General features: G+C 71.0%; 48 protein-coding genes (2 of these 48 running past the window's edge). 22 read left to right on the top strand and 26 right to left on the bottom strand.

The window, feature by feature from the left end; translation table 11 throughout:
• Positions 1–1,177, bottom strand: the 5' portion of a protein-coding gene (locus ASE76_RS17770; protein ID WP_055842691.1) for an MFS transporter. It extends 50 nt beyond the left edge of the window; the window shows 1,177 of its 1,227 coding nt (coding positions 1–1,177); the start codon lies at positions 1,175–1,177; its stop codon lies beyond the left edge, outside the window.
• Between the two features lie 183 nt (positions 1,178–1,360).
• Here ASE76_RS17770 and ASE76_RS17765 point away from each other — a divergent pair, with 183 nt between their 5' ends.
• The 3 genes from ASE76_RS17765 to parC all read left to right on the top strand — a co-directional run bounded on the left by ASE76_RS17765 (position 1,361) and on the right by parC (position 6,777).
• Positions 1,361–3,337: a DNA topoisomerase IV subunit B gene (locus tag ASE76_RS17765; RefSeq protein ID WP_055842687.1), complete on the top strand. Its 1,977-nt coding sequence runs from the start codon at positions 1,361–1,363 to the stop codon at positions 3,335–3,337.
• Positions 3,338–3,410: 73 nt separating this feature from the next.
• Complete coding sequence (locus tag ASE76_RS17760; RefSeq protein WP_236698515.1) at positions 3,411–4,379, top strand: lytic transglycosylase domain-containing protein; 969 nt, start codon at positions 3,411–3,413, stop codon at positions 4,377–4,379.
• Positions 4,380–4,395: 16 nt separating this feature from the next.
• Positions 4,396–6,777 (top strand): DNA topoisomerase IV subunit A, encoded by a 2,382-nt coding sequence (gene parC, locus ASE76_RS17755; protein WP_082448702.1) that lies wholly within the window; start codon positions 4,396–4,398, stop codon positions 6,775–6,777.
• Positions 6,778–6,834: 57 nt separating this feature from the next.
• On the opposite strand, the gene hpxZ is transcribed toward parC, so the two are convergent.
• The 7 genes from hpxZ to ASE76_RS17720 all read right to left on the bottom strand — a co-directional run bounded on the left by hpxZ (position 6,835) and on the right by ASE76_RS17720 (position 13,543).
• On the bottom strand, positions 6,835–7,236 hold the full coding sequence (gene hpxZ, locus ASE76_RS17750; RefSeq protein ID WP_055842684.1) for an oxalurate catabolism protein HpxZ: 402 nt from the start codon (positions 7,234–7,236) through the stop codon (positions 6,835–6,837).
• The gene (locus ASE76_RS17745; protein WP_055842682.1) at positions 7,220–7,759 is read right to left on the bottom strand and encodes a VOC family protein; all 540 of its coding nucleotides are present in this window, start codon (positions 7,757–7,759) and stop codon (positions 7,220–7,222) included. Before ASE76_RS17745 ends, hpxZ begins: the two co-directional genes overlap by 17 nt.
• 43 nt (positions 7,760–7,802) lie before the next feature.
• On the bottom strand, positions 7,803–8,729 hold the full coding sequence (locus ASE76_RS17740) for an ABC transporter permease (RefSeq protein WP_055842680.1): 927 nt from the start codon (positions 8,727–8,729) through the stop codon (positions 7,803–7,805).
• A gap of 4 nt (positions 8,730–8,733) precedes the next feature.
• Positions 8,734–9,873: an ABC transporter permease gene (locus ASE76_RS17735; protein WP_082448701.1), complete on the bottom strand. Its 1,140-nt coding sequence runs from the start codon at positions 9,871–9,873 to the stop codon at positions 8,734–8,736.
• Positions 9,870–11,393 (bottom strand): ABC transporter ATP-binding protein, encoded by a 1,524-nt coding sequence (locus ASE76_RS17730; RefSeq protein WP_055842678.1) that lies wholly within the window; start codon positions 11,391–11,393, stop codon positions 9,870–9,872. The genes ASE76_RS17735 and ASE76_RS17730 overlap by 4 nt, the downstream gene beginning before the upstream one ends.
• On the bottom strand, positions 11,393–12,421 hold the full coding sequence (locus tag ASE76_RS17725; protein ID WP_168389271.1) for a BMP family protein: 1,029 nt from the start codon (positions 12,419–12,421) through the stop codon (positions 11,393–11,395). Before ASE76_RS17725 ends, ASE76_RS17730 begins: the two co-directional genes overlap by 1 nt.
• A 225-nt stretch (positions 12,422–12,646) precedes the next feature.
• A complete protein-coding gene (locus ASE76_RS17720) occupies positions 12,647–13,543 on the bottom strand; it encodes a LysR family transcriptional regulator (RefSeq protein WP_055842672.1) in 897 nt (298 codons plus the stop codon).
• A gap of 149 nt (positions 13,544–13,692) precedes the next feature.
• Between ASE76_RS17720 and ASE76_RS17715 the strand changes: the two genes are divergently transcribed.
• Positions 13,693–15,522 carry a methyl-accepting chemotaxis protein gene (locus ASE76_RS17715; protein WP_055842669.1) on the top strand — a complete coding sequence of 610 codons (1,830 nt, stop codon included), beginning with the start codon at positions 13,693–13,695 and terminating at the stop codon, positions 15,520–15,522.
• Positions 15,523–15,686: 164 nt separating this feature from the next.
• The gene (locus tag ASE76_RS17710) at positions 15,687–17,270 is read left to right on the top strand and encodes a methyl-accepting chemotaxis protein (RefSeq protein ID WP_236698514.1); all 1,584 of its coding nucleotides are present in this window, start codon (positions 15,687–15,689) and stop codon (positions 17,268–17,270) included.
• Between the two features lie 20 nt (positions 17,271–17,290).
• On the opposite strand, the gene ASE76_RS17705 is transcribed toward ASE76_RS17710, so the two are convergent.
• From ASE76_RS17705 to ASE76_RS17685, 5 genes are all read right to left on the bottom strand, one after another.
• Complete coding sequence (locus ASE76_RS17705; RefSeq protein WP_168389270.1) at positions 17,291–18,178, bottom strand: dienelactone hydrolase family protein; 888 nt, start codon at positions 18,176–18,178, stop codon at positions 17,291–17,293.
• A 45-nt stretch (positions 18,179–18,223) separates the two neighbouring features.
• Positions 18,224–19,204 (bottom strand): tripartite tricarboxylate transporter substrate binding protein, encoded by a 981-nt coding sequence (locus ASE76_RS17700; RefSeq protein WP_055842662.1) that lies wholly within the window; start codon positions 19,202–19,204, stop codon positions 18,224–18,226.
• Between the two features lie 152 nt (positions 19,205–19,356).
• A complete protein-coding gene (xdhB, locus tag ASE76_RS17695) occupies positions 19,357–21,789 on the bottom strand; it encodes a xanthine dehydrogenase molybdopterin binding subunit (protein WP_055842659.1) in 2,433 nt (810 codons plus the stop codon).
• A complete protein-coding gene (xdhA, locus tag ASE76_RS17690) occupies positions 21,786–23,303 on the bottom strand; it encodes a xanthine dehydrogenase small subunit (protein ID WP_055843067.1) in 1,518 nt (505 codons plus the stop codon). Before xdhA ends, xdhB begins: the two co-directional genes overlap by 4 nt.
• Before the next feature lie 135 nt (positions 23,304–23,438).
• Positions 23,439–23,807 (bottom strand): hypothetical protein, encoded by a 369-nt coding sequence (locus ASE76_RS17685; protein ID WP_055842656.1) that lies wholly within the window; start codon positions 23,805–23,807, stop codon positions 23,439–23,441.
• Positions 23,808–23,959: 152 nt separating this feature from the next.
• On the opposite strand from ASE76_RS17685, the gene ASE76_RS17680 reads away from it, so the two are divergent.
• The 6 genes from ASE76_RS17680 (at position 23,960) to ASE76_RS17655 (ending at position 31,472) form a co-directional block, all read left to right on the top strand.
• A complete protein-coding gene (locus ASE76_RS17680) occupies positions 23,960–24,892 on the top strand; it encodes a LysR family transcriptional regulator (RefSeq protein WP_082448698.1) in 933 nt (310 codons plus the stop codon).
• A 103-nt stretch (positions 24,893–24,995) separates the two neighbouring features.
• On the top strand, positions 24,996–26,543 hold the full coding sequence (locus ASE76_RS17675; protein ID WP_055842652.1) for an ABC transporter ATP-binding protein: 1,548 nt from the start codon (positions 24,996–24,998) through the stop codon (positions 26,541–26,543).
• Positions 26,537–27,700, top strand: a complete 1,164-nt coding sequence (locus ASE76_RS17670; RefSeq protein WP_082448697.1) for an ABC transporter permease — start codon at positions 26,537–26,539, stop codon at positions 27,698–27,700. Before ASE76_RS17675 ends, ASE76_RS17670 begins: the two co-directional genes overlap by 7 nt.
• A 1-nt stretch (position 27,701) precedes the next feature.
• Entirely contained in the window at positions 27,702–28,622 is a 921-nt protein-coding gene (locus ASE76_RS17665) for an ABC transporter permease (protein ID WP_055842649.1), read from the top strand.
• 91 nt (positions 28,623–28,713) lie between these two features.
• Positions 28,714–29,868, top strand: coding sequence for a BMP family ABC transporter substrate-binding protein (locus ASE76_RS17660; RefSeq protein ID WP_055842646.1), 1,155 nt, complete (start codon positions 28,714–28,716; stop codon positions 29,866–29,868).
• Positions 29,869–30,488: 620 nt separating this feature from the next.
• Entirely contained in the window at positions 30,489–31,472 is a 984-nt protein-coding gene (locus tag ASE76_RS17655; protein ID WP_055842643.1) for an IS110 family transposase, read from the top strand.
• A 462-nt stretch (positions 31,473–31,934) separates the two neighbouring features.
• Here the strand turns inward: ASE76_RS17655 and ASE76_RS17650 are convergent, their stop codons facing one another.
• The 9 genes from ASE76_RS17650 to lplT all read right to left on the bottom strand — a co-directional run bounded on the left by ASE76_RS17650 (position 31,935) and on the right by lplT (position 41,017).
• On the bottom strand, positions 31,935–32,924 hold the full coding sequence (locus ASE76_RS17650; protein ID WP_055842641.1) for a glycosyltransferase: 990 nt from the start codon (positions 32,922–32,924) through the stop codon (positions 31,935–31,937).
• Positions 32,902–34,200: an O-antigen ligase gene (locus ASE76_RS17645; protein WP_055842638.1), complete on the bottom strand. Its 1,299-nt coding sequence runs from the start codon at positions 34,198–34,200 to the stop codon at positions 32,902–32,904. The genes ASE76_RS17650 and ASE76_RS17645 overlap by 23 nt, the downstream gene beginning before the upstream one ends.
• Positions 34,197–35,033: a glycosyltransferase family 2 protein gene (locus ASE76_RS17640; protein WP_082448696.1), complete on the bottom strand. Its 837-nt coding sequence runs from the start codon at positions 35,031–35,033 to the stop codon at positions 34,197–34,199. Before ASE76_RS17640 ends, ASE76_RS17645 begins: the two co-directional genes overlap by 4 nt.
• 43 nt (positions 35,034–35,076) lie before the next feature.
• The gene (locus ASE76_RS17635; RefSeq protein WP_055843061.1) at positions 35,077–35,277 is read right to left on the bottom strand and encodes a zinc-finger domain-containing protein; all 201 of its coding nucleotides are present in this window, start codon (positions 35,275–35,277) and stop codon (positions 35,077–35,079) included.
• A 64-nt stretch (positions 35,278–35,341) separates the two neighbouring features.
• On the bottom strand, positions 35,342–36,286 hold the full coding sequence (locus ASE76_RS17630; protein WP_055842635.1) for a branched-chain amino acid transaminase: 945 nt from the start codon (positions 36,284–36,286) through the stop codon (positions 35,342–35,344).
• 55 nt (positions 36,287–36,341) lie between these two features.
• On the bottom strand, positions 36,342–36,794 hold the full coding sequence (locus ASE76_RS17625) for a hypothetical protein (protein ID WP_055842630.1): 453 nt from the start codon (positions 36,792–36,794) through the stop codon (positions 36,342–36,344).
• A gap of 33 nt (positions 36,795–36,827) precedes the next feature.
• Positions 36,828–38,516, bottom strand: coding sequence for an alpha,alpha-trehalase TreF (gene treF / locus ASE76_RS17620; protein ID WP_055843059.1), 1,689 nt, complete (start codon positions 38,514–38,516; stop codon positions 36,828–36,830).
• A gap of 71 nt (positions 38,517–38,587) precedes the next feature.
• Positions 38,588–39,478, bottom strand: coding sequence for a DMT family transporter (locus ASE76_RS17615; RefSeq protein WP_201781883.1), 891 nt, complete (start codon positions 39,476–39,478; stop codon positions 38,588–38,590).
• A 234-nt stretch (positions 39,479–39,712) separates the two neighbouring features.
• The gene (lplT, locus tag ASE76_RS17610) at positions 39,713–41,017 is read right to left on the bottom strand and encodes a lysophospholipid transporter LplT (protein WP_055842625.1); all 1,305 of its coding nucleotides are present in this window, start codon (positions 41,015–41,017) and stop codon (positions 39,713–39,715) included.
• Between the two features lie 206 nt (positions 41,018–41,223).
• On the opposite strand from lplT, the gene alr reads away from it, so the two are divergent.
• Together alr and ASE76_RS17600 are read left to right on the top strand one after the other, a co-directional pair.
• Positions 41,224–42,375, top strand: a complete 1,152-nt coding sequence (alr, locus tag ASE76_RS17605; RefSeq protein ID WP_055842622.1) for an alanine racemase — start codon at positions 41,224–41,226, stop codon at positions 42,373–42,375.
• Positions 42,372–43,160: a hypothetical protein gene (locus ASE76_RS17600; RefSeq protein ID WP_156362867.1), complete on the top strand. Its 789-nt coding sequence runs from the start codon at positions 42,372–42,374 to the stop codon at positions 43,158–43,160. The genes alr and ASE76_RS17600 overlap by 4 nt, the downstream gene beginning before the upstream one ends.
• An 85-nt stretch (positions 43,161–43,245) precedes the next feature.
• On the opposite strand, the gene ASE76_RS17595 is transcribed toward ASE76_RS17600, so the two are convergent.
• Both ASE76_RS17595 and ASE76_RS17590 read right to left on the bottom strand, forming a co-directional pair.
• On the bottom strand, positions 43,246–43,707 hold the full coding sequence (locus tag ASE76_RS17595) for a PA2169 family four-helix-bundle protein (RefSeq protein WP_055842619.1): 462 nt from the start codon (positions 43,705–43,707) through the stop codon (positions 43,246–43,248).
• Between the two features lie 237 nt (positions 43,708–43,944).
• Entirely contained in the window at positions 43,945–44,853 is a 909-nt protein-coding gene (locus tag ASE76_RS17590) for an NAD(P)-dependent oxidoreductase (RefSeq protein ID WP_055843055.1), read from the bottom strand.
• Between the two features lie 259 nt (positions 44,854–45,112).
• On the opposite strand from ASE76_RS17590, the gene ASE76_RS17585 reads away from it, so the two are divergent.
• From ASE76_RS17585 to ASE76_RS17550, 8 genes are all read left to right on the top strand, one after another.
• Positions 45,113–46,222 (top strand): aliphatic sulfonate ABC transporter substrate-binding protein, encoded by a 1,110-nt coding sequence (locus tag ASE76_RS17585; RefSeq protein ID WP_055842616.1) that lies wholly within the window; start codon positions 45,113–45,115, stop codon positions 46,220–46,222.
• A gap of 1 nt (position 46,223) precedes the next feature.
• The gene (locus tag ASE76_RS17580; protein ID WP_055842613.1) at positions 46,224–47,579 is read left to right on the top strand and encodes an LLM class flavin-dependent oxidoreductase; all 1,356 of its coding nucleotides are present in this window, start codon (positions 46,224–46,226) and stop codon (positions 47,577–47,579) included.
• Positions 47,580–47,716: 137 nt separating this feature from the next.
• A complete protein-coding gene (locus ASE76_RS17575) occupies positions 47,717–48,778 on the top strand; it encodes an ABC transporter substrate-binding protein (protein WP_236698513.1) in 1,062 nt (353 codons plus the stop codon).
• Positions 48,775–49,650, top strand: coding sequence for an ABC transporter permease (locus ASE76_RS17570; protein ID WP_055842606.1), 876 nt, complete (start codon positions 48,775–48,777; stop codon positions 49,648–49,650). The genes ASE76_RS17575 and ASE76_RS17570 overlap by 4 nt, the downstream gene beginning before the upstream one ends.
• Positions 49,651–49,759: 109 nt before the next feature.
• A complete protein-coding gene (locus ASE76_RS17565; protein WP_082448694.1) occupies positions 49,760–50,674 on the top strand; it encodes an ABC transporter permease in 915 nt (304 codons plus the stop codon).
• 10 nt (positions 50,675–50,684) lie between these two features.
• A complete protein-coding gene (locus tag ASE76_RS17560; RefSeq protein WP_055842603.1) occupies positions 50,685–51,515 on the top strand; it encodes an ABC transporter ATP-binding protein in 831 nt (276 codons plus the stop codon).
• Between the two features lie 52 nt (positions 51,516–51,567).
• On the top strand, positions 51,568–52,482 hold the full coding sequence (locus ASE76_RS17555) for a TauD/TfdA family dioxygenase (protein WP_055842600.1): 915 nt from the start codon (positions 51,568–51,570) through the stop codon (positions 52,480–52,482).
• A 143-nt stretch (positions 52,483–52,625) separates the two neighbouring features.
• On the top strand, positions 52,626–53,711 hold the full coding sequence (locus tag ASE76_RS17550) for an ABC transporter substrate-binding protein (protein ID WP_082448693.1): 1,086 nt from the start codon (positions 52,626–52,628) through the stop codon (positions 53,709–53,711).
• Positions 53,712–53,777: 66 nt separating this feature from the next.
• Here ASE76_RS17550 and ppk2 read toward each other — a convergent pair whose 3' ends face one another.
• Entirely contained in the window at positions 53,778–54,608 is an 831-nt protein-coding gene (gene ppk2 / locus ASE76_RS17545; protein WP_055842598.1) for a polyphosphate kinase 2, read from the bottom strand.
• 187 nt (positions 54,609–54,795) lie between these two features.
• On the opposite strand from ppk2, the gene ASE76_RS17540 reads away from it, so the two are divergent.
• On the top strand, positions 54,796–55,068 hold the full coding sequence (locus ASE76_RS17540; protein ID WP_055842595.1) for a hypothetical protein: 273 nt from the start codon (positions 54,796–54,798) through the stop codon (positions 55,066–55,068).
• A gap of 31 nt (positions 55,069–55,099) precedes the next feature.
• Here the strand turns inward: ASE76_RS17540 and ASE76_RS21410 are convergent, their stop codons facing one another.
• A protein-coding gene (locus tag ASE76_RS21410; protein WP_055842592.1) for a methyl-accepting chemotaxis protein crosses the window boundary here: on the bottom strand, positions 55,100–56,512 show its 3' portion. 540 nt of this gene lie beyond the right edge of the window; the window shows 1,413 of its 1,953 coding nt (coding positions 541–1,953); its start codon lies off the right edge, out of view — the gene reads right to left on this strand; its stop codon occupies positions 55,100–55,102.

Here is a 56,512-nt window from a genome sequence, read left to right as displayed (position 1 = left end):
GCAGGTTGATCAGCGCGGCGAAGACGCCGAGCGCGATCGACAGCCACCAGACCACGTCGTAGCTGCCGGTACGGTCGTAGAGCAGCCCGCCCAGCCACACGCCCAGGAACGACCCCACCTGGTGGCCCATGAAGACGAAGCCGCTGAGCATCGACAGGTGCTGGATGCCGAAGATCTGCGCGATGGCCGAGTTGGTTACCGGCACGGTGGAGAGCCACAGCGCGCCCATCACCGCCGAGAAGACGTACACGCTGGCCGGGCTGATCGGCACCAGCAGGAACACGGTGATCGCCACCGCGCGGGAGAGGTAGATGAACGCCAGGATCTTGCGCTTGGCCATCCGCTGCCCCAGCACGCCGGCGGTGTAGGTGCCGAAGATGTTGAACAGGCCGATCAGCGCCAGCGCGTAGCTGGCCACCTCGGGCGACAGGCCCTTGTCCTTCAGGTAGCTGGGCATGTGCACCCCGATGAAGACCACCTGGAAGCCGCAGACGAAGTAGCCGGCCATCAGCAATTGGAAGCTGGGGTAGCGGAACGCCTCGGAAAAGGCCTGCAGGATGGTCTGGTCGCGCACCGGCCGGACGGCGCCGGCACCGAAGCCCGGCTCCCGCAGCCCGAAGGCCAGCGGCACCACCAGCAGCGCCGCGGCGGCCAGCACCATCAGCGCCTGGTGCCAGCCCAGCTGGGCGATCAGCTGCCCCTCGACCGGCACCATCAGGAACTGGCCGAAGGAGCCGGCTGCGGCGGTGACGCCCATCGCCCAGGAGCGCCGTTCGGCCGGGATCTGCCGGCCCAGGATGCCGTAGATCACCGCGTAGGTGGTGCCGGCCTGGGCCGCGCCGATCAGGATGCCGGCGCTCAGTATGAACATCAGCGGCGTGGGCGACGAGGCCATGCCGGCCAGCCCGAGCGCGTACAGCAGCGATCCGCCCAGCAGCACCCGGAAGGCGCCGAACCGGTCGGCCGCCATGCCCGCGAAGATGCCGAAGATGCCCCACGACAGGTTCTGCACCGCGATCGCGAAGGAGAAGGTCTGCCGCGTCCAGCCCATCTCCTGCGTGATCGGCTGCAGCCACAGACCGAAGCCGTGGCGGATGCCCATCGAGAGCGTCACGATGATCGCGCCGCAGAGGAGGAGTTGCCGCAGGGGCAGGGAGGCGTGCGGGGTAGGGGGCATGGTGCTGTGGGGGCTGGCACGGTGCAGGAAGTGGATGCGCGCCGTGCGCCGCGATTGTCCGCCAGAGCGGCGGTCGCGTCTGCCCCCGCAGGACGCGGGCGGGACCCGCCCTGCACGTCGCCGGTAGGGCTGCATCTGTATGGATATCCAGTAGGGCGGGCCTTTTCACTACAATCCGGCCCCATGGCGACTTCCCCCAAGACTCCCCCCGCGTATTCCGAAAGCTCGATCCGGGTGCTGAAAGGCCTGGAGCCGGTCAAGCAGCGGCCGGGCATGTACACCCGCACCGACAACCCGCTGCACATCGTGCAGGAGGTGATCGACAACGCCGCCGACGAGGCCCTGGCCGGCCACGGCAAGAAGATCAAGGTGACGCTGTTCGCCGACGGCTCCGTGGGCATCGAGGACGACGGCCGGGGCATTCCCTTCGGTATGCACCCCGAAGAAAACGCACCGGTGATCGAGCTGGTGTTCACCCGGCTGCATGCCGGCGGCAAGTTCGACAAGGGGTCGGGCGGCGCCTACAGCTTCTCGGGCGGCCTGCACGGCGTGGGCGTGTCGGTGACCAACGCGCTCTCGACCCGGCTCGAGGCCACCTCGTACCGCGAAGGCAAGGCGGCGCGCCTGGTCTTCGGCGGCGGCGACGTGATCGAGGCCTTGGCCACCCGCCAGGCCGGCGAGGGCGACCGCAAGCAGGGCACCTCGGTGCGCGTCTGGCCCGACGCCAGCTATTTCGAATCGCCGGTCCTGCCGATGGGCGAACTGACCCACCTGCTACGCAGCAAGGCGGTGCTGATGCCCGGCGTGACGGTCTCGCTGGTCAACGAGAAGACCCGCGAGACCCAGACCTGGCAGTACAAGGGCGGCCTGCGCGACTACTTGGCGCAGACGCTCAACGGCGATCCGGTGATCCCGCTGTTCGAGGGCGAGGGCTTCGCCGACAGGTCGCACGAAAGCTTCGCCGAAGGCGAGGGCGCGAGCTGGGCGGTGGCCTTCACCGAAGACGGCGCGCCGGTGCGGGAGAGCTACGTCAACCTGATCCCGACCAGCGCGGGCGGCACCCACGAGAGCGGCCTGCGCGACGGCCTGTTCAACGCGGTCAAGAGCTTCATCGAACTGCATGCGCTGCTGCCCAAGGGCGTCAAGCTGCTGCCGGAAGACGTCTTCGCCCGTGCCAGCTACGTGCTGAGCGCCAAGGTGCTCGATCCGCAGTTTCAGGGCCAGATCAAGGAGCGGCTCAACTCCCGCGACGCGGTGCGGCTGGTGTCGTCCTTCGTGCGGCCGGCGCTGGAGCTGTGGCTGCACCAGCACGTCGAGTACGGCAAGAAGCTGGCCGAGCTGGCCATCAAGGCCGCCCAGGTGCGCCAGAAGGCCGGCCAGAAGGTGGAGAAGCGCAAGGGATCGGGCGTGGCGGTGCTGCCCGGCAAGCTGACCGACTGCGAGAGCCGCGACCTGGCCCACAACGAGGTCTTCCTGGTCGAGGGCGACTCGGCCGGCGGCAGCGCCAAGATGGGCCGCGACAAGGAGAGCCAGGCGATCCTGCCGCTGCGCGGCAAGGTGCTCAACACCTGGGAGGTCGACCGCGACCGGCTCTTCGCCAACACCGAGATCCACGACATCTCGGTCGCGATCGGCGTCGATCCGCACGGCCCCAACGACACGCCCGACCTGTCGGGCCTGCGCTACGGCAAGGTCTGCATCCTGAGCGATGCCGACGTCGACGGCTCGCACATCCAGGTGCTGCTGCTGACGCTGTTCTTCCGGCATTTCCCGAAGCTGATCGAGACCGGCCATGTCTTCGTCGCCCGGCCGCCGCTCTACCGGATCGACGCGCCGGCCCGCGGCAAGAAGCCGGCGGCCAAGGTCTATGCGCTCGACGAAGGCGAACTGACCGCCACGCTCGACAAGCTGCGCAAGGACGGGGTGAAGGAAAACGGCTGGAGCATCAGCCGCTTCAAGGGCCTGGGCGAGATGAACGCCGAGCAGCTGTGGGACACCACCCTCAACCCCGACACCCGCCGGCTGCTGCCGGTGCAGCTGGGCGTGATGGACTTCGTGCAGACCGAGCAGCTCATCACCAAGCTGATGGGCAAGGGCGAGGCCGCCGCCCGCCGCGAGCTGATGGAGCTGCACGGCGACACGGTGGAGATCGATGTCTAGCCGCGGCGGCCCTGGCGGGCCCGGCGGTCGTTTCGGCTCCGTCGGCCGTAGGGGGGCGGTGCGGCGCGCGCTGGTGCGGATTGCGAGCCTTTCGGGCCGCTGGCCGGCGCTGTGCGCCGGCCTCCTGCTATCGATTTCGCAGCAAGGGGCCCGGGCCGACGTCTGGGGCTACGTGGACGACCGGGGCACCGCGCACTTCGCCGCCGAGAAGGTCGACGAGCGCTACAGCCTGTTCTTCCAGGCCGGCCAGAGCTTCGACACCCGCGACATCGCGGCGGCGGCCGCCGCACCCTCGGCCGCACCCGCTGGCGCCGGCCTGGCGCGGATGCGCACCTTCTTCGACATCTCGCCGGGCTACAAGGCGGTGCGGCACCACCTGAAGGCCGCGGCCGACCTGCGCAAGATCGACTACGCGCTGCTGCAGGCGCTGATCGTCACCGAATCGGGCTTCGACGCCGCGGCCGTCTCGCCGCGCGGCGCCATCGGCCTGATGCAGGTGATGCCGGCCACCGCCCAGCAGTACGGCATCGCCGCCCGGCCCAACCAGCCGGTGGTGCGGCAGCTGGTCGATCCGCTGGTCAACATCGGTGCCGGCACGCGGCACCTGCGCTACCTGCTCGACCTGTTTCCCGGCCAGCTGGAGCTGGCGATCGCCGCCTACAACGCCGGCGAAGGCGCGGTGCAGCGCGCCGGCCGCAAGGTGCCCAACTATCCCGAGACGCAGAACTACGTGAAGACGGTGATGCAGATCTACCACCTGCTGCGGCCCACGGGAGCGGCATCGTCCACGCGCACCGGTGCCGACCTGCCGGGCCGCGGCGGAGCGCCGGCCGACGGCAGTCCGCACCGGGTGCGGATGGAGCTGGCGCCGCCGCCGGCCGAGCGCCTGCCCGTCAGCGCCGTGCCCGGTGCGGCGGCCGGCTCCGACGTGGCGGCCGCATCCGGCACGCCAGGCGCCCCCGGCGGACGCCGCGTGTCGCGCGCCGCGGTGGCCGCCTTCGCCAGCAACGCTTCCTCCTCCATGACCGCCCCCGGCGAATGAGCCCTTCCTTTCCCTGATGAGCGACAACCTTCCCCTCGACCTGCCCGGCCGTCCGGCCGAACCCCCCGCCGACGACTCGCAGCCCGACCTGGGCACCTACGCCCAGCGCGCCTACCTCGAATACGCCCTTTCGGTCGTCAAGGGCCGGGCGCTGCCCGACGTCTGCGACGGCCAGAAGCCGGTGCAGCGCCGCATCCTCTACTCGATGGAGCGGATGGGCCTGGGCTTCTCCGGCGCCAACGCCGCCAACGGGGCAAAGCCGGTCAAGAGCGCCCGGGTGGTGGGCGACGTGCTGGGCCGCTTCCATCCGCACGGCGACCAGGCGGCCTACGACGCGCTGGTGCGGATGGCGCAGGATTTCAGCCAGCGCTATCCGCTGATCGACGGCCAGGGCAACTTCGGCAGCCGCGACGGCGACGGTGCCGCGGCGATGCGCTACACCGAGGCGCGGCTCTCCAAGATCACCCGGCTGCTGCTGGAGGAGATCGACCAGGGCACGGTCGACTTCATCCCCAACTACGACGGCAGCACCCAGGAGCCGCGCCAGCTGCCGGCCCGCCTGCCGTTCACCCTGCTCAACGGCGCCTCGGGCATCGCGGTGGGCCTGGCCACCGAGATCCCCAGCCACAACCTGCGCGAGATCGCGGACGCCTGCGTCGCCCTGATCAAGACGCCGCAGATGGCCGACGAGGACCTGTTCGCGCTCGTCCCGGGCCCCGACTATCCCGGCGGCGGCCAGATCATCAGCGCGGCCGGCGACATCGCCGACGCCTACCGCAGCGGCCGCGGCAGCCTGAAGGTGCGCGCCCGCTGGAAGATCGAGGAAATGGCCCGCGGACAATGGCAGCTGGTGGTCCACGAGCTTCCGCCCGGCGTCAGCTCGCAGCGGGTGCTCGAGGAAATCGAGGAACTGACCAATCCCAAGGTCAAGGCCGGCAAGAAGGCGCTCAGCCAGGACCAGGTGCAGCTGAAGGCGGTGCTGCTGGGCGTGCTGGACGGGGTGCGCGACGAGTCGAGCAAGGACGCGCCGGTGCGCCTGGTCTTCGAGCCCAAGACCGGCAAGACGCCGCAGGCCGAGCTGGTCGGCACGCTGCTGGCGCAGACCTCGCTGGAGACCTCGGCACCGATCAACATGACGATGGTGGGCCTGGACGGCCGGCCGGTGCAGAAATCACTGCGGCAGATGCTGCTGGAGTGGATCGAATTCCGCCAGCAGACGGTGCAGCGCCGCTCGCAGCACCGGCTCGACAAGGTGCTGGACCGGATCCACATCCTCGAAGGCCGGCAGACGGTGCTGCTCAACATCGACGAGGTGATCGCGATCATCCGGCAGGCCGACGACCCGAAGGCCGCGCTGATCGCGCGCTTCTCGCTCAGCGACCGGCAGGCCGAGGACATCCTCGAAATCCGGCTGCGCCAGCTGGCCCGGCTGGAGGCGATCAAGATCGAGCAGGAACTCGCCGGCCTGCGCACCGAGCAGACCCGGCTGGAGGAGATCCTGGGCAGCCCCGCAGCGCTGCGCCGGCTCATGGTCAAGGAGATCGAGGCCGACGCCAAGCAGTTCGCCGACCCGCGCCGCACCCTGATCCAGGCCGAGAAGCGCGCCGTGGCCGAGGTGCGGGTGGTGGACGAACCGGTGACGGTCGTCGTCTCGCAGAAGGGCTGGGTGCGGGCGCGGGGCGGCCACGGCCACGATGCGGGCGGCTTCGCCTTCAAGGCCGGCGACGGGCTCTACGGCACCTTCGAATGCCGCACGGTGGACGTGCTGCTGGTCTTCGGCAGCAACGGCCGGGTCTACACGCTGCCGGTGGCCGTGCTGCCGAACGCGCGCGGCGACGGCCAGCCGGTCACCACCCTGATCGAGCTGGAATCCGGCACCCAGCTGGCGCACTATTTCGCCGGCCCGCCGGGCGCGGCGCTGCTGCTGGCGGGCTCGGGCGGCTACGGCTTCATCGCCAACGTGGAGAACCTGGTGTCGCGCCAGCGCGGCGGCAAGACCTTCGTGTCGCTCGGCGAGGGCGAGACGCTGTGCCGCCCCAGCCTGGCCATGCTGCCCACCGCCGCCCAGACGGGCGCCGCCAAGCCGCTGCTGCCGGCCACGCACGTCTGCTGCGCCTCGACCGGCGGCCGCATCCTGACCTTCGAGATCGGCGAACTGAAGCTGATGGAGAAGGGCGGCCGCGGCCTGATGCTGATCGACCTGGAGCCGAAGGACACCCTGGCCGGTGCCGCCGCCTACACCCGCAGCGTGCGGATCGAGGGCATCGGCCGCGGCGCCAAGGAGCGCGACGAGACGCTGGAGATCCGCAGCCTCAACAACGCCCGCGCGCTGCGGGGCCGCAAGGGCAAGGCGGCCGACCTGGGCTTCAAGCCGAACGCGGTAACGCGGGTCGAGTAAGGCCTTTCGTTTCACCGGCCGGGGCTTCGGAAAGTGCGAAAGAACCCTCGTACTTTCTCAGGGCGCCATCAGGCTCACATGGGCGGCCACCACCCGCCAGCCTTCGGCCATCCGCACCCAGGTCTGGGTCTGGCGGCCGATGCGCGGGTTGCCGGCGCGGCGGAACTCGATGTTGGCCACCGCGCAGTCGTCGCCGAAGGTGGTGATCGACCGGGCGGTGATCTCGCGCGCCAGGTTGTGGGCGGGACGGCCCTGGCGGAACTGGCGGATCGCGTCGTAGCCGTACAGGTTCTCGCCCGCGCCGTAGCGCAGGGTGTGGGGCGATGCCCAGAACAGCCGGTCGAGCGTCTCCACGTCGTTGCCGACCAGCGCCCGCTCGTACGCGTCGAACACCGCCTCCACCTCCGCCAACACGGCGGGCAGGTTGACGGCGGGCGAGGTGTCAGGCGTGGCGTGCATCGGCGGGTGCTCCGGAAAGTGTGGCGGCGAGGGCGGGATAGGTATCTGCATCGAAGAAGGGCTGGCCTGCGCGGTAGCGGCGCGCGTCCGACAGGTCGGGCGGCGCGCCGGGCTCCACCGCGCCTTCGAAGGTCAGTTCCAGCTGCACGCCGCTCGGGTCGTGCACGAAGAGCTGCCACAGCGTGGTGCCGGGTACCAGGAATTCGCGCCAGTCGAGGCCGGCGGCGCAAAAACGCTCCCGGTAGGCGTGGTAGCCCGAGCAGGCGAGCGACACATGGTCGATGGCCCCGGTGCCGCGGGGCGCCGTGCCTTCGGGGCCCATCGCCGGGCCGCCGGCGTAGACATGGATGATCGCCTGGCCGCCCGGCTGTCCGCAGGCGAGCCAGGCGCCGGGGTAGCCGAAGTCGGGCCGGGCGATCTCGCGCAGGCCGATCACGCCGGTCCAGAAGGCGCGGGTGGCGGCCAGGTCGGCGGTCTTGATCGCCAGGTGGAAGAGGCCGTGGGTGATGGCGGTCTGTGTCATGGGTGGGCCGGCGGGTGTTGCATGGAGGTGCGCAGACGGTGCGTCACGGTTGCCTGAACGTCTGGCCGACCGCGGCCGGCATGCGGGCGCCGCGCCCCAGGCCGGCCAGGATCGCGAGCGCGGCCAGGTAGGGCGTCATCTGGATCACGTACGACGACACCGGCAGGCTGAAGGCCTGCACCCGCAGCGCCATCGCCTCGGCCGCGCCGAAGAGCAGGCAGGCCAGCACGCTGCCGAGCGGCATCCAGCGGCCGACGATGATCGCGGCCAGCGCCAGGTAGCCGCGGCCGCTGGTCATGCCGTCGGTGAAGGTGCCGACCTGCTGCAGCGACAGCACCGCGCCGCCGAGCCCCGCCAGCGCACCGCCGCCGACGACAGCGGCGATCCGCACCCGCACCGGGTCGGCGCCGGCGGCGAAGGCGGCCAGCGGGTTCTCGCCCACCGCGCGCAGCGTCAGGCCGGCACGGCTGCGGAACAGGAACAGCGCCAGCGGCACGACCAGCGCGAAAGCCAGGTAGGTGAGCGGCGGCTGCCGGAACAGCAGCGGACCGACCCACGGGATCTGCGACAGGCCCGGCACCGCCCAGGCTTCCAGCAGCGGGACCCGGATCGCCGAGCCGCCCGACGGCCCCGCGCCCATGCGCACCAGGAAGCTGGTGAGCCCCAGCGCCAGGATGTTGGAGGCGATGCCGGTCACCATGTGCTCGGTATGGAAGCGGGTGGTGGCGATGGCCACCAGCAGCGCCATCGCCATGCCGGCCGCCACGCTCGCCGCCAGCCCTACGCCGGCGCTCGACGACACATGCGTCGCCACCACGCCGAGGAAGGCGCCGGCCAGCATCTGGCCCTCCAGTCCCACAGCGAAGGTGCCGGCCCGCTCGCACAGGATGCCGCCGAGCGCGGCGAAGACCAGGGGCGTGGCGATGCGCAGGCTCGCGGCCAGGAAGTCGAGGAGAACGGCTGCGTCCATGGGGTCAGGTCCGGTCGTGGCCCGTGCGGCCGATGCCGCAGAGCACGAAGATCATGGTGAGACCCTGGATCACCAGCACCAGGGAAGACGGCACGCCCACCTGCCGCTGCATCGCCAGCGCGCCGGTTTCCAGGAAACCGAAGAACAGGGCCGACGGCAGCACGTAGAGCGGATTGAGCGCTCCCATCAGGGCGATGGCGACCGCGTTGAAGCCGAAGCCGGCCGAGAAGCCCTCGATCAGCCGGTAGTGCACGCCCAGGCATTCGATCGCACCGGCCAGGCCCGCCAGCGCGCCGGCGGTGCCCATCAGGCCGAACACCGCCCGGCCCTGCGACACGCCGGCATAGCGCGCCGCCGGCAGGCTGGCGCCGACCACCCGCCAGCGAAAGCCCAGCGTCGTGCGCCAGAGCAGGTAGTTCGCGCCGAGTGCCGCCGCCACCGCCAGGGCGATGCCCCCGTGCAGGTCGGTGCCCGGCACCAGCTTCGGCAGCCACGCCGCCGCATCGAACAGCGGCGACTGCGGAAAGCCCGCGCCTTCCTCGCCCATGCGGCCGTGCAGCAGTTCGGCGATCAGCAGCAGCGCGACGAAGTTGAGCAGCAGCGTCACCAGCACCTCGTGCACGCCCCGCGTCACCCGGATGGTGGCCGCCACGCCGGCCCAGGCCGCTCCGCCCGCCGCGCCGGCGAGCAGCGCCAGCGGCAGCAGCAGCCATGCGGGCAGGCCGGCGGCGAACAGCGCCACTGCCGACGCCGCGGCGCCGCCGATCGCCAGTTGCCCCTCGGCCCCGATGTTGATCACCCGGCCGCGGAAGCACAGGGCGATGCCCACCGCGCACAGCAGGTAGGGCGTGGTCTTGTTCAGCCCCACCACCACCCGGTCCCAGCCGCCGAAGGCACCCATCGCCAGGTGGTAGTAGGCGACCAGCGGGTTCTTGCCGGCCAGCAGGATCAGCAGGGCGGTGATGACCAGCGCCATGCCCACGGCCGCCGCGGCGCGCCACAGTGCGCCGGCCCCGCGTGCGGTGCCCAGCACGCCCTGGAGGCGGCCGGCGCGCACCGCCGGTGCCGGCTGCAGGTCGGCCGGGGCCGGGGCGGACGGCGCGGTCGGGGCCGCGCCGTCGGAAGCGGATGCGGAAACGCTCATGCCGTCTGTTCCTCTTTCAGCGCGCCGGCCATCGCCAGCCCGATGCGTTCGATATCGACCTCGGCGCGCGGCACCACGCCGACGATGCGCCCGTCGGACAGCACGCCCACCCGGTCGCCCACCGCCAGCACCTCCTCGAGCTCCGACGAGATGTAGAGCACAGCGGCACCCGCGTCGCGCAGCCGGCGCAGGCTCTCGATGACGAAGCGGGTGGAGCCCGGGTCCAGCCCCCAGGTGGGCTGGAAGGCGATGACGACCTGCGGCCCGCGGCCCAGTTCGCGCGCCAGCGCCACCTTCTGCTGGTTGCCTCCCGACAGGGTGCGCGCCGCGACCTGCGCCGAGGCGGCGCGCACGCCGAAGGACTGCATCCGCTCCAGGCAGATGCGCCGTGCGGCGGCGCGGTGGATATGGCCGAAGCGGGAGTAGGGCGCACGGCCCACGTCGCGCAGCAGCAGGTTCTCTTCGATCGACATGCCCTGGACCAGGCTGGTGCCGGCGCGGTCGGCGGGGATGTAGGCGATGCCGTGGTCCATCCGCTCGGCGACGCCGCCGCGGGTGATGTCCCGGCCGTCGAACAGGATGCTGCCGCGCACCGGCCGGGCCAGGCCCGCCAGCACGTCGGCCAGCTCGCCCTGGCCGTTGCCGTCGATGCCGGCCAGTGCCAGGATCTCGCCGGCGTACAGGTCGAAGCCGGCATCCTTGAGCCGCTCGACGCCGCCGCCGTCCCGCGCCGCCAGGCCGCGCACCTGCAGGCGCAACGGCCCCGGTGCGCTGGCGGTCGGCGGGGTGGCCGCGGCGGTGTCGCGGCCGACCATCATCCGGGCCAGCGATTCGCGGGTGGCGCCGGCGACCGGGGCCTTGCCCGCCACCTGCCCGTCGCGCAGCACCACCACCTGGTCGGCCACCTGCAGCACCTCGCCCAGCTTGTGGGTGATGAAGATCACCGAATGCCCCTCAGCGCGGAAGCGCTGCAGGAAGTCGAGCAGCCGGCCGATCTCGGGCGGCGACAGGATCGAGCTGGGCTCGTCCAGGATCAGCAGGTGGGCGCCGCGCAGGATCGCCTTCAGGATCTCGACGCGCTGCTTCTCGCCGAGGGCCAACTGCTCCACCCGCGCGTCGGGGTCGATCTCCAGGCCGTAGCGGGCCGCCGCGTCGCGCACCTGCGCGGCCACGCCCCGGCGGTCGAGCCAGGGGCCGGCGCCGCGGCTCCAGCCCAGCATCAGGTTCTCGGCCACCGTCATCGCCTCGACCAGGGTGAAGTGCTGGTGGATCATCGCGATGCCGGCCTGCAGTGCGGCCCGGGGGCTGCCGGTCTCCAGCTCGCGGCCGTCGTAGACGATGCCGCCCGCATCGGGCCGAACCATGCCGAAGAGCACCTTCATCAGCGTGCTCTTGCCCGATCCGTTCTCGCCCAGCAGGCCGACGATCTCGCCCGGCATCACCGTCAGGTCGACGCCGCGGTTGGCCCGCACCGCGCCGTAGGATTTGGAGATGCCGCGCATCTCCAGCAGCGGGCGCATCACAGGCCGCCGCGCGCGTCTTCCTTGCCGACCTGCAGCTTCAGCGCGCCGCTGGCGAACTGCTTCTTGAGGCCGTCCAGCTCGGCGATCACCTCGGCGGGCACCACCGGGGCGTAGCCCTTGTCCCTGGCGTACATCAGGTCGGCGCCGGGGCCGCCCTTGGCCTCGTAGCCGTAGGTGATCAGCGCGGGCTTCAGGGTGCCGGCGCGGGCCTCGGCCGCGGCGGCGACGTACATGTCGTCCCACTTCTCGATGATGGCGGTGAGCACGTTCTGCGGCGCGGCTTCGACGTTGGCGAACGAGCGTCCGCTGGTGTAGACGTTCTTCTCCTTGGCCGCCTGCACGATGCCGCCCTGGCCGGCGTTGAGCTTGCCGAAGACGAAGTCGGCGCCGCCGGCGATCAGCGCCAGCGCGGCTTCCTTGGCCATGGCGGCGTCTTCCATGTCCTTGATGTAGATCACCCGCACCTCGGCACCGGGCTTGACGCTCTTGACGCCCTGGCGGAAGCCGCCGACCTGCTGCACGATGTTGGGCAGGCCCTCCAGCCCGTTGACCGAGCCGATCTTGCCGGTCTTCGACATGCGGGCGGCCAGCACGCCCATCAGGTAGCCGACCTGCGCGTTGTCGTAGTCGACCGAGGTGACGTTCTTGCCGGCACCGGCGCCGCCGGAGCCGACGATGAAGCTGGTCTTCTCGAACTCCGGCCCGACGCGCTGCGCGGCCGACAGGAACCGGCCCGAATGGCCGATCACCGGGTTGAAGCCGCGGCGGGCGTAGTCCTTCATCGTCTCGATGTGGTCGGCCGGCTGCACGTTCTCGGAGAACGCGGTCTCGGTGCCGGCCTGCTTCATCTTGCCGATGGCGGCGTAGCCGCTGGCGTTCCAACTCTGGTCGTTGATCGATCCGGGCAGCAACAGGGCGACCTTGCCCTGGGCCAGGGCGAGCGGCGCGGCGCAGAGGCTGGCGGTGCCGATGAGCAGCATTGCGGCGGCGCGCGCGAGGGGACGGGTGGCAGCGGTGAGGGACATCGAAGACTCCAGGAGTGGGTGCCGGCTGCAGCGCAACATCCAGGCCAGCCCCTGCAGGGCACCGACCGGCGGCGAGCGCCCGTGGCAGGCGCGCGGCGGACCCGGCATGTGCACTCGGTTCCGGCGATTTCACGCGCGGCCCGGTGCCGAACCGGCACCGCAGCGCAGGCGCGGCCGATTCGGTGCACGCTGCGCGGCCATGCCCCAAAAATGGCCGCCGGCCTCTCAGGCTTGGTGCATCGCGAGCAGCCGGTCGCCCACGTGTTCGGCGAAACGGGCCGAGGCCAGCGGCAGCACCCGGTCGCGCAGTGCCAGCAGCACCAGCCGGCTGGCGGGCAGGCCGCGCTCCTCGATCGGCACCGCGCGCAGTTGCGGATCGCCCTCTGCGCCGAGCGCGATCTGGAAGCTGACGCCGCCCGACTCGCGGGCGAAGGCGTGCATCATCTCGAACGAGTTGCAGACCAGCGCCGCCACCGGCTGCTCGGACGCATGCTCCAGCAGGTCGTCGATCACACCGCGTCCCGACAGGCTGCCGTCGGGCAGGGCGATCGGGTATTGCAGGCAGTCCTTCAGCCGCACGCTGGCGCGGTCCGCCAGCGGATGGTCGGCCGCCACCACCGCGCAGGTGCGCTGCCGGGCCTGCGCCAGGATGCGCATGCCGCGCACCGGCGGCGGGTTGAACACCAGGCACAGGTCGACCTCGAAATCGGCCAGCGCCTGCACCGCCCGCTCGCGGTCGAGCACCTTCACCGCGAAGCCGACGCCGGGGTGCGCCGCCTGGAAGCCGACCATCGTGCGCGGCAGGAAGGCCGGCGCCAGCGCCTGGCTGGCCGCCATCGACACGGTGCCGCGCCGCAGGCCGTGCAGCGATTCGATCTCCGAGCGCACCTGCGCCAGGTCGGCGGTGCGCCGGCGGGTGTAGCCGATGAACAGCTCGCCGGCCGCGGTCAGCCGCACGCCGGTGGGCAGCCGCTCGAAGATCGGCGTGCCCAGCTCGCGCTCGAGTTCCTTGATCCGCCGGTTGACCGCCGAAGCGGCGACGTGCAGCAGGTCGGCCGCGCTGCGGATCGAGCCGCAGCGCGCGACCGCATCCACGTAGTCGAGGTATCGGAGGTGTTGCATGCGGGAGGCGTTGCAATAGCGATGCCCGCGCGGCGCATCGGCACCGCGGGGCCGTCACCTGGGTCGCACGGCCCCGGGTTCGAGCCCATGTCCGCCCGCCGGCCGCGGTGCTATACCTGCCCTACACATAACATCCGGGGAATCGCACCATGAACCTGCGCCATCTTCGTATCGCGACCAAGCTGTGGATCGCGGTGGGCGTGATCGTGCTGGCCCTGGTGGCCGCGGCCGTCTCGACCGGCGTGCGGCTGGTGCGCGCGCAGGCCGAGGCCGATGCCGCGCTGGCCGCCACCGCCGAGCGGGTCGATGCGGCCGAGAGCTGGATGCGGCTGACCGAGGCCAATGCGGTTCGCACCCAGGCGCTGGTGCTGAGCGCCGAGCCGCAGATGGAGGCCGCCTTCAAGGGCCCGATCGCCGCCACCAGCGCCCGGATCAGCGAGATCCAGAAACGCATCGCATCGCTCGACACCACGCCCGCCACCGTGGCGCAGCTGGAGAAGATCGCGGCCAGCCGCAAGACGATGGCCGACGTGCGGGCCCAGGCGGTCGGCCTGAAGGCGGCGGGGCAGCAATCCGAGGCGGTGGCCCTGGTCGGCAGCCGCTACGACCCGGCGGTGGCCGCCTACCTGAAGGACCTGGGCGATTTCGTGTCCCTGCAGCAGCGCGTCCAGGCCGAGACCGCGGCACGGATCGGCGCCGACCGCTCGCGGATGCTGCAGATCGCGGGGATCGCGCTGGCGGCGATCGTGCTGGCGATCCTGGCCGGCGCCTTCTGGCTGATCCGCAGCATCCTGCGGCCGCTGGCCGAGGCCAACGCGCTCGCGGCCCGTATCGCCGGCGGCGACCTGAGCGGTGCGGTGGAGGTGCAGCGGCAGGACGAGTTCGGCACCCTGCTGCGCTCGTTGCAGGCGATGAACGCCGCGCTGTCCCGCATGGTGCTGCAGGTGCGCCAGAGCACCGACAGCATCGCGGTGGCCAGCGCCGAGATCGCCACCGGCAACCAGGACCTGTCGCAGCGCACCGAGCAGACCTCGGGCAGCCTGCAGCAGGCGGCCTCCTCGATGGAGCAGCTCACCGCCACGGTGCAGCAGACCGCGGGCAGCGCCCGGCAGGCGAGCCAGCTGGCATCCGCCGCCTCCGCCGTGGCGCAGAAGGGCGGCGGCGTGGTGCAGGACGTGGTGGCCACGATGGACGAGATCAACACCAGCAGCCGCCGGATCGGCGACATCATCGGCACCATCGACGGCATCGCGTTCCAGACCAACATCCTGGCGTTGAACGCCGCGGTGGAAGCGGCCCGCGCCGGCGAGCAGGGCCGCGGCTTCGCGGTGGTGGCCGGCGAGGTGCGCAGCCTGGCCCAGCGCAGCGCGCAGGCCGCCCGCGAGATCAAGACGCTGATCGGCGCGTCGATGGAGAAGGTGGAGACCGGCGCCCGGCTGGTGCAGGACGCGGGCACCACCATGGCCGACATCGTGCAGTCGGTGCAGCGGGTGGCCGACATCATCGGCGAGATCACCGCCGCCGCGAGCGAGCAGAGCGCCGGCATCGCCCAGGTCAACGGCACCGTGGGCACGCTCGACCAGATGACGCAGCAGAACGCCGCGCTGGTCGAGCAGAGCGCCGCCGCCGCGCAGAGCCTGCGCGAACAGGCCGACCAGCTCACCGGGCTGGTGGCGGTGTTCCGGCTGCACCCCGACGAGGTGCCGGGTGCGCGGCCGGCGGGCGCGGCAGCCCAGCCGGCCCGCCGAACGGCGGCCCCCGCACGGCCCGCCGTGGCCGCGCCGCCGAAGACGCCATCCGGCTCCGCCGCCACGCCGGCGTTGCGGACCCAGCCTGCAACGCCGCGGCTGGCCGTGGTGCCGCCGCCGAAGCCACGGCCGACGACGTCTGCCGCGCCCGCGTCGTCCGCGCCGCCCCGCGCCGCGGCCCCGGCGCCGCGCGTTGCCGCGGGTGCCGAGGACGATTGGGAGAGCTTCTGACGTTCGGCAGGGCGCTTTCGCGCGGCGCAGGGAGATTTCCTGCTGGACCGTCGGCACGTGGCCAGCCTGGCGCCGCATGCGCAGGATGTGCCCGCCGAGGGTTTCACAGTCGTTTCTTATTGGCCGGGCATATTCGCGCGCATCTACCGCTCGCCGTCTGTCCCATGCCCTTTCCCTCCCTGCGCCTGTCCACCCGTCTCTGGGCCGCCGTCGCGTTCATCGTGGTCGCGCAACTGGCTCTCGTCACCGCTTCCACGCTGCACTCGGCCCACCTCGAATCGCAGGGGGCCGAGGCGCTGGAGCAGCGCACCGTGCTGATCCAGGCCGCGAGCCGCTGGCTCGCGCTGACCGAGGCCAACGGCGCCCGGGCCGAAGCGGTCATCCTCAGCAGCGAGCCCGAGATGGCCGATGCCTTCAAGGCGACGGTGGCCGCGGCCGATGCCGCGCTGCTGCAGGTGCGGGCGGTGCTGGCGCAGGCCGCGCTCTCGGACGAGGAGCGGGCCCAGGTCGGCAGGATCGACACGGCCCAGAAGGCCGTCGCGGCCCTGGGCGTGGAAGCCAACCGCTTCAAGGACGTGGGCCAGCAGGACAAGGCGCTGGCGCTCTTCACCGGCCGCTACCAGCCGGCGGTCGCGACCTACCTGGACGCCCTGCGGGGCTTCGTGCGGATGCAGGAAGACGCCACCGCGCAGCTGCAGCAGTCCCTGGCCGGCCAGCGCGCCCGGCAGGGGTGGATGCTGCTGGGCGGCGCGGTGGTCCTGGCGCTGCTGCTGGCGGCCGGCGCCGCGGTGCTGGTGCGCAGCATCCTGCGGCCGCTGGCCCAGGCCAACGCCCTGGCCGCCCGGATCGCCGGCGGCGACCTGAGCAGCTCGGTGGCGGTGCAGCGCCGGGACGAATTCGGCGAGCTGCTGCAGTCGCTGCGCGGCATGGGCGAGGCGCTGGCCGGCATGGTGCGCCAGGTGCGCAGCAGCACCGACAGCATCGCGGTCGCCAGCGCGCAGATCGCCGCCGGCAGCCAGGACCTGTCGCAGCGCACCGAGCAGGCCTCGAGCAACCTGCAGCAGACGGCGTCGGCGATGGAGCAGCTCACCGGCACGGTGCAGCAGACGGCCGGCAGTGCCCGGCAGGCCAGCACGCTGGCGGTGGCCGCGTCGCAGGTGGCCGAGCGCGGCGGCGAGGTGGTGCAGCAGGTGGTGCGCACCATGGAGGAGATCGACGCGGGCAGCCGCCGCATCTCCGAGATCATCGGCACCATCGACAGCATCGCGTTCCAGACCAACATCCTGGCGCTCAACGCGGCGGTGGAGGCCGCCCGTGCCGGCGAGCAGGGCCGCGGCTTCGCTGTGGTGGCGCACGAGGTGCGGGTGCTGGCCCAGCGCAGCGCCCAGGCCGCCAAGGAGATCAAGGACCTGGTCGGCGCCTCGGTGCGGCAGGTGGCGGCCGGCACGGTGCTGGTGGGCAATGCCGGCGGGACGATGCAGGACATCGTCCGCTCGGTGCAGCGGGTGACCTCGATGGCCGGCGAGATCACGGTGGCCGCCGGCGACCAGAGTGCCGGCATCGCCCAGGTCAACGGCGCGGTGACCCTGCTCGACCGGATGACCCAGCACAACGCCGCCCTGGTCGAGGAAAGCGCCGCCGCGGCGCACAGCCTGCGCGAGCAGGCCAGGCAGCTGGCCGGCATGGTGGCGGTGTTCCGGCTCGACGGGCCGGACGCGGTGCCGCCGCAGCGGCTGCTCGCGCAGTAGCGCGAGCGGAAAACCGCCGGCTACTTCAACTGGGTGGCCAGGAACCCGAGCATGTCCTGGTAGGCCGCCTCGCGCGCGGCGGGGTTGCTGCCCACCGTCACGCCCTGGCCGGGGTGCGCGCCGTTCGGCACGTCCTTGCGCACCCGCAGGGGCGTGCCGGGCGCATCGAAGTCGTGGTAGCTGTCGGGGTAGACGCGCACCGTCAGCGGCGCGGGCTGCAGCGCTTGCTGCCAGGCCACGCAGGGCGCCGCCGGCGTCCAGTCGTCCGACGCGCCGACCAGCACCAGGAGCGGGCTCTGCAGCCGATACGGCCGGTCCAGGTACGCGCCGCAGCCGGGGTAGAACGCGACGGCCGCCCTGAAGGCCGGCAGGCCCGCCCCGGCGGCGTCGGCACGGGCCTGGTCCATCGCATCGAGCGTGCTCGATCCGCCGTTGGACCAGCCGAGCAGCGCGGTGCGCGCAGCATCCGCCTCCGCTTGCGTGCCGATCCAGCGCAGTGCGGCCAGCGCATCCAGGCGACGGTTCGCGGGCCGGATCTCGCGGCCGCGGTAGGGCGAGGTGCAGATCGAGCGGGTGCCGCGCGGGTTGAAGCTGTCGACGGCGAGGACGTTGTAGCCCTGCCGGTGCAGCAGCTCCGCCATCGCCTGCTGCCGGGCGTTCAGCGCGTTCTCGTGGCCCGGGCGTGTGCTGTACATGCCGCCGCAGCCGTGCAGGACCACCACGCTGGGCCGCGCGCCGGGCAGGGCCGATGTCCACCACAGCGCATTCAGCGGCACCGGCGTGCCGTCGGCACGCAGGTCCATGCTCGGGAACGACACCGCGTGGGGCGGTGCATCGGCGGCCCGGACCGTCGCTGCGAACGCCGCGCAGAGAAGCGTGCCGAGGAAGAGCCTTCGGACAGCGGACACGGCGACCTCACCCGGCATGGGATGCCGCGGCAGTGCGCGCGGCCATCACTCGTCCTTCATCCCCGTGGCCTTGACCACCGCGCCGAGGCGCGCACGCTCGTCCGCCACGAACTTCGCGAACGAGGCGCGCGTGCCGCCGATCGGCTCGATGCCGATATCCTTCAGGTGCGACGCCGTGGCGGCGTCCTTCATCGCGGCATCGATGGCCGTCGCCAGCTTGTCGAGGATGGCGTCCGGCGTACCTGCCGGGGCGTGCACGCCGCACCAGTGGGCGATCTGCATGTCGGGGAAGCCCTGTTCCACCGCGGTGCTGAGCTGCGGGTAGGCCGAGATCCGGGCCGTCCAGGTGTCGGCCAGCGCCTTGAGCTTGCCGCTCTTGACGTAGGGCAGCGCGACGATGCTCGCCTCGGAGGTGGCCTCCACCTGCTTGCCCAGCACGGCGGTGATCGATTCGGAGCCGCTCTTGTACGGCACGATGTCGAGCTTGGCGCCGTACTTGGTCTCCAGGATGCCCGAGACGAAATGCGGCGTGCTGCCGGTGCCGGCGGTGGCCCAGTGGAAACCCACGCCCTTCTGCGAGGCCGCGATGAATTCCTTGAGGTTGTTGTACGGCGCGTCGGCCGGCACCAGGATGACCGAGGGCGCCAGCCCCACCATCGCCACCGGCACCAGGTCGGCATCCTTGTACGGCAGCGACTTCTTGATCATGCTGTTGGAGATGACGCCGGCCGCGCTGATCAGGAAGGTGTAGCCGTCGGGCTTGCTCTGCGCGACCACCGCCGAGCCGAGGCTGGTGGAGCCACCCGGCTTGTTCTCGATGACGATCGGCTGGCCCAGGCGCTTCGACGCGCCTTCGGCCGCGGCGCGCGCCATCAGGTCGTTGGCGCCGCCCGCGGAGAAGGGCACGACGAAACGGATCGGCCGGGTGGGCCAGGCGTCCGCTTGGGCCAGGGCGGGGAGGGCGGCGATGGCGGCTGCGGCGGCCGCGCAGGCCAGTGCGGTGCGCCGGGAACGTAGGAGCTTCATGGGAGGGTCTCGCGCTGTTGTTGTGGGGTCTGCAAGGAGGATGTGCGGACGCCGGCCGCGCCGCCCGACCCGGTGCGATCCGGTCGGGACGCGACCGGCGGTCCACGATTCGATCTTAGCGAAGCGGTCGAATCCCCGGGAGACCGGGCCGCCTACAGCCCGCCCAGCGCCCGCAGCACGTTCTCCGGCGTGGCCGGCGCCTCCAGCCGCACCGGGCCGCCGCCGGGCCGCGCCGCGGCCACCGCGTTGCGCAGCGCCTCGTACACGCTGATCGCCAGCATGAAGGGCGGCTCGCCGACGGCCTTGCTGCCGAAGACGTTGTCCTCGCGGTTGGGCTCGTGCCACAGCTCGACCTTGAAGTGCGCCGGGATGTCGCCGGTCGCCGGGATCTTGTAGGTGCTGGGAGCGTGGGTGGTGAGCAGGCCCTTGTCGTTCCAGACCAGCTGCTCGGTGGTGAGCCAGCCCATGCCCTGGACGAAGCCGCCCTCGATCTGGCCGATGTCGAGGGCCGGGTTGATGCTGCGGCCCACGTCGTGGAGGATGTCGACCCGCAGCACGCGGCTTTCGCCGGTCAGGGTGTCGATCGCCACCTCGGTCGCCGCCGCGCCGTAGGCGAAGTAGTAGAACGGCCGGCCGGTGAGGGTCGTCTTGTCGTAGTGGATCTTGGGCGTGCGGTAGAAGCCGTCGCTCCACAGCTGGATGCGGTTGGCGTAGGCCATGCCGACCACGTCGTCGAAGCGGCGGGTGGTGGTGGGCGAAACCACGTTGCCGTCGGCGAACGAGATCTCGCCTGCGCCGCAGCCGTCGAGGCCGCAGACGAAGCTGGCGATGTTGTCGCGCACGTTGCGGGCGGCGTACTGGGCGGCGCGGCCGTTGAGGTCGGTGCCGCTGCTGGCGGCGGTGGCGCTGGCGTTGGGCACCTTGCCGGTGTCGGCGGCGGTCACCAGCACCCGGGCGAAGGGCACGCCCAATTCGTCGGCCACGATCTGCGCCACCTTGGTATTGAGGCCCTGGCCCATCTCGGTGCCGCCGTGGTTCACCTGCACGCTGCCGTCGGTATACACATGCACCAGAGCGCCGGCCTGGTTGAACAGGGTGGCGGTGAACGAGATGCCGAACTTCACCGGCGTGACCGCCAGCCCGCGCTTCAGCACCGGCTGCGCCGCATTCCAGATGGAAATGGCCTCTTGCCGGCGCCGGTAGCCGGCATCCTGCTCTAGTTTCGATAGCAGGGGCTGGAGGATGTTGTCCTCCACCTGCATCTGGTAGTGGGTGACGTTGCGCTCGGCGGTGCCGTAGAGGTTGCGGTAGCGCACGTCCAGTGCGTCCAACCCCAGGTGCCGGGCGATGTCGCCCAGGATCGCCTCGATCACGATCACGCCCTGCGGGCCGCCGAAACCGCGGAAGGCGGTGTGGCTCTGGGTGTTCGTCTTGCAGCGGTAGCTGCGGATGGTGACGTCCGACAGGTAGTAGCCGTTGTCGGCATGGAAGACCGCGCGGTCGGCCACCGGGCCCGACAGGTCGGCGGAGAAGCCGCAGTTCACCAGCATCGTCAGGTCCAGCGCGGTGATGCGGCCGGTGGCGTCGAAGCCCACGTCCCAGTCGTAGGCGAACGGGTGGCGCTTGCCGGTGACCAGGAAATCGTCGTCGCGGTCGAGGCGCAGCTTGACCGGGTGGCCGGTCTTCTTCGCCGCCAGCGCGGCCCAGACGGCCAGGTGCCCGGCCTGTGTCTCCTTGCCGCCGAAGCCGCCGCCCAGGCGCCGGCATTCGACCCGCACCGCATGGTTGTCGACGCCCAGCGCATGCGCCACCCAGTGCTGCACCTCGCCCGGGTGCTGGGTGCTGGAGTGGATCCACCACTGGTTCTGCTCCAGCGGCAGGGCGTAGGCCACCTGGCCCTCCAGGTAGAAGTGCTCCTGGCCGCCGACCTCCAGCGTGCCCTGCAGCCGGTGGGCGGCCCGCGGCATCGCGCCGTGGGCGTCGCCGCGCTGCACCGTGACCGGCGGCAGCACGTAGCTCTGCGCGGCGTGGGCGGTGCGCGGGTCCAGCACCGCGGGCAGCGGCTCGATGTCGAGCACCACCGCGCGGGCCGCGCGGCGGGCCTGCATCACCGTGTCGGCCACCACCAGGCCGACCACCTGGCCGATGTGCTGCACCGTGCCGAAGGCGAAGACCGGCTCGTCGTGGCCGAAGGCGGCCAGCAGCTTGTCGCCGGGGATGTCGTCGGCCAGCAGCACCTCGCGCACGCCGGGCATGGCCAGCGCCGCCGTGGTGTCGATGCCGCACAGCCGGCCGTGCGCCACGGTCGAGAGGATCGGCGCCGCCTGCAGGGTGCCGCGCACCTCGGGGAGGTCGTCGACGTAGGTGGCGCCGCCGGCCACCTGGGCGCGGGCGCTTTCGTGGGGCTGGGAGCGGCCCTGGGCGCGGGCGGGCGGCGCGGCGGTGTGGGGCAGGGCGCCGGGGTCGTGCGGCAGGGCGGCATCGACCGTGTCGGCGCGTGCATCGGCCGCGGCCACGCGGGGGTCGTCGCCGGCATCGCGGCTGACGGGGATAGGTGCGGTGTTGTCGGTGTCGCGGGCGTTCATGTCGAGGCCTCCAGCACCAGCGATTCGAGCCGCACGTCCGCCTGGCCCTGGCTCTCGCGCCAGCATCGCTGCATCAGGTTGGCGAGCAGCACCCGCCGGTACGCGCCCGAGGCGCGCATGTCGGAGATCGGCTGGAACTCGGCCTGCAGCGCGGCGCCGGCGGCCCGGGCGGCCTCTTCGGTCCAGGCGCGGCCGACCAGGGCGGCCTCGGCCTGGCGGGCCCGGGCGGGGACGGCCGCGACGCCGCCGGCGCCGATGGACGCATGGCGGACGGTGCCGTCGGCGTCCAGCACCAGGCGGATCGCCAGGCAGACGGCCGAAATGTCGTCGTCCTGGCGTTTGCTAATCTTGAAAACGTAGAGCCCGCCAGAGGCTGCGGCGTCGTCAGGCGCGGGGACGTCGATGTATGCCACGATCTCGTCGGGCGCCATCACGTTCTGCCGGTAGCCGGTGTAGAGGTCTTCCAGCGCCAGACTGCGTTCGCCGCGCACGCTGGCCAGTACCACCTGCGCGCCGAGGGCGATCAGCAGCGGCATCGAGTCGCCGATCGGCGAGCCGTTGGCGACGTTGCCGCCCAGGGTGCCGGCGTTGCGCACCGGCAGGCCGGCGAAGCGGGCGGCGAAGGGCGCGACGGCCGGGCGGTCGGCCGACAGGGCGGCGTAGGCTTCCTGCAGCGTCGCGGCGGCGCCGATGCGCAGGGCCCCGTCGGCCGCGCGCGCGATGCGGCGCAGTTCGGCGGCGCGGGTGGTGTCGATCACCTGGGCGAACCGGCGGTGCTGCTTGGTCACCCACAGGCCGACGTCGGTGCAGCCGGCGACCAGCTGGGTCTGCGGCCGGGCGGCCCGGGCCGCGAGCAGGGCGGCGAGGGTGGTGGGGGCGAGGTAGGCCGCGTCATGCGCCGGTTCATCGGCCGAATCGGCCTCCGGCCGGCGCGGGATGCCGGCCATATGCTCCAGTTTCGATAGCACGGCGCCGTGGTCGAGCGCCACCGGTGGCAGCGACCCCATCCGCTCGGCCGCCTCCAGGATCGGCCGGTAGCCGGTGCATCGGCACAGGTTGCCCGACAGGTCCTCCTGCGCCACCGCCCGGGTGATCGTCTGGCCCCGGCAAACGCGGTTCTGGTACATGCCGAACATGCTCATCACGAAGCCCGGCGTGCAGAAGCCGCACTGCGATCCGTGGCACTGCACCAGCGCCTCCTGCGCCGGGTGCAGGGTGCCGTCGTGCTCGGCGAGGTCCTCGACCGTCCAGAGCGCCATGCCGTCCACCGAATGCGCGAGCTTGATGCAGCTGTTGACCGCCCGCAGTTCCAGCGACGCGCCGCCGTCGTCGCCCACCCTGCGCTCGCCCACCACCACCGTGCAGGCGCCGCAATCGCCCTCGCCGCAGCCTTCCTTGGTGCCGGTGCAGTGCAGGTCCTCGCGCAGCAGGTCGAGCAAGGTGCGGTCGGGCGGCACATCGGCCAGCGTCACGGTCTTGCCGCGTCGGAGGAAGCGCAGGGGGTGGGGGTGCATGGTGTGCATCGTAGGGGCGGTGCGGTGCCGCAGCAAAAAGAAGGCCAGTGCGGAGGTTAGGCGACGGTGGCCGACGTCGCATAAGCCCGGGCATATACCGCGTATCGGCCGCGCCGGTACCGGGCGCGGCAGCCGTCATTCCAGCCCGAACGCCTCCCGCAGCGCCGCGCAGAAAGCGGCCGTGCCGCTGATCGACAGGCCGAGCGTGTGGCGCGGTGCGTCGGGCGTGCCGGGGTGCGTTTCCAGCGTGCCCTGCTCGGGGTCGAAACGCACGGCCACCGGCACGGTCAGCTCCTGGCGGGCGTGCAGGTCGTAGCTCCAGCTGCCGCCGTCTTCCACCGCGGCTAAGCCGTCGGGGAAGTGGGCCTGCGCCCAGGCCAGCACCGCGGCGGCCTCGGCCTGCAGGGCGGGCCAGCGGGCGCCGTTCACCGTGGCCAGCGCGTCGAACAGGCCGGTGCCCTCGTCGTCTTCGCTGTAGTCGAAATCGAGGTAGATCAGTTGCATGGTGGGCATGATGCACCGGCGACGCGGGCCTGCCGGTGCGGGCCGCCTGCGCGGTACAGTCGGCGCTCCGTTTGCAGCGGTACGAAAGTCCTGCGGCACGGCGGCGGTCGCAGGCATACGCGATCGCATATGACCCGCATGCAGCCCCTGCTATGAGAGACCAAGCCCTTTTCGACAAGATCGACCTCCATCTCATAAGGGTCTTGCATACCGTGTTGATGGAACGCAGCGTATCGAGGGCCGCCGTGCGGCTGGGCATGCACCAGCCGGCGGTGTCGGCCGCGCTGAAGCGGCTGCGCGACCTGGCGGGCGATCCGCTGCTGGTGCGCTCGGGCGCCGGCATGGTGCCGACCGACGCCGGCCAGCGGATGCTGGAGCCGTCGGCCCGCATCCTGCGCGCGGCCGAGGTGCTGTTCACCGACGCCCGCGGCTTCGATCCGCAGACGGCCACCACCACCTTCCGCGTCGCCGCCAGCGACTACCTCGACCCGCTCTTCCTGCCCCAGCTGGTGGCGCAGATCAAGGCGCAGGCGCCGCTCTGCCACATCGAGATCCACCCGCTCTCGGCCGATGCGCACTACCACGCCCACCTGGCGCAGGGCGACATCGACGTGGTGATCGGCAACTGGGGCGCGCCGCCCGAGGACCTGCACATGGGCCGGCTCTTCGGCGACGAGGTGGTCTGCCTGGTGCGCGCCGACCACCCGGCGGTGCGCCGCGGCTGGGACGCCGCCGCCTGGCTGGATGCCGAGCACGTCGCCCCCACGCCCACCCACCCCGGCGCCCGCGGCGTGATCGACGACCACCTCGACTCCCTGGGCCTGCAGCGCAACATCACCGCCCGCTGCGCCCACTTCGGCCTGATCCCGGCGATGGTGGCGCAGAGCTTGCTGGTGCTGACCACCGGCCGCCAGTACTGCGAGCGTTTCCTGGGCACCGCGCCGCTGGCGATCCTGCCGCCGCCGATCGCGTTTCCCCGGCTGATGTACTACCAGCTCTGGCATGCGCGCACCCATGCCTCGGCGTCCGCCGCCTGGCTGCGGGAGCGGGTGAAGTCGGTGGCGGCGACGCTACGAAAAGAATAGCTGGAGGCCGGCGACAGGCTTCGGCCCCAGCCCTTTTTTTATCCGAGACGGCGAATTCGCGCCGACCGGCGGACCCCACGACACGAAAAGCGACAATCCCGGCATGACACCCACAGCCTCCCCGCCGCGCCTGCAGCTGACCGGCATCACCAAACGCTACCCGGCGGTCGTCGCCAACAGCGGCGTATCGCTGGTGGTGCAGCCCGGCGAAACCCATGCGGTGCTGGGCGAGAACGGCGCCGGCAAGTCGACGCTGATGAAGGTGATCTACGGATCGGTCAAGCCCGACGAGGGCGGCGTGCTGTTCGACGGCAAGCCGGTGCAGGTCAAGAACCCGCAGGAGGCGCGGGCCCTGGGCATCGCGATGGTGTTCCAGCACTTCAGCCTGTTCGACACGCTGACGGTGGCCGAGAACGTCTGGCTGGGGCTGGAGAAATCGCTTTCACTGGCGGAAGTGTCCCGCCGCATCACCGCCAAGGCCGCGGAGTACGGGCTCGACATCGACCCGACCCGCCCGGTGCACACCCTGTCGGTCGGCGAGATGCAGCGGGTCGAGATCATCCGCGCGCTGCTGACCGACCCGAAGCTGCTGATCCTGGACGAGCCCACCTCGGTGCTGACGCCGCAGGCGGTCGAGAAGCTCTTCGTGGTGCTGAAGCAGCTGGCCCGCGAGGGCTGCAGCATCCTCTACATCAGCCACAAACTGCACGAGATCCGCGCCCTGTGCACCGCCTGCACCGTGCTGCGCGGCGGCAAGGTGACGGGCGTCTGCAACCCGGCGGAAGAAACCAACGCCTCGCTCTCGCGGCTCATGATCGGCGCCGAGCCGCCGGCGCTGCAGCACCGCGCCTCCGCCGCCGGCGCCGCGGTACTACGGGTGCAGGGCCTGACGCTGGAGCGCGAATCGCCCTTCGGCACCGATCTGGAAGGGGTGCGGCTGGAGGTGCGGGCCGGCGAGGTGGTCGGCATCGCCGGCGTCTCGGGCAACGGGCAGCGCGAACTGCTCTATGCACTGTCGGGCGAGGACACCCGGGCCGCGCCCGGCGCGGTCGAGGTGGCGGGCCAGCCGGCCGGACGGCTGTCGCCCGGCGCGCGGCGGGCGCTGGGCCTGCACTTCGTGCCGGAAGAGCGGCTGGGCCGCGGCGCGGTGCCCACGCTGGGCCTGGCGCACAACCTGCTGCTGACCCGCCGCGACGCGGTGGGCGCCGGCGGATGGCTGAAGCTGGGCGCGTTGGAAAAGCAGGCCAAGGACATCATCGCCCGTTTCAACGTCAAGGCCGGCGGGCCGCATGCGGCGGCGCGGTCGCTCTCGGGCGGCAACCTGCAGAAATTCATCGTCGGCCGCGAGATCGATGCCAAGCCCCGGCTGCTCATCGTGTCCCAGCCCACCTGGGGCGTCGACGTGGGCGCCGCCGCCCAGATCCGCGGCGCGATCCTGGCGTTGCGCGACGCCGGCTGCGCGGTGCTGGTGGTCAGCGAAGAGCTGGACGAACTGTTCGAGCTGAGCGACCGGCTGCACGTCATGGCCAAGGGGCGGCTGTCGCCCTCGGTGGCGCGGGCCGACGCCACGGTGGAGCAGATCGGCGCCTGGATGAGCGGGCTGTGGGATGCGCCCGCCGCCATTGCCGCGCAGGAGGCCGCAGCATGCTGAAGCTCGAACCCCGCCCGCAGCCGTCGAAGCACTGGAGCTACGCCTCGCCGCTGCTGGCGCTGGCCATCACCGTGGTGATCGGCGTGCTGCTGTTCAGCGCGCTGGGCAAGGACCCGGTGCGCGGGCTGCAGGTGTTTTTCTGGGAGCCGATCAAGTCGACCTACGCGCTGGGCGAGCTGATGGTCAAGGCCACGCCGCTGCTGCTGATCGCGCTGGGCCTGGCGGTGTGCTTCCGCTCCAACGTCTGGAACATCGGCGCCGAAGGCCAGTTCGTGATCGGCGCGGTGGCCGCAGGCGGCGTGGCGCTGATGGCCGACAAGACCACCGGCCCCTGGATCGTGCCGGCGATCCTGCTGGCCGGCGTGGCGGGCGGCATGGCCTGGGCGGCGCTGGTGGCGCTGCTGCGCGACAGGTTCAACGCCAACGAGATCCTGGTCAGCCTCATGCTGGTCTACGTCGGCGTGCTGGTGCTGGGCTATCTGGTCTACGGGCCGTGGAAGGATCCGGCCGGCTACAACTTCCCGCAGACCAAGACCTTCGACGCGGTGACGCAGATCCCGCGGCTGATGCAGGGCTCGCGCATGGGTATCGGCCTGCTGATCGCGCTGGCCGGGGCGGCGGCGCTGTGGATCTTCCTGTTCCGCACCAAGGCCGGTTTCGCCCAGCAGGTGGGCGGGCTGGCGCCGGCCGCGGCCCGGTATGCGGGTTTCTCGTCGCGCAAGGCGCTGTGGATCGCGCTGCTGGTCTCGGGCGGCGCGGCCGGGTTGGCCGGGGCGCTGGAGGTGGCGGGGCCGGTGGGCCAGCTCACGCCGTACATCCCGGCGGGCTACGGCTTCGCCGCGATCATCGTCGCCTTTGTCGGGCGGCTGCATCCGGTGGGCATGGTGCTGTCGGCCGTGCTGATGAGCATGTTCTACATCGGCGGGGAGCTGGCGCAGTCGCGCCTGGGGCTACCCAAATCCTTGACCGGCGTGTTCCAGGGTCTGCTGCTCTTCACGCTCCTGGCCTGCGACACCTTGATCGCCTACAGGATCACATTCGCCCCCCGGCTGCGCGCTGCGCGTCTTCGCCCACCCCCCTCCGGGGCGCCCCGGCGGCCCGGCGAAGCCGGCTCCGCGGGGCCGCTGGCACACCCCTCTGCGGACGTGAAGGGCTGAGATGGAATCCTACGCACTGCTTTTCGCGGCGACGCTGTCGGCCGGTACCGTGCTGGCGCTGGCCGCGCTGGGCCTGTTGATCAACGAGAAGGCCGGCATCGTCAACCTGGGCGCCGAGGGCATGATGCTCTGCGCCGCCATCGCCGGGTTCGCCACCACGGTGCACACCGGTAGCCACACGCTGGGCTTCGCCGCCGGCATGGCGGCGGGCGCGGCGCTGGCGGCGGTGTTCGGCGTGCTGGTGATCTGGCTCAACACCAACCAGTACGCGACCGGGCTGGCGCTGTCACTGTTCGGGACCGGATTTTCGGCCTTCGTCGGCATCTCCTATGTGCAGGCCAAGCTGCCCGAGAGCACCCGCTTCGTGGTGCCTTTGCTGGGCGACATCCCGGTGCTGGGGCCGGCGCTGTTCCGCCACCATCCGCTGGTGTACGGCGCGATGCTGCTGACCGCCGGCTTGGTCTGGTTCCTGTACCGCTCGCGTGCCGGGCTGGTGCTGCGCTCGGTGGGCGAATCGCCCGAATCGGCGCATGCGCTGGGCTACCCGGTGCGGCGCATCCGGCTGGCCGCGGTGGTGGCCGGCGGCGCGCTCTGCGGGCTGGCGGGTGCCTACATCTCGACCGTCTACACGCCGCTCTGGGTCGAGGGCATGGTCGCCGGCCGGGGCTGGATCGCGCTGGCGCTCACCACCTTCGCCACCTGGCGTCCGGCACGGGTATTGCTGGGTGCGTACCTGTTCGGCGGGGTGACGATGCTGCAGTTCCATTTGCAGGCCGTCGGCGTGGCGGTGCCGAGCCAGCTGCTCAGCATGCTGCCCTACCTGGCGACCATCGTGGTGCTGGCCCTGATCTCGCGCAACCCGGCCTGGATCCGCGTCAACATGCCGGCCTCGCTGGGGAAACCCTTCTATCCTGGGTCATGATGCGGCGCGGCCCCGTACCGGCCGCATCGCCGCCCGTCCCCCGCTTTCCGACCACCCTTTTTTTAGCAACCCGAGAGAGAGAAGAAACGCCATGACCGACCTGACCAAACGATCCCTCCTGCGCGTGGCCGCCCTGACGGCCGTGGCCTCCGCGGCCCTGGTGGGCTGCGGCAAGAAGGAAGAGCCGGCACCGGTGGCCGCCACCACGCCGGCACCGGCTGCCGCTGCGCCCGCCGCCGCCACCGGCCCGCTGAAGATCGCCTTCGCCTATGTCGGCCCGGTGGGCGACGGCGGCTGGTCGTTCGCACACGACAACGGCCGCAAGGCGATCGAGAAGGAATTCGGCGACAAGGTGGTGACCAGCTTCGTCGAAAGCGTGCCCGAGTCGGCCGACGCCGAGCGGGTGCTGCGCGACATGGCCAGCCAGGGCAACAAGCTGATCTTCGGCACCACCTTCGGCTACATGGAGACGATCCAGAAGATCGCCCCCGATTTCAAGGACGTGAAGTTCGAGCACGCCACCGGCTACAAGACCGCCGAGAACGTCCGCACCTACGACAGCCGCACCTACGAAGGCGCCTACATGGCCGGCGTGATCGCCGGTGCCATGACCAAGTCGAACGTCCTGGGCGTGGTCGGGTCGGTGCCGATCCCCGAGGTGATCCGCAACATCAACAGCTTCACGCTGGGTGCCCAGTCGGTTAACCCGAAGATCAGCACCAAGGTGGTCTGGGTCAACGAATGGTTCAGCCCGCCCAAGGAAACCGAAGCCGCCACCTCGCTGATCAACGGCGGCGCCGACATCCTGTTTCAGAACACCGATTCGCCCGCCGTGCTAAAGACCGCGCAAGAGAAGGGCAAGCGCGCCTTCGGCTGGGACAGCGACATGACCGCCTACGGCCCCAAGGCCCACCTGGGCTCGGCCGTGATCAACTGGGGCCCGTACTACATCAAGGCCACCAAGGACGCCCTGGACGGCACCTGGACAACCGGCAAGAGCTGGTGGGGCGTGAAGGAAGGCGCGATCGACATGGTCTCCATCGCCGAAGACGTGCCCGCCGAAACCAAGGCCAAGGTCGAGCAGATCAAGGCCGGCCTGAAGGACGGCAGCTTCAGCATCTGGAAGGGCCCGATGGTCGACAACACCGGCAAGGAACAACTGGCTGCCGACAAGGTGGCGGACGACGCGTTCTTGGGCGGGGTGAAGTTCTATGTGAAGGGCGTGGAAGGGACCGTGCCGAACTGAGGTGCCGTGTATTGCAGGGCTGTGCCTGGTGCCGGCCCTCTGCATCCACTGCTTCGAAAGCCGCCTTGTGCGGCTTTTGTGTTTTTTGAGAGCGGAAAGTGGCTCTAGCCGGCGTGGTGCGCCGGCTGGTAGCTATTTAATTGATAGCAATCGAGTGTTGTGAGTGGAAAAGTGCTCAGGGGAGTGGATGCCGAGTTGCTTGTGCAAAGCGGTACTACCGTGGTGCCCTAGCCGGGAGCGTCGGGTGACCCCCTCCGCGAATGTCCCCCGCCTTCGGCTCCTCCTAATACGATCCCCCTCGCTCCTGCCGCGCTGAAGGGAGCCCGTCCGGATGACCCCGNCCGGGTGACCCCCTCCGCGAATGTCCCCCGCCTTCGGCTCCTCCTAATACGATCCCCCTCGCTCCTGCCGCGCTGAAGGGAGCCCGTCCGGATGACCCCGTTCTCCCCCTTGGGACTCGGAGCCCGCAATTAAGACTGGGACACTGGACGGTTTCGACGCTGTAGCGCGAACGGTGTCTTGGGGCGCTGCCGTCGGGTCTTCTGGCCCCGGCGGCAGCGACCCCGCGTATTAGGGTGCGCAGGTCGAATCAAGCGTCTTCTGTGGCAAGGAGTTGCCTCATGGTTTTCCATCTGGGAGTCGACGTCAGCAAGGCCAAGCTCGACCTGGCGCTGCTGTCTGCCAACGATAAATTCAAGTCCAAGGTGTTTCCCAACGACGCCCGGGGCTTCGCATCCCTGCTCGAATGGCTGCGGGACCTGGTGGACGGCGCGCTCGACGCGGTGCACATCTGCATGGAGTCCACCGGCAGCTACCACGAGGCGCTCGCCTGCTTCCTGCACGACGAGGGACTGGCCGTGTCGGTGGTCAACCCGCTGCTGGTCAAGCGCTTTGCCGAAGCCTCGGGGCTGCGCCACAAGACCGACGGCGGCGACGCCAAGTGCATCGCGCAGTTCTGCAGGCTGCACAAGCCCTCGCGCTGGGAGGCGCCCTCGAAGGGCCTGCGCGCGCTGCAGGCCCTGGTGGCACGCCTCGATACCCTGCAGGCCATGCGCCAGGCCGAGTGCAACCGGCGCGAGGTCGCGCACGACTCGGTGGCCGACTCGATCCGCCGGGTGGTCGCGGACCTGGACGAGGCGATCGCAGCAGTCAAGGCGCAGATCCGGCGCACCATCGACGACGACCCGGACCTGAAGGGCCGCAACGATCTGCTGCAGAGCATCCCGGGCCTGGGCGAGCGGACCATCCCGCAGCTGCTGGCCTACATCGGGCGGCCCGAGCGCTTTCACTCGGTCAAGGCCCTGATCGCCTATGCGAGCCTGGCGCCACTCATACGCCAGTCGGGCACCTCGCTCGACCAGCGCAGAGGTACGCACCCGATGGGGCACCAGGAGCTCAAGCGGGCGTTGTACTTCCCGGCGATGGTGGCGGGCCGCTACAACCCGCTGGTGGCTGCGTTCTGGAAGAAGCTGGCGGCGCAGAACAAGCCGGGCAAGGTGATCGTGGTGGYCTGCATGCACAAGCTGCTGGCGATCGCCTACGGTGTGCTGCGTTCGGGCAAGCCTTTCGACGCACAGCACCTGTCTGCGCAACAAAAGGCTTGACGCGGACAACGGTGTCTTAATTTCGCTGCSGGGGTCACCCGACGCTCCCGACCCTGGAAGCGTCGCGGCGTGCGGGTCGGATCAGCGACTAGCGCTCTTCGCTGGCACCCTGTGTGCTTCGACGTCCAGCGAAGGAAGCCGTGCCCATCGCAAGCAACCGCCTGATCACCGTCGATCAAGCACCCGAGAGGGATCGTGACGATGGCGTGCTCTGCGCAGCGACATCGAGGAGGAGGCCGCAGGCCGGGGGACAGTCGCGGAGCAGAGCACGCCGTCGGCGCGAGCCCGGCCCACTCCAACCTTCCACCGCGCCAACAAACCCCACAACCTCAAAACCCAGTCGATCGCTACAAAAACAATAGCTAGAAGCCAGCGAACGACGCCGACCACAGCCACTATTTACCTCGAAAAGCCCCGACCAGCGCACACGGATGCCAAGGGGCAATCCCGATCCCATGCCCGTCAGTTGCGCCAGGCCAGTTCCCGCGCCTGCCCCTGGATCACCGGCTGCGTGTCGTGCAGCTTCTCGCCGGCGAGCACCTGCTCGTAGACCTGCAGGTAGTCGGCGGCCATGCGGTCGGCGCCGAAGTGTCGGACGACATGGTCGTGGCAGCGGCGCGGATCGAAGCGGTTGGCGCGCACCGCCTCGGCCAGGGCGTCGGCGTTGTCGGCCAGCACGCCGCAGTCGTGCGGCACCAGCTCGGGCAGGGCGCCGTAGGGCGTCGCGAAGACCGGGCAGCCGAAGTACAGGCTCTCGATGATCGCCAAGCCGAAAGGCTCGTGCCAGCGCACCGGGAAGACCATCCCGCGCGAGCCGTTGAGCAGCGCGTTCTTGGTCTCGCCGCCCACCATGCCGTGGAAGCGGATGCGGCGCGAGAAGGTATAGCGAAAGCCGCGTTTCCAGTTGAGCCGGTCGCCGCCCAGCACGTCCAGCAGCACGCCGGCCTTCTGCGCCACCTGGATCGCGCCGGCGACGTTCTTGACCCGCCACGCCGCCTTGCCGAGGAAGTGGTAGTACCCGCGCGGCCGCTCGAAATCGACCGGCCCGTAGGCCGACCAGTCGAGGCCGTTGTGCACGTAGCGGGTGGAGCCGTAGCGCGCCGCATGGTCGCGCGAGAGGAAGACGGTGTTGAGCGGCAGCGGCCGGGCCTTGCGGGCATTGCCGTGCTCGGTCACCAGGTAGGGCCGGCCCAGCGCGTCTTCGGATGCGAACTTGGGGTGGAACTGGAAGTGGACGATGTCGACGTCCGCCGGCACCTGCTCGGCCCAGGGCCGCTCGGTGTCGATCGGCAGCACATGGGTCGCGAAGTCGCAGTGCGAGCCCGCCGGCACCAGGTAGCTGACCCGGTGTCCGCGCTGCACCAGCGCCCGGCCCAGGTCCCAGATGACGCGCTCGGTGCCGCCGTAGGCGAACACCGGGATCGGCGAGTTATTGACGAGCAGGACATGCATCGGCGGTGGCTCCGGTGGCGGGCAGTGCGGCGGCGGTGCGTGCCTCGTGGCCGCGCAGGCAGCCGTAGACCAGCAGGTTGAAGAACAGGTAGCACATGTTGCCGCTGTTGTGCGCCATGAACACCTGGGTCAGCCCGAAGGCGATGCAGCAGACGGGGACCAGCACGCCCACCACCCGCAGCGCCAGGGCGGTCGGATCGGGGTCGGGACAGTTGCGCAGCCGTCGGCGCGGCCAGAACAGCCACAGCGGCACCGCGTAGAAGAACAGCAGCGCCGCCACGCCGGGCAGGCCGCGCTTGGCGAAGATGTCGAGCACCTCGTTGTGCGCATGGCTGAAGCTCAGCACGCTGGGGTGGGCCAGGCCGGCGTGCACGCGGCGGGCCTTCTCGACCTCGTAGCCGTTCTGCGTCCAGCCGGTCAGGGGCCGGTCCCAGCCCATCTGCCAGGCCAGCTTCCAGTGCGACAGCCGCTGGCCGACGGAGGTGACCTCCTGGTCGCCCTTCTCGTACTGCTGCAGCTCGGTGCGGGCCTTTTCCAGGCGGTGGTCGATCATGTGCGGCTGGGTCAGGCCGAGCAGGCCGATGCCGAGCACGGCCGCCGCCAGCACCCGCAGCATCTGCTTGTGCGGCAGGTGGCACCAGAGCAGCACCACCAGCACCGGCAGCACCACCGCCAGCGCCAGCCAGCCGCCGCGCGTCTCCGACAGCACCGACGCCAGCCCGCCCAGCAAGGCCCCCAGCAGCAGCACCGCGCGCTGCCAGTGCCGTGCGAAACCGGGCGGCCGCACAGCGAACAGGGTGAGGCACATCAGCCCCAGCAGCAGCGCCAGGTCGCCGAACTGGATCGCGTTGGTGTAGCCCATCGCCCGCGGCAGGTGCTGGACGGCGCGCTGGTAGAGCGCGATGCCGCCGCTGCCGACGGCGCCGATCGCGATGCCCCAGAAGAACGGCCTGACCCGCGGCGCATAGACATGGACCAGCAGCAGGCAGGGCAGCGCGATCATGTACTTGGTGGGCCGGTCGAAGCCGCCCCAGTCGGTCCGGCCCGAGCGCGAATCCAGCAGCCAGAAGAACGCCATCGCCACGATCGAGAGCGCCAGCCAGCCGGAGCCCTCCAGCGGCCGGATGCGCCGGTCGCCGAGCGGCAGCAGCACCAGCGCGCCGAGCAGCAGCATCGCCGCGCCCATGGAGTAGCCCGACGGCAGCCACAGGGCCAGCCCGGGGACGAGAAAGGCCGCCGCCGACACCAGCGGCACCGCGTAACGCTCCAACCTCATCGGACGACCTGTCCGGTGAGGTGCGCGCGGTCGTAGGACAGCGCGGCGTAGCGGAAGAAGCTCTCCAGCGCGACGAACAGGCAGTACAGGAAGCCGGCGCCGCCGCAGAGAAAACCGAGCCGCAGCAGGTACAGCCGGAAGAACATGCTCAGGCCCGAGGCCAGGCCCCGCAGCACGCCGCCGCGCTTGCCCAGCGCGGCACGCTTGGCCGCGCCCAGCATCGCGTACTGGGTGAGCTTTTCCAGGCTTCCGCGCACAGTCTCGCGGGAATGGTGCAGCAGCGGCGCGCGCACCAGGTGGCGCGGCAGGGGCTCGCCCCGCAACTGCGCCTCTTCGTGGACCACGCCGGTGAATTCGCGCAGTAGCTCCCGCGGGAACAGGCGCTCGATCTGCGACTGCGCGCGGTACCAGGTGAGCGGCCGGCCGAAGGCGACCATGCGCCAGCGGATCTTCCAGACGCCGCGGGCGCCGCTCTGCACGATGGCCTGCAGCTCGTCGCGCAGCGCGGGCGTCATCTGTTCGTCGGCATCGAGGAAGAACACGTAGTCGCCGGTGCAGTGCGCCAGCAGCCGGTTGCGCTGCACCGCGAAGCCCTGCCAGTCGGGATGGGAGAACACCCGCGCGCCGGCGGCCTCGGCCACGGCCATGGTGCCGTCGGTGCTGCCGCTGTCGACCACGACCAGTTCGTGCGCGATCGGCGCCGCGCTGTCCAGGCATTCGCGGATCCGATGGGCTTCGTTGCGGGTGAGGACCGCGACCGACAGCGTGGGCGTGCGCGCAGCGGCCGTCGGCCGGTCAACGCCGCCTGCGCGGTCGCCGTGTAGGGGTTGCAAGAGAAGAGGGCCCGGGAAGCGGAAGACGGTCGGCGCGCGCGGCTCAGTGGCCGGCACGCACCGTTTCGCCCGCCCGCAGGCGGTAGACCGTGCCGCAGTACGGGCACTTGGCTTCGCCGGAGTGCGCCACGTCCAGGTACACCTTGGGATGGGTGTTCCAGAGTTTCATGTCGGCCTTCGGGCTCGGGCAGAAGACGCCGCCGTTGGCGTTGAGGTCGGCCGCCACGAGTTCGACCACGACCACCGGGCGCTTCACCGACGCGGCCAAGTTGGAAGGGTGGGAGGGATGGGAAGGGGCAGTCATCGCGTCAGACCTTGGTGAGCCAGTGGGCGTACTTGGGATTGCGTCCGTTGACGATGTCGAAGAACGCCGACTGGATCTTCTCGGTGACCGGGCCGCGCGAGCCCTGGCCGATCTCGATGCGGTCGAGTTCGCGGATCGGGGTGACTTCGGCGGCGGTGCCGGTGAAGAAGGCCTCGTCGGCGATGTAGACCTCGTCGCGTGTAATGCGCTTCTGCACCAGCTCGATGCCGAGGTCCTTGCAGATGTGCAGGATGGTGTTGCGGGTGATGCCGTTCAGGGCGCCGGCGGACAGGTCGGGGGTGTAGACCACGCCGCCCTTGACCACGAACACGTTCTCGCCCGCGCCTTCCGATACGAAGCCCGAGGCGTCGAGCAGCAGAGCCTCGTCGTAGCCGTCGTCGAGCGCCTCCATGTTGGCGAGGATCGAGTTGGTGTAGTTGCTGACCGCCTTGGCCTGCGTCATCGTGATGTTGACGTGGTGGCGGGTGTAGCTCGAGGTCTTGACGCGGATGCCGCGCTTCATGCCCTCGTCGCCCAGGTAGGCGCCCCAGGACCAGGCGGCGACCATCGCGTGGATGGTGTTGCCACGGGGGCTGACGCCCAGCTTCTCGGAACCGATCCAGGCCAGCGGCCGCAGGTAGCACGAGGCCAGCTGGTTCTCGCGCACCACGGTACGGTGGGCCTCGTTGATCTCGTCCTGGGTGAAGGGCAGCTTCATCCGCAGGATCTTGGCGCTGTTGAACAGGCGCTCGGTGTGCTCCTGCAGCCGGAAGATCGCGGTGCCGTCCACCGTCTCGTAGGCGCGCACGCCTTCGAAGACGCCGCAGCCGTAGTGCAGGGTGTGGGTCAGGACGTGGATCTTGGCGTCGCGCCAGTCGACGAGCTGGCCGTCCATCCAGATCTTGCCGTCGCGGTCGGACAGGGAGGGCGCGGGGGGGACGAGGCTCATGCGGGGTGTCCTTGGGTATCCGGAAAAAGGATCGTGGTCGGGGAAACCCGGGATTTTAAGGCGTGCCGGCCGTCGGGGCACCGGCGACACGGGCGGTCGCGCCTTCGTCGGGCTCCGGCGCGGGCCGGGTGAGCTGCCAGCGGACCAGGCGGCCGCCGTCGAAAGTGCAGTCCACGTACGACTGGGTGCCGTCGGTCCAGCGGTAGACCTCGGGCTGCTCGCCGACCGGGCTGCGCTGCTCGCCGAGGGCCCGGGTGAGCGCCATCACGTGGAGCAGGGTCGACTGCGGCTTGAGCTTGGCGTTGAGCATCACCGCGCTGCCCACGTAGCCCACCGGCCGGTCGGAGGCGCGCTTGAGCACCGTCATCATCCGGGTGAAGTGCATCAGCAGCCACATCGTGATGCCGCCGCCCACCACCGCCACGCCGCGCCAGCCGTAGATATTGAAGGCCGCGACCAGCAGCACCAGGCAGCCGACGGGGACGATCACTTTGAAGAGCTTGTTCATCCGGGCATTTTCGCAGGGCGCCGACAGCGGGATTCAGGCGCCCGGCCGGTGGCACGCGCCGTGCGCCGGATGCCCGGGGCAGCCGTGCAGCAAACGGCGGGTGACGCCGTTGGTCCAGCCGAAGCCGTCCTGCAGCGGATACTCGCCACCGTCGCCACCCGCGGCCGCAGTGCCGTCGCCGGTGTCGCGCATCGCGTACTTCTCGACCAGCTTGCCTTCCCGGGCGTAGACGGCGCCGACGCTGTCGAGCCAGCGGTGGGCGATGGTGCCGGCCAGGGCCGTGTGGCCGTAGTCGGCCAGCCCGCGGATCGCCATCCACTGCAGCGGCGCCCATCCGTTGGGGCGGTCCCACTGCTCGTGGCTCTCGGTCTCGCTGGTGGCCAGGCCGCCGGGGGCGAGCAGCCGGGCGTGCACGGTGGCGGCCAATGCATCGGCCTGCGCCTGCGCGGCCAGGCCGGCGAAGAGCGGCACCACCGTGGCGGCGCTGAGGGCGTGGCGCAGCCGGCGATGCTCCCAGTCGTAATCGAAGAAGGCGCCCTCCTCCGCGTTCCACATCAGCCGCTGCACCGCCGCGCGGCGCGCCTCGGCCTGTTGGTCGAACTTGCTTGCGGTGGCCGCGTCGCCGGTGGTGCGGGCCAGCCGGGCGATGGTGGCCTCCAGCCGGTAGAGGAAGGCGTTCAAATCCACCGGCAGGATGGCGGTGGTGCGGATCTCGCACAGGCGCAGCGACGGCTTGGCCATGTCCTGCGGGTCGCAGAGCCAGCGGCTGCTGAAGTCCCAGCCCGATTCGGCCGCCGCCCGCAGGTCGCGGTACACCGCGGGCGCCGGGCGCCGGCCGGCCTGCTGGGCCGCCGTTTCCACGTCCTCGGCATACGACTCCTCGCGCGGGGTTTCGCGGGCATCCCAGTAGCGGTTGAGCAGGGTGTCGTCGGGCAGGCGCACCACGTGCTGTCCCGCCTCGCCCGGTGCGATGCTGTCGGCGCCCGCCATCCACCAGGCGTGTTCCTTGCGCAGCTGGGGCAGGTAGTTGGCAGCGGCCGGGCCGCCGCAGGCCTCGCACAGCTCCACCATCAGCGCGAAGACCGGCGGCTGCGAACGGCTCAGGTAGTAGCTGCGGGTGCCGTTGGGCACGAAGCCGTAGGTGTCGATCAGGTAGGCGAAGTTGTCGGTCATCGCATGCACCAGCGCCGCCTGCCCGCTGTCGGCCATGCCGAGCATCGTGAAGTACGAGTCCCAGTAGTACAGCTCGGCGAACCGCCCGCCCGGCACCACATACGGGTGCGGCAGCTGCAGCAGGGACGATTGCGGCGGATGCGCCGCCGGGTGCCGCGTGAGCACCGGCCACAGCGCGTCGATATGGTCCACCAGCGGCTGGCCGAGGACCGAGACGTAGTGGCTGTCGGTGGCCGGCTGCACCTCGAAATGCGCATGCACGAAGGCATGCAGGTCGAAGCCCGGCTGCGCCTGCTGCGCCCGGTAGTCGCGCAGGATGTCGGCCGGCGCATGGCGGGGCGCGCAGTCGACGAAGACCTTGCTGTCGGCGAAGACACGCGCCTTCTGCACCGCGAGGAACAGCTCCTCGTAGCGGTCCGCCGGCGACAGGGTGTCGTGTGCCGGGGCCTGGGCGGCGGCGGCCTGGCGCCGTGCGGCATCGGGCGCATCGGCTGCGCCGGGCGCGGTCGCCACCAGCGGCACGGGGTCGGAAAAGGAGGAACGCAGCATCGGCGCATTGTCCGCAGCCATGCCCGATCCCGCGTTTCGAGATGCGTGCGGCCGGTACCGCGGACTGCGCGTCAGCCGCCGCCGTGGCCGTCCCGGCGCGGCGCCCAGGCCGACCACACGGCCGCCGCCACCACCATCGCACCGCCCACCGCGATCCGCGGCGCCATGGCCGAAGCGCCCAGCGCCACCGAGGACACGCTGGCGAACACCACCTCCGACAGCATCACCAGCGACGTGCCCTGCGCGGTGAGCCGGGCCGCACCGTACTGCAGCGCCACGTTGCCCACCAGAAAGCACAGCGCCAGCACCAGCGCGGTCGCCACCCAGGCCATGCCGGGCGCGGGCGGCGCCGGCACCGCACCCGCCGCCAGCCCGGCCAGGGCCAGCGCCCCCGCGGTCGCGAAGCCGCCGCCGAACATCGCCAGCGTGCGGCCGGTGCCCGGCACCCCGCGCAGCCGCCGCAGCAGGATGTTGGTGAGCGAGAAGCAGAAGCCGCCCGCCAGGCCGAGCCAGTCGGGCAGGCTGCCCGGCACCGGCCAGTCGGCGCCCGGCACCTTCAGGATCGTCACCACGCCGGCCACCGCCAGCGCCATCCGCAGCAGCGCCGTCGGCCGCGGCCGCTCGCCCAGCAGCGGCCACGCCAGCACCACCGTCCAGACGGGCATCAGGTAGAACAGCATCACCACCCGCACCACGTCGCCCTGGGTCACGCCCCAGTTGAAGCAGATGTTGGTGAGCCCCGCCGCACCCGCCAGCAGCCACAGCCCCGGATGCTCCCGCAGCGCCCGCCAGGCCTGCGGACGCCATGCCAGCAGGCACGCCAGCGCAAAGGCATAGATCGCCGCCGTCGCCCACAGCGGATGCACCCCGTGCGCCTCCAGGTGCCGGAACGGCCACCAGGCGCATCCCCAGACGAAGGCATTGAGCACCAGCGCGAGGGCGGGCAAGACGGAAGAAGGCATGAAAGAACGAAGCAGGAGATCGAGGTGCAGCGCCCCTGAGGCGACATCCGCCGCCAAGTGCGCCTAGGTTTGAATCAACAGCCGCCGCGGCCCCCACCACCCTCAAGGGCGTAGCGAGCGGCTGCAGGGCAAGGCGCGGGTGGCGGGGTACCGGAGCGTAGCAGCGCTACCTGAGGACACCCCGCCGGGCCCCGCGACGCCGCCCTGCGGCCGCGCAGCAGCCACCGACCCACCTCAGTGGTGGTCGTCGTGGCGGGCGATCGCCATCAGGTGCTCCACCTCGTCCTTGTGGGCGACCAGGTTGTGGGCATGCCAGCGCTGGATCGCCCACATCGCGCCGGCCACCACGACGCCGAAGCCGGTGATCGCGCCGAAGGCCGACACGCCGAACTTGGTCGATACGCTGTACATCGCGCCCAGCCCCAGGATGCAGGCCTGCTCGTTGAAGTTCTGCACCGCGATCGAGCGGCCCGCGCCCATCAGGTTGTGGCCCCGGTGCTGCAGCAGCGCGTTCATCGGCACCACCAGGAAGCCGCCGATGCCGCCCAGCAGGATCAGGAACGGCGCGGCGACCCAGACGTTGTCGATGAAGTTCATGCCGATCACCAGCAGGCCCATGCCGATGCCGAGCGGCATCACCCGCGGCGCCATGTCGAGCCGCATCCGCATCGACGCGAGCACCGCGCCCACGGCGGTGCCGATGGCCACCACGCCCACCAGCGAGGACGCCTGGGTGGTGCTGTAGCCGAGGGCCGCGGCGCTCCAGGCCAGCACGATGTAGCGCAGGTTGCCCGAGACGCCCCAGAACAGCGTGGTGGTGGAGAGCGATATCTGGCCCAGCCGGTCGCGCCACAGGCGCGAGTTGCAGCTCCAGAAATCGGGCAGCAGCTCCAGCGTGTTGCGCAGCATGCCGCGCTGCGGGTCCTTGCACAGCGGCCGCATCTCGACGCCGGTGTGCGGGATGCGGGTGTTGAACCAGGCGGCGATCGCGTAGATGAAGATCAGCAGGAAGATCGCCGCCTCGGGCGCGGTGTCGACGCTGGTGTCGATGAACGGGAAGTCGAACGAGAGCAGCATGCCCGACAGGTGCCGGCCCACCAGCTGCCCGCCGAGCAGCACGCCCAGGATGATCGAGGAGATGGTGAGCCCCTCGATCCAGCCGTTGGCCTTGACCAGCTGCGATGCGGGCAGCAGCTCGGTCAGGATGCCGTACTTGGCGGGCGAATAGGCCGCCGCGCCCAGGCCGACGATCGCGTAGGCGGCCAGCGGATGCGCGCCGAACAGCATCATCAGGCAGCCCACCACCTTGATCGCATTGCTGTAGAACATCACCGTGCCCTTGGGCCTGGCGTCGGCGAAGGCGCCCACGAACGGGGCCAGCACCACGTAGAACAGCGCGAACATCGGCACCAGCGCGGCGCGCTGCCACTCGGGTGCGCCGCCGGTGCGGAGCAGTTCCACCGCCGCTACGAAAAGCGCGTTGTCGGCCAGCGACGAAAAGAACTGGGCCGACATGATCGTGTAGAAACCGCGCTTCATCGGGTGGCTGACAGGCCGGCGTGGGGTCCGGCAAAAAGGGGTAGCAGGTCTACGGGCGACGAGGGGAAGGCGGGTTATAGCATGCGTCCCTTCGCCGATTCGGCGGTTTCGGGGTGGCACGGTCGGCCATCCGCGCGCTTGTCCGACACGCCGGCAGCACCTGCGCCGACGCTGCCAGAATGCGGGTTTTCACTGCCGCGCCTGCCATGCCACGTCCGATCCTCGCCACCGTGCATACCGAGGCTTTGCGCCACAACCTGGAACGCGCGCGCCGTGCGGCTCCCGAGTCGCGGCTGTGGGCCGTCGTCAAGGCCAACGCCTACGGCCACGGCATCGAGCGGGCGTTCGAGGGCCTGCGCGGTGCCGACGGCTTCGCGATGCTCGACCTGGCCGAGGCCGAGCGGGTGCGCGCACTGGGCTGGCGCGGGCCGATCCTGCTGCTGGAAGGCGTGTTCGAGCTGCGCGACCTGGAGCTGTGCTCGCGCCTCGGCCTGTGGCACACGGTGCACTGCGACGAGCAGATCGACATGCTCGCCACCCACAAGACGCAGCAGCCGCACCGGGTGTTCCTGAAGATGAACAGCGGCATGAACCGGCTCGGCTTCCCGCCGCAGCGGCTGCGCACCGCCTGGACCCGGCTGGGCGCGCTGACCCAGGTCGACGAAATCTCGCTGATGACCCATTTCAGCGACGCCGACGGCCCGGCCGGCGTCGCCCGGCAGATGGACGCCTTCCAGCAAGTGACCGCCGACCTGCCGGGCGAGCGCAGCGTGAGCAACAGCGCCGCCCTGCTCCGCCATGTGGACGACGCCCGCTACGGTGTCGCGGTCCGCGGCGACTGGGTGCGCCCCGGCATCGCCCTCTACGGCAGCGCGCCCGACTTCCCCGAGCACGACATCGCCCACTGGGACCTGCAGCCGACCATGACCCTGTCGACCCGGCTGATCGGCGTGCAGCAACTCGCCGCGGGCGACACGGTGGGCTACGGCTCCCGCTTCGTCGCCGACGGCCCGATGCGCATCGGCATCGCCGCCTGCGGCTATGCCGACGGCTACCCGCGCCACTGCGACACCGGCACGCCGGTGCTGGTCGACGGGGTCCGCACCCGGCTGGTCGGCCGGGTCAGCATGGACATGGTGGCGATCGACCTGACGCCGGTGCCCGACGCCGGCTTCGGCACCGAGGTCACCCTGTGGGGCCGCGCCGGCAACGGTGCGGTGCTGCCGATCGACGAAGTGGCCCATGCCGCCGGCACCGTCAGCTGGGAGCTGATGACCGCGGTGACGCAGCGGGTGCGGATGGTGGCCGACCACGACAGCTCGGGCAGCGCCGCGCCGACGGGCGCCCCCGGCCGGTGAAGAACCTCTCCGACTGGCGCTCGATGCGGCTCTGGCAGAGCCGGTTCGAGCAGGACCTGCACCGCCGCTACTGGCTGCGGATGCACGGCTTCGGCATCGGCCTGGTCACGCTCGGCTGCACCTGGGGCACCACCCATGCCCTGATCGTGGCGGGGGTCGGGTCGATGGCGGTGCGCTGGCTGGTCGCGCTGGGCGTGGGCTACTGCGTCTACCTGCTGGTGCTGCGGTTCTGGGCCGCGCGGCTGGTCCGCAGCGACACGCGCATCGAGGACCCGGGCATCACCGACCTGCCCGACCTGCTGCCGGAGCGCAGCGGTTCGGCATCGCCCACGGTGCGCAGCGGCGGCGGGGGCGACTACGGCGGCGGCGGTGCCCATGGCGATTTCGCCGATCTGCCGGAATCCGTGGGCGCGGCAGGCGACTGGGCTGGCGAGGCGATCGGCGCGGCCGCCAGTGCCGAGGAGGGTGCGATCGTCGCGGTGCCGGTGGTGCTGCTGTTCCTGGTGGGCTGCGGCGTGTTCTTCAGCGTGGGGTCGCTGCTGTGGCTGTATTTCGGGTTCGAAGCGCTGCTGGCGGTGGCGGTCGAGCTGGCCTTCGCCGTCGTCACCGCGGGCACCGCCGCCCGGGTGGTGCGCGCCGGCTGGCTGCCGGCCATCGTGCGGTTCACCTGGAAGCCGTTGCTCGGCGCGGTGCTGTGCGCCGGCCTGCTGGGCGCGGTGCTGGATGCGCTGGTGCCCGAGGCCCGCTCGCTTCCGCATGCGGTGCGGCTGCTGAAGGCACGCTGACAGGCGGCAGCCATCCAGACGCAAAAATGCCGGCATATGCCGGCATTTCCTCATCGATCGGCCGGCGCCCGCGGCGCCGGGCGGATCAGTGCTCCAGTGCCTTGCGCTGGTCGCGCAGGGCCTTGATCTGGTCGTGGTTGCGCTGCACGCCTTGCAGCTGGCGCTCGACCAGTGCGCGCACGCTGGCGGGCAGGTCTTCCTTGGCGGCCTTGCGGTACTGGGCCAGGGCGGTGTCCTCGCCGCGCTCGGCTTCGTCCAGCAGCACCTGGTCGGTCGAGGTGGTCAGCGTACTGCGCACGGCGACCCAGCCACGGTGCAGCGCACCGCCGGCCGTGCCGCCTTCGTCGGGCTTGCCGCCCTGGGCGACCACTTCGTTGCGCAGTTCGGCAACGGCGCCGCGGCACTCGTCGGCACGGGCCAGGAAGTTCTGCTTGAGTGCAGGCGACTTGGCGTTCTCGGCCAGTTGCTTGAAACCGTACTCGCCGTCGTGCGAGGTTTCGATGAGGTTGTTGAGAACGTCGATCACGTCGTCGCGGTCTGCTGCCATGTGTATCACTCCTTGGATGTTTGTCGGTATATGCAGCATCGTGTCGATGGCTGCAGCGAGAAACACCTATCTTGGTCGCATGCGCCGGCCCGGCTGTGGGCCTCCGTACCGATGGGATGTAGGAGAAGCCGACGCCTGTCCGGCAGCCGTGCCGGACAGGGCCGCCCCACCGTGGTTCGGAGCGTTCGATAGCCGCAGCCGGCGCTGCGAGCCGACCAGTAGCTATCAAAACAATAGCTAAGCCACGCGCATGACGCCGTCGCCCTGGCGGGTCAGTTGCGCCACCAGCTCCGGCACCAGTGCTTGGCCATCGCCGTGCGACACGGCCTGCGCGAAGGTGTCGTACACCCCTTCCGCGATGGTGCGGGCCGCGCCGCTGTCGGCCGCCATCGCGGTGTAGTAGCCCAGGTCCTTCTGCGCGTTGGCCATGAAGAAGCGCAGCCCCGACGGATCGCCGTCCAGCAGGAAGGGCTTGAGCCGCTCCAGTGCCATGCCGCCGCCGCCGCCCTGGGCCAGCACCTGCACCAGCACCTCGGGCGCCACGCCGCCGCGCGCGGCGCAGGCGGCGGCCTCGGCCAGCAGCGCGACGAAGCCGAGCGACACGTAGTTGTGCAGCAGCTTCATCCGGTGGCCCGCGCCCACCGGGCCGGCGTGGACGATGTTCTCGGCGAAGCAGGCCAGCAGCGGCCGGCATTCGGCGAACAGGTCGGCATCGCCGCCCACCAGCAGGTTCAGGCGGCCCTCGGCGGCCTCCTTGGGCGTGCGGGTCATCGGCGCGTCGAGGAACCGGCCGCCCGCCGCCGCGACGGCCTGCGCCACCCGCTCGGTGGACGACGGGATCGCGGTCGAGCAGTCGATCACCACCGTGCCGGGCCGCAGGCTCCGCAGCACGCCGGGCGCGTCGCCCTCGCCGAACAGGACGGCCTCGACCTGCGGCGTGCCGGTGACGCAGAGGACCACGACCTGCGCCGTGGCCGCGAGGGTGGCGGCGTCGGACGCGGTGGCCACGCCGGCGGCCTTCAGCTCGTCGAGGGGCTGGTTGCCGGCGTGCTCCAGCACGGTGAGCGGATAGCCGTGGCGGGCGAGGTTGCGGGCGATGCCGTGGCCCATCAGGCCGATGCCGACCATGGCGATGGCGGGTTTCATGGGTTTGTCTCCTTGGTGTGTGGGGCGGGTGCCGCCCACCTCCGGCCGGGCGCAGGCGGTGCGGGGTTCGGCCCGCCAGATGATGCCTGCACGGCGGCCGGAGCGCACGGCGCGCCACCCCTCATGCGCTTTCCGCGCATCCATCTGCCATTTGATTGGTTGGAGAACGCCGGGCCGCTGCCCATAGTCCGTCCTCGCACTGCGGCGAAGCGCCGACGCCTTCGCCGCAGCACCCGGCCTACCCGCGAGGACACCCGCCATGGACATTCAACGACGCCATCTCGTCATCGGCGCAGCGCACGGCGCCGCCGCCGCAGGCCTGGGCCTGGCCGGCCTCGGCGCCTCCGCGCAGACGGCCGCCGGCACCGGCGGCGCGGCGCCCGCCACCATCCGGCTCGGGGTGGCGCAGCCGGCCATCGGCAATCCGCCGGGCTTCTACGGCAGCTCCATCTCCATCGCGCACGCCAAGGGCTGGATCGAGGAGGAGTTCGCCCGGGACAACACCAAGGTCGAATGGTTCTTCTTCAAGGGCGCCGGGCCGGCGGTCAACGAGGCCCTCACCACCGGGCAGCTCGACATCGCGTTCCAGGGCGACCTGCCGGCCATCATCGCCAGGTCGGCGGGCTTGAAGACCAAGCTGGTCCTCGCGACCGGCATCCGCTCCAACATCTACCTGGCCGCGCCGCCCGATTCGCCGATCCAGTCGGTGAAGGACCTGCGCGGCAAGCGGGTTGCGATCTTCAAGGGCACCAACGCGCAGCTGCCGATCAACCGGCTGCTGGAGGCCCACGGCCTGAGCGAGAAGGATGTGCGGGTCCTGAACCTCGACACCGCCGCCAGCAAGGCCGCGCTGGCCACCCGCGACATCGACGCGGCCTTCGGCGGACTCGACCTGATCACTTTGCGCGAGAAGGGCACCGCCAAGATCGTCTACAGCAGCAAGAACGACTCGGCCATCTTCACCCGGCAGAGCCACGTGCTGGTGACCGAGGCCTTCGCGCAGAAATACCCCGAGACGACCGGCCGGGTGGTCAAGGCCATCGTGGGGACGGCGCGCTGGGCATCGGACGAGGCCAACCGCGACGAGGTGTTCCGCATCTGGGCGCGCACCGGCTTTCCGCTGCCGGTCTGGCAGGAGGACTACGCCGGCGAGCCGCTGCGGGTGCGCTTCAACCCGCAGTTCGATCCCTTCCTGGTGGCCCGCTACAGGGACGCGGTGGATCAGGCCTACAAGTTCAGGCTGACCCGCGCCAAGTTCGATGTCGATCCGTGGATCGACCGCCGCTTCCTCGACGCGGCGCTCAAGGACCTGAAGCTCGAGACCTACTGGCCGGTGTACCAGGCCAACGGCCAACCCCTGGGAGCATGAGATGACACGCCGACTCCACCTCAACGCCTTCCTCATGGCCACCGGCCACCATGTCGCCGGATGGCGCGACCCGGGCGTGCCGCGCGATGCGGCGCTCGACTTCGCGCAGTACCGGCACTTCGCGCAGACGGCCGAGCGGGCGAAGTTCGACGCGGTGTTCCTGGCCGACAGCGTCGGCATCCGCAGCGTCGACACCTCGGCCACGCTGCACCGCACCGCGCGGGTGTCCAACTTCGAGCCGCTGACGCTGCTGTCGGCGCTCTCGGCCGTGACCGAGCGGCTGGGGCTGATCGCGACCGTCTCCACCACCTACAACGAGCCCTACCACGTGGCGCGCAAGTTCGCCTCGCTCGACCACCTGAGCGGCGGGCGCGCGGGCTGGAACGTGGTCACCTCGTCGAGCGAATCGGAGGCCCACAACTTCAACCGCGACCACCACCCCGAGCACGCGCTGCGCTACGAGCGGGCGCGCGAGTTCGTCGAGGTGGTGAACGGCCTGTGGGACAGCTGGGAGGACGACGCCTTCGTGCAGGACGCGGCGGAAGGCACCTACTACGACGCCGACCAGCTGCACCCGCTGAACCACCGCGGCAAGCACTTCCAGGTGCGCGGCCCGCTCAACATCGCACGGGCGCCGCAGGGCCGGCCGGTGGTGGTGCAGGCGGGCGCGTCGGAGCCGGGCCAGGCGCTGGCGGCGCAGACGGCCGAGGTGATCTTCACCGCGCAGCAGTCCCTGGCCGGGGCGCAGGCCTTCTACGCGGGCATCAAGGGCCGGCTGCAGCAGTACGGCCGCCACCCGGACGAACTGAAGATCCTGCCCGGCGTGTTCGCGGTGGTGGGCGAGACCGCGTCCGAGGCAGAGGAGAAATGGGACGCGCTGCAGGGCCTGATCCATCCCGAGGTGGGCGTGCAATTGCTGTCGCAGGTGATCGGCGGCTTCGACCTGTCGGGCTACCCGGTCGACGGCCCCCTGCCGCGCGGCATCCCCGAGCCCAACGGGCCGAAGAGCCGGTTCCACCTGGTCACGCAGCTCGGCTACGACGAGGGGCTGTCGATCCGCCAGCTGTACGAGCGGATCGGCACCGCGCGCGGCCACTGGTCGATCCGCGGCACCGCGTCGCAGGTGGCCGACCAGCTGCAGGAATGGTTCGAGGGCGGCGCGGCCGACGGCTTCAACCTCATGCCGCCGACGCTGCCCGGCGGCCTGGACGACTTCACCCGCCTGGTGGTGCCCGAGCTGCAGCGCCGCGGCCTGTTCCGTACCGAATACACCGGCCGCACGCTGCGCGAACACCTGGGCCTGCAGCGGCCGGTGCACCGCCGGGTGGCGGCCGATGGCTTGCGGGCCGTGGCATGAGCTTTCCGCACACCCCCAGGCTTCGCATGCTGCGCATGCTTTCGCCTACCCCCTTGCAGGGGGCGACGCTGGCGGACCGGCGGAGCCGGATCCGCGGCGTCCCGGGAGCTGCATGGCGTGATGCGGTGGCGGCTGTGGTGGCGACGGCGCTTGCCGCGTTGCTCGGGCTGCTGCTGGCGTCGCTTGCGGCGCCGGCCTATGCGCAGGCGGCCAAGCCCACGGCGATCCGCATCGGCTTTTCTGCGGCGCCGGTGGGCCAGCCGCCCGTCAGTTCGGGCAACGCGGTCGCGATCGCGCACTGGAAGGGCTGGCTGGAGGAAGAGTTCAAGGCCGACGGGATCGCGGTCGAGTGGTACTTCTTCCGCGGCGCAGGGCCGGCGGTCAACGAGTCGCTGGCGACCGGGCAGCTCGACTTCGCGGCGCAGGGCGACCTGCCGGCGGTGGTGGCGCGGGCCGGCGGGCTCAAGACGCGGCTGCTGCTGGCCTCGGGTGCGCGCAACAACCTCTACGTGGCCGTGCCGCCCGACTCGGCGCTGGCCTCGATCGCCGAGCTGCGCGGCAAGCGGGTGGCGCTGTTCAAGGGCACCAGCGGCCAGCTGCCGACCAACCGGCTGCTCGCCAGGCACGGCCTGGCCGAGAAAGACCTGAAGGCGATCAACCTCGACTACGCCGCGATGCAGGCGGCGCTGGCCACCCGGGACATCGACGCGGCCTTCGGCGGCATGGAACTGCTGAAGCTGCGCGACGCGGGCGCAGCGAAGATCCTGTATTCCAGCCGCGACGATTCGCCCGTCTTCACCCGCCAGAACCATGTGCTGGTGACCGAGGCCTTCGAGCAGGCGCATCCCGAGATCGTGCAGCGGGTGGTGAACGTCATCGTCCGTGCCGCGCGCTGGGGCTCCGACGAGAGCCATCGCGAAGAGGTGCTGCAGCAGTGGGGCAAGGGCGGCACGCCCTACGCCGCCTGGCGCGAGGACCTGCTGGGCCAGCCGCTGAAGGTACGGCTCTCGCCGCTGTTCGACCCGCTGCTGGTCGGGCTCTACCAGGATGCGTCGAAGCAGCTGGTGCAGTTCCGGCTGACCCGCCGCGAGGTGGACGTGGGCCGCTGGATCGAGCGCAAGTACCTCGACCGCGCCCTGCGCGAGCAGGGCCTGCAGCACTACTGGCCCACCCTCGACGCACAAGGCAGGCAGATATGAGCTCCGTACCGTTGTCGCCTCCCCTCGCCTCTTCGCCGCGGGTACCTGCGGAGTCGACCAGGGCCGCGGCCACCGCGCGCACGGCGCCGGCCGTCTCGGTCTGGCGGCGCCGGCCGCGGTGGCTGCGGCTGCTGCTCGCCTGGCCGCTGCCGCTGGCGGTGCTGGCGCTGTGGGCGGTGGCGGCGCACTACGAATGGGTGGCGCCGCAGGTGCTGCCCGCCCCGGCGGCGGTGGCCCGCACCTTCGGCGAGCTGTTCGCCAGCGGCGAGCTGTGGGCCAACCTGGTGGTGAGCTTCTGGCGCGTGTTCTGGGGCTTCCTGGCGGGCGCCGCCGCCGGGCTGGCGCTGGGCGTGGCGATGGGCCTGTCGCCCACGGTCAAGGACTACGTCTACCCGATCTTCAAGGCCTTCAGCCAGATCCCGGTGCTGGGCTGGCTGCCGCTGCTGATGCTGCTGGTGGGCATCGACGAGGCACTCAAGATCATCCTGATCGCCAAGGCCGCCGCGGTGCCGATCGCGATCAACACCTTCAAGGGCATCCAGGGCGTGCCGGTGCAGTACATCGAGCTGGCCCGGGTGTTCCGCTTCACCCGCTGGCAGATGCTGCGGAAGGTGGTGTTCCCGGCGGCGCTGGCGCCGATCTGGAACGGCATCCGCTACGGCCTCACCCACGCCTGGCTGGCGCTGGTGGTGGTCGAGCTGCTGGCCTCGTCCGAAGGGCTGGGCTTCATGATCGTCTACGGCCGGCAGCTGTTCCAGCTCGACGTGGTGATGGCCGCGGTGGTGGTGGTGGGCGCGGTGGGCTTCGCGCTCGACAAGCTGCTGGCGCTGGCCGAGGCGTGGCTGCTGCGCTGGCGCCGGGTGGGACTGTGATGCGGGCCCGCGCTTTCAAGCAGAAAGTGCCTGCAGCCGGCGTACGGCGCCGGCCAGCAGCTACGTTTTTCATAGCAAAGGGCTCGTTGCCCGCCACCCGGGAGCAGCCATGAGCGAGCACCTCACCCATCCCGCCGCCTGGGCCGCGACGCCGCCGGCGCTGGAGGCCGGCACGCTGACGGTGGCGCCGCTCCTGCCGCCCGAGCGGGCCGCGGAGGCACCGGACGCGCCGGTCCGCAAGCGCCCCCGGCCCGCCGTGCCCCGTGCCCTGCGCGGCTGGGTGATCCCGGTGCTGCTGCTGGTGCTCTGGTGGGCGGCGGTGCGCTTCGGCTGGTCGACCTCGCCACTGCTGGTGCCGCTGTCGAAGGTCTGGGCCACCGCGGTCGACCAGGCGGTCACCGGCCAGCTGTGGACGGCGCTGGGCTCGAGCCTCTGGCGCAACCTGGCGGGCTTCGTGCTGGGCGCGACGCTGGGCCTGGCGTTCGGCACCGCGCTCGGCCTGTCGCGGCTGTTCGAGGACGTGGTCGGCCCCAGCTTCCATACGGTCAAGCAGATTTCGCTCTTCGCCTGGATCCCGCTGATCTCGGTCTGGTTCGGCCTGGGCGACCTGGCCAAGGTGGTGTTCCTTTCGCTGGCGGCCTTCTTCCCGATGGTGCTCAACACCTTCGAGGGCATCCGCAGCGTGCCGCGCGAGTACATCGAGGTGGCGCGCGTCTTCGACTTCTCGCGCTGGCAGCTGCTGCGCCGGGTGGTGCTGCCCTCGGCCGCGCCGTCGATCTTCGCCGGCGTGCACCTGAGCCTGATCTACGCCTGGCTCGCCACCCTCGGCGCCGAGTACCTGCTGGTCTCGGGCAAGGGCATCGGCAACACCCTGGTCGACGGCCGCGAGCACTTCTGGATGGACCTGGTGCTGTTCGGCGTGATCGTGGTGGGCATCGTCGGCTTCAGCCTCAACTGGCTCGCGTCGCAGCTCGAACGCCGTTTATTGGCCTGGCGCGGCACCAGCGTCGCGCATTTCCACTAGGAGACATTCCATGGCCCACGCCGGCACCCTCGCACTGCGCCACGTCCACAAGACCTACCAGGTCGACGGCCAGCCGCTGCCCATCCTCTCGGACATCACGCTGTCCATCGCGCCCGGCGAATTCGTCAGCATCGTCGGCACCAGCGGCTGCGGCAAGTCGACGCTGCTGCGCCTGGTGATCGGGCTGGAGGACGACTACCAGGGCGAGATCCTGCTCGACGGCCAACGCATCGTCGGCACCAGCCTCGACCGCGGCATCGTGTTCCAGGAGCACCGCCTCTTTCCGTGGCTGACGGTGGAGCAGAACATCGGCCTGGGCCTGCTGAACGCGCCGCTGCCCGAGGCAGAAAAACGCGCTTCGGTGCAGCGCCACATCGCGCTGGTGGGGCTGGAGGGCTTCGAGAAGGCGCATCCGCACCAGCTCTCGGGCGGCATGTCGCAGCGGGTGGCCATCGCCCGCGCGCTGGTGAACCGGCCGGAGATCCTGCTGCTCGACGAGCCCTTCGGCGCGCTCGATGCGATGACCCGCGCCCACCTGCAGCAGGAGCTGCACCGCATCTGGCAGGCCGAGGGCATCACCATGATCCTGGTGACCCACGACGTGGAGGAGGCGGTGTTCCTCGGCGACAAGGTGGTGGTGATGGAGCCGCGCCCCGGCCGCATCCGCCGCATCGTGCCGGTCGGCCTGGCGCATCCGCGGCGGCGCGCCGACCTCGACTTCGTGCGGATCAAGGACGACGTGCTGCGCGAGTTCGCCGGCCCCGACGGCGCGCCCGCCGCGCCGCCGCTGCGGCCCGCGCCGCGCACGCCGCTGGCGGGCGACTGGCACTTCGCGATCTGAATCCCGCCGCCCCGTTCCGCATCCCGTTTTTTTCAACCGCAGGTGATTCGCCATGAGCACCGTACTGAACGCACGTCCGTCCGCCGAGCCCTCCGTGGCCGACGCGGCCCTCGACATCCGCCCGCTGGCCGGCCGCATCGGCGCCGAGATCCGCGGCGTGCGGCTCTCGGGCAACCTGGCGCCCGAGACCTTCGCCGCCGTCAAGGCCGCGCTGCTGCGCCACAAGGTGCTGTTCTTCCGCGGCCAGCAGCACCTGGACGATGCGGAGCACGAAGCCTTCGGCCGCCTCTTCGGCCCGATCGAGCCGCACCCGACCGTGCCCTCGCCCGACGGCCGCACCCTGCTGGAGCTGGACTCGCGCCACGGTGGCCGGGCCAACTCCTGGCACACCGACGTGACCTTCGATGTGGCGCCGCCGCAGGCCGGCGTACTGCGCGCGGTCACGATTCCCGAGATCGGCGGCGACACCGTCTGGGCCAACACCGTGGCCGCCTACGAGGGCCTGCCCGCCCCGCTGAAGGCTCTGGCCGAGAATCTGCGCGCCGTCCACGGCAACGACTACGACTATGCGGCGGTGCGCGCCGACGGCGGCGAAGAGGCCGGCCGCAAGCGCTACCGCGAGGTGTTCACCTCGACCCTGTTCGAGGCCGAGCATCCGGTGGTGCGGGTACACCCCGAAACCGGCGAGCGGGCGCTGCTGCTGGGCCACTTCGCCAAGAAGCTGGCGGGCTATTCCACCCACGATTCGCAGCGCCTGATCGAGATCCTCACCGGCCACATCCTGCGGCTGGAGAACACGGTGCGCTGGCGCTGGACCGAGGGCGACGTCGCCGTCTGGGACAACCGCGCCACCCAGCACTACGCGATCAACGACTACGGCGACGCCCACCGGGTGGTGCGCCGGGTGACGGTGAGCGGCGACGTGCCCGTCGGCGTCGATGGCGTCCGCAGCAAAAAGATCAGGTAATCCCCCTAAGCGACTGCGTCGCTCCCCCATTTCGCTGCGCAAAGGGGGGCACACCCGGTGGCCGGGCGAAGCCCGCTCCACGGGTGCGCTGCTGGACGGCCCCATTTGCGCCTCTTCCTTCTTCTGACCAAGTTGACTTCCGCATGACCCGCCTTCTCCACCTCGCCCGCCGGCCGCTGCTGGCCTCCGCCCTCGCGTGGGCTGCCCTGGCCGGCAACGCCCTCGCCGCCGACCTGCCGCAGGTGATCCGCCTGGCCGCGCCCGAGCAGGGCACCGCCGGCCACTCGTTCGCCGGGGCGCATCCGGTGTCGCTGGTCTATGCCAAGAAGGCGCTGGAGGCCGAGTTCGCCAAGGACGGCGTGAAGATCGAATGGAAGTTCTTCAAGGGCGCGGGCCCTGCGATCAACGAGGGGCTGACCACCAAGCAGCTCGACATCGTCTACCTGGGCGACGTGGCCGGCGTGATCGGCCGGGCCAACGGGCTGCGCACCCGGCTGCTGGCCGGCGTCTCGCGCAGCAACAACAGCTACCTGGCGGTGCCGCTCGGCTCCGAGGTTCGCAGCGCCGCCGACCTGAAGGGCAAGCGCGTCGCGGTGCTGCGCGGCACCGCCTACCAGCTCACCTTCAACCGGCTGCTGGAGGAAGCGGGCCTGACCGAGAAGGACGTGCGCTTCACCAACCTCGACTGGCCCACCTCCAAGGCGGCGGTGGTCAACAAGGACATCGACGCCACCTTCGGCGGCACCGACCTGAACCTGCTCAGGGAGAACGGCACCGCGCTGGTCCCGGTCAGCACCAAGGGTAAGCCGGCGCGGTTCACCATCCAGTCGGGCCTGATCGCGACGCAGGATTTCATCGACCGCTACCCCGAGGCGCTGGTGCGGGTGCTGACCGTGGTGGTGAAGGAGGCGCGCGCCGCCTCCGAGGACAGCCGCCGCGCCGCGCTCTACGACGAATACGTGGCCGCCAGCGGCCTGCCGCTCTCGATCTTCCGGAACGAATTCGACGGCAGCTCGCTCAAGGCGCGCTACTCGCCGCTGGTCGACGACGGTCTGGTGGCCCGCTACAAGGAGGTGGTCGCCGGCAGCCAGCAGATCGGCATCGTCCGCAGCGGCTTCGACGTCGAGGCCTGGGCCGACCGGCGCTTCCTGCAGCAGGCGCTGCGCGCGGCGGGGGCGGAGGACTACTGGGCGCCGACCGGGGCGGATGGAACGGCGGCGAAACCCTGACGCCATCCGCTACGTTATCGATAGCTAGAGGCCGGCTCTGCACGCCGGCTGCAGGCCTTTACGGACTCAGGAATCGGCCTTGTCGGGCTTTTCGGGCTTTTCGCCCTTGCCGTCCGACTTCCCCGGCCTGGCCGTCTTCAGCGGCTTGACCACGCCGTAGCGCTCCTTCAGCGGCTTGCGGACCAACGGCTCCAGCGCCATCGGGTCGTCCTCGATGTGGGTGTCGGGCAGGCGGTCGAGCAGGTCGCGCAGCAGGGTCAGGCGGCCGGCGCGCTGGTCGTTGAAATCGACCAGCGTCCAGGGCGCCTGCGGCGTGTGGGTGGCCTGCAGCATCGCCTCGCGGGCGGCGGTGTAGTCGGCGTAGTGCTTTCGCGCCTCCAGGTCGATCGGCGAGAGCTTCCAGCGCTTGAGCGGGTCGGTGTGCCGCTCGGCGAAGCGGGCCTCCTGCTCGTCCTGGTCGGTGCCCAGCCAGTACTTGAAGAGCAGGATGCCGTCGTCGACCAGCATCTGCTCGAACACCGGCACCTGCCGCAGGAAGGCCTCGACCTGGGCGTCGGTGGCGTAGCCCATCACCTTCTCGACGCCGGCGCGGTTGTACCAGCTGCGGTCGAACAGCACGATCTCGCCGGCGGCCGGCAGGTGGGTCGCGTAGCGCTGGAAATACCACTGGCCGCGCTCGCGGTCGGTCGGCTTGGGCAGGGCCACCACCCGGCACTGGCGCGGGTTCAGGTGCTCCGACACCGCGCCGATCGCGCCGCCCTTGCCGGCGGTGTCGCGGCCCTCGAAGATCACCAGGATGCGCTGGCCGGTGGCGGCGGCCCAGCGGGCCATGCGGGCCAGTTCGATCTGCAGCGGCTCGAGCTGCCGCGCGTAGTCTTTGCGGGAGAAGGATTTCATGGCGCCACTGTGCCACGCGGCCCGCCGGCGTTTGTGCCGGCGCGTATCGGGCCCGGCGCTTTTATTTCGGGAACTACGCGCATACCCGCGTACGGCGGCCGCGGCGAAGGCCTACGCTGCGGCTCACCCGGACGGCTCCCCTGCCCGGGCGCCGCCCGCGCAAGGCCACACCTACGAGATACCCACCATGACCACCGGACTTTTCTGGACCCTGTTCGCAGGCTTCATCCTCGGCCTGCTGATGAACGCCTTCAAGCCGATGGGCATCACCACCGGCATGAAGGCGCTGCTGCTGGCCGCGGGCATCGGCATGGTGGGCGCGCTGGCCGCCAGCTTCGCCGGCCAGGGCATGCACCTCTGGGGCCGCGAGCAGCTGGCCGCCTTCGTCGCCGCCCTGGTCGGCGCCGCGATGCTGCTGGGCGCCAGCCGCTACTTCGTCGGCCGCACCGCCAAGGCCTGACGGCCCGCGGGCGGGCGCGCCGCCGAGGCCGTCAGGCCAGGCGCAGCGCCTGCCGGTCCGCGGTACGGAACACCGCCACCGATTCCACCAGCTGTTCCGCCTGCGCCTTCAGGCTGCCGGCGGCCGCGGCGCTTTCCTCGACCAGGGCGGCGTTCTGCTGGGTGGCCTGGTCCATCTGCGCGATCGCCTGGCCGACGCTCGCCACGCCGGTGCTCTGCTCGTTCGACGCCACCGTGATCTCGCCCATGATGTCGGTCACCCGGGCGATCGAGGTCACCACCTCCTCCATCGTGCGGCCGGCCTGGTCGACCAGGGCGGTGCCCTGCTCGACGCGGCCCACGCTCTCGGTGATCAGGCCCTTGATCTCCTGCGCTGCGTTGGCGCTGCGCTGCGCCAGGCTGCGCACCTCGCTCGCCACGACCGCGAAGCCGCGGCCCTGCTCGCCCGCACGGGCCGCCTCGACCGCCGCGTTCAGCGCCAGGATGTTGGTCTGGAAGGCGATGCCGTCGATCACGCTGATGATGTCGACGATCCGCTTCGAGCTGTCGTTGATGTCGCGCATCGTGGTGACCACCTCCCGCACCACCTTGCCGCCCTGCACCGCGACCGAGGACGCGCCCTGGGCGAGCTGGTTGGCCTGGCGCGCGTTGTCGGCGTTCTGCAGCACCGTGGTGCTCACCTGCTCCATCGACGCGGCGGTCTGCTGCAAGGCCGCGGCCTGCTTCTCGGTGCGGGCGGAAAGGTCCTGGTTGCCGAGCGCGATCTGGGCCGACGCGGTGGCCACGCTGTCGGCGTTCTGGCGCACGCCATCGACCAAGCCGGTGAGCTGTGCGTTCATGCGAGCCAGCGCGGTGAGCAGCCGGCCGGCCTCGTCGCGGGAGTGCACCGCGTCGAACCGGTTGTCGAGCCGGCCTTCGGCCACCGATTCCGCCACGGTGAGCGCCTTCAGGATCGAGCCGCTGGTGCTGCGGGCCACGCTCCACATCACCCACGCCGCCAGGCAGCCGAGCGCGGCCAGCAACGCGCAGACCAATGCGACCTGGCGAACCGCCGCGGCGACCGTGTGGTCGAGTTCCTGGTCGAGCGCCGAGAGGGCGGCAGTGATCAGGTCGAACTGGGCGTTGATCGCCCGGGTCTGGGCGGCGACGAACTCGGGTGCGGGCAGGTCGAGGTTCTCGGCGTTGACGATGCGGGTCTCGGCCAGCTTCAGGCCCTCTTCGGCCGCCGTGTTGGCGTTCGCCAGCAGGGAGCCCAGCGACGCCTGCAGGGCGGGGTCGTTCTTCGCCGCACGGTCGAGGAACTGCCGTGCATCGGCGAACTGGCTGCGGGCCAGCGTCACCAGGCTTTCGATGCGCACCCGCTCCGCCGCGGCGATCTCGCCCTTGGCCAGCACCAGGGCGCCGCGCGCGCGCACCTGGCCGAAGGATTCGGTCAGCCGGGGCAG

The sequence above is a fragment of the Xylophilus sp. Leaf220 genome, from assembly GCF_001421705.1.
GTDB lineage: Bacteria > Pseudomonadota > Gammaproteobacteria > Burkholderiales > Burkholderiaceae_C > Xylophilus.
The sequence above is the reverse complement of the archived record's forward strand: the minus strand, read 5'-3'. Positions and strand labels throughout refer to the sequence as shown.

What these genes read in the sequence shown, in the direction of transcription:
- ASE76_RS17765 (WP_055842687.1), top strand. Translation starts at nt 1,361, where the DNA reads ATGGCGACTTCCCCCAAGACTCCCCCCGCGTATTCCGAAAGCTCGATC.
- parC (WP_082448702.1), top strand. Translation starts at nt 4,396, where the DNA reads ATGAGCGACAACCTTCCCCTCGACCTGCCCGGCCGTCCGGCCGAACCC.
- hpxZ (WP_055842684.1), bottom strand. Translation starts at nt 7,236, where the DNA reads ATGCACGCCACGCCTGACACCTCGCCCGCCGTCAACCTGCCCGCCGTG.
- ASE76_RS17745 (WP_055842682.1), bottom strand. Translation starts at nt 7,759, where the DNA reads ATGACACAGACCGCCATCACCCACGGCCTCTTCCACCTGGCGATCAAG.
- ASE76_RS17740 (WP_055842680.1), bottom strand. Translation starts at nt 8,729, where the DNA reads ATGGACGCAGCCGTTCTCCTCGACTTCCTGGCCGCGAGCCTGCGCATC.
- ASE76_RS17735 (WP_082448701.1), bottom strand. Translation starts at nt 9,873, where the DNA reads ATGAGCGTTTCCGCATCCGCTTCCGACGGCGCGGCCCCGACCGCGCCG.
- ASE76_RS17730 (WP_055842678.1), bottom strand. Translation starts at nt 11,393, where the DNA reads ATGCGCCCGCTGCTGGAGATGCGCGGCATCTCCAAATCCTACGGCGCG.
- ASE76_RS17725 (WP_168389271.1), bottom strand. Translation starts at nt 12,421, where the DNA reads ATGTCCCTCACCGCTGCCACCCGTCCCCTCGCGCGCGCCGCCGCAATG.
- ASE76_RS17720 (WP_055842672.1), bottom strand. Translation starts at nt 13,543, where the DNA reads ATGCAACACCTCCGATACCTCGACTACGTGGATGCGGTCGCGCGCTGC.
- ASE76_RS17715 (WP_055842669.1), top strand. Translation starts at nt 13,693, where the DNA reads ATGAACCTGCGCCATCTTCGTATCGCGACCAAGCTGTGGATCGCGGTG.
- ASE76_RS17710 (WP_236698514.1), top strand. Translation starts at nt 15,687, where the DNA reads ATGCCCTTTCCCTCCCTGCGCCTGTCCACCCGTCTCTGGGCCGCCGTC.
- ASE76_RS17700 (WP_055842662.1), bottom strand. Translation starts at nt 19,204, where the DNA reads ATGAAGCTCCTACGTTCCCGGCGCACCGCACTGGCCTGCGCGGCCGCC.
- xdhB (WP_055842659.1), bottom strand. Translation starts at nt 21,789, where the DNA reads ATGAACGCCCGCGACACCGACAACACCGCACCTATCCCCGTCAGCCGC.
- xdhA (WP_055843067.1), bottom strand. Translation starts at nt 23,303, where the DNA reads ATGCACCCCCACCCCCTGCGCTTCCTCCGACGCGGCAAGACCGTGACG.
- ASE76_RS17685 (WP_055842656.1), bottom strand. Translation starts at nt 23,807, where the DNA reads ATGCAACTGATCTACCTCGATTTCGACTACAGCGAAGACGACGAGGGC.
- ASE76_RS17680 (WP_082448698.1), top strand. Translation starts at nt 23,960, where the DNA reads ATGAGAGACCAAGCCCTTTTCGACAAGATCGACCTCCATCTCATAAGG.
- ASE76_RS17675 (WP_055842652.1), top strand. Translation starts at nt 24,996, where the DNA reads ATGACACCCACAGCCTCCCCGCCGCGCCTGCAGCTGACCGGCATCACC.
- ASE76_RS17670 (WP_082448697.1), top strand. Translation starts at nt 26,537, where the DNA reads ATGCTGAAGCTCGAACCCCGCCCGCAGCCGTCGAAGCACTGGAGCTAC.
- ASE76_RS17665 (WP_055842649.1), top strand. Translation starts at nt 27,702, where the DNA reads ATGGAATCCTACGCACTGCTTTTCGCGGCGACGCTGTCGGCCGGTACC.
- ASE76_RS17660 (WP_055842646.1), top strand. Translation starts at nt 28,714, where the DNA reads ATGACCGACCTGACCAAACGATCCCTCCTGCGCGTGGCCGCCCTGACG.
- ASE76_RS17650 (WP_055842641.1), bottom strand. Translation starts at nt 32,924, where the DNA reads ATGCATGTCCTGCTCGTCAATAACTCGCCGATCCCGGTGTTCGCCTAC.
- ASE76_RS17645 (WP_055842638.1), bottom strand. Translation starts at nt 34,200, where the DNA reads ATGAGGTTGGAGCGTTACGCGGTGCCGCTGGTGTCGGCGGCGGCCTTT.
- ASE76_RS17630 (WP_055842635.1), bottom strand. Translation starts at nt 36,286, where the DNA reads ATGAGCCTCGTCCCCCCCGCGCCCTCCCTGTCCGACCGCGACGGCAAG.
- ASE76_RS17625 (WP_055842630.1), bottom strand. Translation starts at nt 36,794, where the DNA reads ATGAACAAGCTCTTCAAAGTGATCGTCCCCGTCGGCTGCCTGGTGCTG.
- treF (WP_055843059.1), bottom strand. Translation starts at nt 38,516, where the DNA reads ATGCTGCGTTCCTCCTTTTCCGACCCCGTGCCGCTGGTGGCGACCGCG.
- ASE76_RS17615 (WP_201781883.1), bottom strand. Translation starts at nt 39,478, where the DNA reads ATGCCTTCTTCCGTCTTGCCCGCCCTCGCGCTGGTGCTCAATGCCTTC.
- lplT (WP_055842625.1), bottom strand. Translation starts at nt 41,017, where the DNA reads ATGAAGCGCGGTTTCTACACGATCATGTCGGCCCAGTTCTTTTCGTCG.
- alr (WP_055842622.1), top strand. Translation starts at nt 41,224, where the DNA reads ATGCCACGTCCGATCCTCGCCACCGTGCATACCGAGGCTTTGCGCCAC.
- ASE76_RS17595 (WP_055842619.1), bottom strand. Translation starts at nt 43,707, where the DNA reads ATGGCAGCAGACCGCGACGACGTGATCGACGTTCTCAACAACCTCATC.
- ASE76_RS17590 (WP_055843055.1), bottom strand. Translation starts at nt 44,853, where the DNA reads ATGAAACCCGCCATCGCCATGGTCGGCATCGGCCTGATGGGCCACGGC.
- ASE76_RS17585 (WP_055842616.1), top strand. Translation starts at nt 45,113, where the DNA reads ATGGACATTCAACGACGCCATCTCGTCATCGGCGCAGCGCACGGCGCC.
- ASE76_RS17580 (WP_055842613.1), top strand. Translation starts at nt 46,224, where the DNA reads ATGACACGCCGACTCCACCTCAACGCCTTCCTCATGGCCACCGGCCAC.
- ASE76_RS17570 (WP_055842606.1), top strand. Translation starts at nt 48,775, where the DNA reads ATGAGCTCCGTACCGTTGTCGCCTCCCCTCGCCTCTTCGCCGCGGGTA.
- ASE76_RS17565 (WP_082448694.1), top strand. Translation starts at nt 49,760, where the DNA reads ATGAGCGAGCACCTCACCCATCCCGCCGCCTGGGCCGCGACGCCGCCG.
- ASE76_RS17560 (WP_055842603.1), top strand. Translation starts at nt 50,685, where the DNA reads ATGGCCCACGCCGGCACCCTCGCACTGCGCCACGTCCACAAGACCTAC.
- ASE76_RS17555 (WP_055842600.1), top strand. Translation starts at nt 51,568, where the DNA reads ATGAGCACCGTACTGAACGCACGTCCGTCCGCCGAGCCCTCCGTGGCC.
- ASE76_RS17550 (WP_082448693.1), top strand. Translation starts at nt 52,626, where the DNA reads ATGACCCGCCTTCTCCACCTCGCCCGCCGGCCGCTGCTGGCCTCCGCC.
- ppk2 (WP_055842598.1), bottom strand. Translation starts at nt 54,608, where the DNA reads ATGAAATCCTTCTCCCGCAAAGACTACGCGCGGCAGCTCGAGCCGCTG.
- ASE76_RS17540 (WP_055842595.1), top strand. Translation starts at nt 54,796, where the DNA reads ATGACCACCGGACTTTTCTGGACCCTGTTCGCAGGCTTCATCCTCGGC.